This is a genomic window from Aeromonas sp. R7-5, from assembly GCF_040908015.1.
GTDB classification, from domain to species: domain Bacteria; phylum Pseudomonadota; class Gammaproteobacteria; order Enterobacterales; family Aeromonadaceae; genus Aeromonas; species Aeromonas caviae.
In genome coordinates this window covers 284458-340832 of the sequence record NZ_JBFOCZ010000033.1, presented here as the reverse complement: position 1 = coordinate 340832, position 56375 = coordinate 284458, and the positions used below count along the sequence as shown (strand labels likewise).

54 protein-coding genes and 9 tRNA genes (2 of these 63 only partly in view) are annotated in these 56375 nt (G+C 61.0%); 25 read left to right on the top strand and 38 right to left on the bottom strand.

Features of this window, described 5'->3' with window-relative positions:
• Nucleotides 1–384 carry the 5' end (the start) of a CMY-1/MOX family class C beta-lactamase gene (blaMOX, locus tag AB5Y53_RS17010; RefSeq protein WP_319907987.1) on the bottom strand. It extends 768 nt beyond the left edge of the window, so the window shows 384 of its 1152 coding nt (coding positions 1–384); it begins with the start codon at nucleotides 382–384; the stop codon falls past the left edge of the window.
• A gap of 179 nt (nucleotides 385–563) precedes the next feature.
• Nucleotides 564–1994, bottom strand: a complete 1431-nt coding sequence (locus AB5Y53_RS17005) for a sodium:alanine symporter family protein (RefSeq protein ID WP_042880806.1) — start codon at nucleotides 1992–1994, stop codon at nucleotides 564–566.
• Nucleotides 1995–2719: 725 nt separating this feature from the next.
• On the opposite strand from AB5Y53_RS17005, the gene tal reads away from it, so the two are divergent.
• The gene (gene tal, locus AB5Y53_RS17000) at nucleotides 2720–3670 is read left to right on the top strand and encodes a transaldolase (RefSeq protein WP_010673859.1); all 951 of its coding nucleotides are present in this window, start codon (nucleotides 2720–2722) and stop codon (nucleotides 3668–3670) included.
• 180 nt (nucleotides 3671–3850) lie between these two features.
• A complete protein-coding gene (locus AB5Y53_RS16995; RefSeq protein ID WP_010673858.1) occupies nucleotides 3851–4030 on the top strand; it encodes a DUF3545 family protein in 180 nt (59 codons plus the stop codon).
• Nucleotides 4031–4123: 93 nt separating this feature from the next.
• On the opposite strand, the gene AB5Y53_RS16990 is transcribed toward AB5Y53_RS16995, so the two are convergent.
• Both AB5Y53_RS16990 and ung read right to left on the bottom strand, forming a co-directional pair.
• Nucleotides 4124–4669 carry a hemerythrin domain-containing protein gene (locus tag AB5Y53_RS16990; protein ID WP_041212588.1) on the bottom strand — a complete coding sequence of 182 codons (546 nt, stop codon included), beginning with the start codon at nucleotides 4667–4669 and terminating at the stop codon, nucleotides 4124–4126.
• Between the two features lie 160 nt (nucleotides 4670–4829).
• Complete coding sequence (gene ung / locus AB5Y53_RS16985; protein WP_048207174.1) at nucleotides 4830–5510, bottom strand: uracil-DNA glycosylase; 681 nt, start codon at nucleotides 5508–5510, stop codon at nucleotides 4830–4832.
• Nucleotides 5511–6118: 608 nt separating this feature from the next.
• On the opposite strand from ung, the gene grcA reads away from it, so the two are divergent.
• Nucleotides 6119–6499 carry an autonomous glycyl radical cofactor GrcA gene (gene grcA / locus AB5Y53_RS16980; protein ID WP_010673855.1) on the top strand — a complete coding sequence of 127 codons (381 nt, stop codon included), beginning with the start codon at nucleotides 6119–6121 and terminating at the stop codon, nucleotides 6497–6499.
• 78 nt (nucleotides 6500–6577) lie between these two features.
• Here grcA and AB5Y53_RS16975 read toward each other — a convergent pair whose 3' ends face one another.
• The 7 genes from AB5Y53_RS16975 to hemA all read right to left on the bottom strand — a co-directional run bounded on the left by AB5Y53_RS16975 (nucleotide 6578) and on the right by hemA (nucleotide 13486).
• A complete protein-coding gene (locus tag AB5Y53_RS16975; protein WP_368182646.1) occupies nucleotides 6578–7861 on the bottom strand; it encodes a dicarboxylate/amino acid:cation symporter in 1284 nt (427 codons plus the stop codon).
• 289 nt (nucleotides 7862–8150) lie between these two features.
• Complete coding sequence (gene kdsA / locus AB5Y53_RS16970; RefSeq protein WP_048207171.1) at nucleotides 8151–9005, bottom strand: 3-deoxy-8-phosphooctulonate synthase; 855 nt, start codon at nucleotides 9003–9005, stop codon at nucleotides 8151–8153.
• 11 nt (nucleotides 9006–9016) lie between these two features.
• Complete coding sequence (locus AB5Y53_RS16965) at nucleotides 9017–9817, bottom strand: SirB1 family protein (RefSeq protein WP_042015581.1); 801 nt, start codon at nucleotides 9815–9817, stop codon at nucleotides 9017–9019.
• Nucleotides 9818–9828: 11 nt separating this feature from the next.
• Nucleotides 9829–10212 carry a SirB2 family protein gene (locus AB5Y53_RS16960; RefSeq protein ID WP_039039603.1) on the bottom strand — a complete coding sequence of 128 codons (384 nt, stop codon included), beginning with the start codon at nucleotides 10210–10212 and terminating at the stop codon, nucleotides 9829–9831.
• 42 nt (nucleotides 10213–10254) lie between these two features.
• Nucleotides 10255–11088, bottom strand: coding sequence for a peptide chain release factor N(5)-glutamine methyltransferase (prmC, locus tag AB5Y53_RS16955; RefSeq protein WP_039039602.1), 834 nt, complete (start codon nucleotides 11086–11088; stop codon nucleotides 10255–10257).
• A complete protein-coding gene (gene prfA, locus AB5Y53_RS16950) occupies nucleotides 11088–12176 on the bottom strand; it encodes a peptide chain release factor 1 (RefSeq protein ID WP_048207166.1) in 1089 nt (362 codons plus the stop codon). The genes prmC and prfA overlap by 1 nt, the downstream gene beginning before the upstream one ends.
• Nucleotides 12177–12226: 50 nt before the next feature.
• Nucleotides 12227–13486: a glutamyl-tRNA reductase gene (gene hemA / locus AB5Y53_RS16945; protein WP_041212583.1), complete on the bottom strand. Its 1260-nt coding sequence runs from the start codon at nucleotides 13484–13486 to the stop codon at nucleotides 12227–12229.
• A gap of 125 nt (nucleotides 13487–13611) precedes the next feature.
• Between hemA and lolB the strand changes: the two genes are divergently transcribed.
• The 14 genes from lolB (at nucleotide 13612) to AB5Y53_RS16875 (ending at nucleotide 19448) form a co-directional block, all read left to right on the top strand.
• Complete coding sequence (gene lolB / locus AB5Y53_RS16940; RefSeq protein WP_161957696.1) at nucleotides 13612–14190, top strand: lipoprotein insertase outer membrane protein LolB; 579 nt, start codon at nucleotides 13612–13614, stop codon at nucleotides 14188–14190.
• Entirely contained in the window at nucleotides 14190–15068 is an 879-nt protein-coding gene (gene ispE, locus AB5Y53_RS16935) for a 4-(cytidine 5'-diphospho)-2-C-methyl-D-erythritol kinase (protein ID WP_052814546.1), read from the top strand. The genes lolB and ispE overlap by 1 nt, the downstream gene beginning before the upstream one ends.
• Nucleotides 15048–15122: transfer RNA gene (locus AB5Y53_RS16930), tRNA-Gln, on the top strand. Before ispE ends, AB5Y53_RS16930 begins: the two co-directional genes overlap by 21 nt.
• A 239-nt stretch (nucleotides 15123–15361) precedes the next feature.
• A complete protein-coding gene (locus AB5Y53_RS16925) occupies nucleotides 15362–16309 on the top strand; it encodes a ribose-phosphate pyrophosphokinase (RefSeq protein WP_010673845.1) in 948 nt (315 codons plus the stop codon).
• Between the two features lie 249 nt (nucleotides 16310–16558).
• The gene (gene pth, locus AB5Y53_RS16920; RefSeq protein WP_041215615.1) at nucleotides 16559–17155 is read left to right on the top strand and encodes an aminoacyl-tRNA hydrolase; all 597 of its coding nucleotides are present in this window, start codon (nucleotides 16559–16561) and stop codon (nucleotides 17153–17155) included.
• 131 nt (nucleotides 17156–17286) lie between these two features.
• A complete protein-coding gene (gene ychF, locus AB5Y53_RS16915; RefSeq protein WP_010673843.1) occupies nucleotides 17287–18378 on the top strand; it encodes a redox-regulated ATPase YchF in 1092 nt (363 codons plus the stop codon).
• Between the two features lie 235 nt (nucleotides 18379–18613).
• Nucleotides 18614–18690, top strand: a tRNA-Met gene (locus AB5Y53_RS16910).
• 8 nt (nucleotides 18691–18698) lie between these two features.
• Nucleotides 18699–18773 (top strand) — tRNA-Gln (locus AB5Y53_RS16905).
• Nucleotides 18774–18815: 42 nt separating this feature from the next.
• A tRNA-Gln gene (locus tag AB5Y53_RS16900) sits at nucleotides 18816–18890 on the top strand.
• A 41-nt stretch (nucleotides 18891–18931) separates the two neighbouring features.
• Nucleotides 18932–19006: transfer RNA gene (locus AB5Y53_RS16895), tRNA-Gln, on the top strand.
• Nucleotides 19007–19045: 39 nt separating this feature from the next.
• Nucleotides 19046–19122: transfer RNA gene (locus AB5Y53_RS16890), tRNA-Met, on the top strand.
• 46 nt (nucleotides 19123–19168) lie between these two features.
• Nucleotides 19169–19243: transfer RNA gene (locus AB5Y53_RS16885), tRNA-Gln, on the top strand.
• Between the two features lie 36 nt (nucleotides 19244–19279).
• A tRNA-Met gene (locus AB5Y53_RS16880) sits at nucleotides 19280–19356 on the top strand.
• 8 nt (nucleotides 19357–19364) lie between these two features.
• Nucleotides 19365–19448, top strand: a tRNA-Leu gene (locus AB5Y53_RS16875).
• A gap of 232 nt (nucleotides 19449–19680) precedes the next feature.
• On the opposite strand, the gene AB5Y53_RS16870 is transcribed toward AB5Y53_RS16875, so the two are convergent.
• Nucleotides 19681–21513, bottom strand: coding sequence for an SLC13 family permease (locus AB5Y53_RS16870; protein ID WP_201968680.1), 1833 nt, complete (start codon nucleotides 21511–21513; stop codon nucleotides 19681–19683).
• A gap of 270 nt (nucleotides 21514–21783) precedes the next feature.
• On the opposite strand from AB5Y53_RS16870, the gene yqfB reads away from it, so the two are divergent.
• The 3 genes from yqfB to AB5Y53_RS16855 all read left to right on the top strand — a co-directional run bounded on the left by yqfB (nucleotide 21784) and on the right by AB5Y53_RS16855 (nucleotide 23572).
• A complete protein-coding gene (yqfB, locus tag AB5Y53_RS16865; RefSeq protein WP_368182644.1) occupies nucleotides 21784–22116 on the top strand; it encodes a N(4)-acetylcytidine aminohydrolase in 333 nt (110 codons plus the stop codon).
• A gap of 87 nt (nucleotides 22117–22203) precedes the next feature.
• Nucleotides 22204–23124, top strand: coding sequence for an alpha/beta hydrolase (locus tag AB5Y53_RS16860; protein WP_368182642.1), 921 nt, complete (start codon nucleotides 22204–22206; stop codon nucleotides 23122–23124).
• A 61-nt stretch (nucleotides 23125–23185) separates the two neighbouring features.
• Nucleotides 23186–23572 (top strand): DUF1622 domain-containing protein, encoded by a 387-nt coding sequence (locus AB5Y53_RS16855; RefSeq protein ID WP_010673839.1) that lies wholly within the window; start codon nucleotides 23186–23188, stop codon nucleotides 23570–23572.
• Nucleotides 23573–23676: 104 nt separating this feature from the next.
• Here the strand turns inward: AB5Y53_RS16855 and AB5Y53_RS16850 are convergent, their stop codons facing one another.
• Nucleotides 23677–25041, bottom strand: coding sequence for an MDR family MFS transporter (locus AB5Y53_RS16850; RefSeq protein WP_368182639.1), 1365 nt, complete (start codon nucleotides 25039–25041; stop codon nucleotides 23677–23679).
• A gap of 164 nt (nucleotides 25042–25205) precedes the next feature.
• On the opposite strand from AB5Y53_RS16850, the gene AB5Y53_RS16845 reads away from it, so the two are divergent.
• Nucleotides 25206–25832 (top strand): HAD family hydrolase, encoded by a 627-nt coding sequence (locus tag AB5Y53_RS16845; RefSeq protein WP_368182637.1) that lies wholly within the window; start codon nucleotides 25206–25208, stop codon nucleotides 25830–25832.
• A gap of 39 nt (nucleotides 25833–25871) precedes the next feature.
• Here the strand turns inward: AB5Y53_RS16845 and AB5Y53_RS16840 are convergent, their stop codons facing one another.
• From AB5Y53_RS16840 to tapM, 19 genes are all read right to left on the bottom strand, one after another.
• The gene (locus AB5Y53_RS16840) at nucleotides 25872–26123 is read right to left on the bottom strand and encodes a hypothetical protein (protein WP_039039590.1); all 252 of its coding nucleotides are present in this window, start codon (nucleotides 26121–26123) and stop codon (nucleotides 25872–25874) included.
• A 180-nt stretch (nucleotides 26124–26303) separates the two neighbouring features.
• Complete coding sequence (locus tag AB5Y53_RS16835; RefSeq protein WP_103259708.1) at nucleotides 26304–27101, bottom strand: DUF1338 domain-containing protein; 798 nt, start codon at nucleotides 27099–27101, stop codon at nucleotides 26304–26306.
• A gap of 69 nt (nucleotides 27102–27170) precedes the next feature.
• Complete coding sequence (gene astD, locus AB5Y53_RS16830; RefSeq protein ID WP_368182635.1) at nucleotides 27171–28640, bottom strand: succinylglutamate-semialdehyde dehydrogenase; 1470 nt, start codon at nucleotides 28638–28640, stop codon at nucleotides 27171–27173.
• 67 nt (nucleotides 28641–28707) lie between these two features.
• Nucleotides 28708–29727, bottom strand: coding sequence for an arginine N-succinyltransferase (astA, locus tag AB5Y53_RS16825; protein WP_039039587.1), 1020 nt, complete (start codon nucleotides 29725–29727; stop codon nucleotides 28708–28710).
• 75 nt (nucleotides 29728–29802) lie between these two features.
• Entirely contained in the window at nucleotides 29803–31020 is a 1218-nt protein-coding gene (locus AB5Y53_RS16820; protein ID WP_279989853.1) for an aspartate aminotransferase family protein, read from the bottom strand.
• Nucleotides 31021–31298: 278 nt separating this feature from the next.
• Nucleotides 31299–31880, bottom strand: a complete 582-nt coding sequence (locus tag AB5Y53_RS16815; protein ID WP_041215622.1) for an aminodeoxychorismate synthase component II — start codon at nucleotides 31878–31880, stop codon at nucleotides 31299–31301.
• A 321-nt stretch (nucleotides 31881–32201) separates the two neighbouring features.
• Entirely contained in the window at nucleotides 32202–32417 is a 216-nt protein-coding gene (locus AB5Y53_RS16810; RefSeq protein ID WP_010673831.1) for a hypothetical protein, read from the bottom strand.
• A 119-nt stretch (nucleotides 32418–32536) separates the two neighbouring features.
• A complete protein-coding gene (gene trpS / locus AB5Y53_RS16805; RefSeq protein ID WP_010673830.1) occupies nucleotides 32537–33541 on the bottom strand; it encodes a tryptophan--tRNA ligase in 1005 nt (334 codons plus the stop codon).
• Between the two features lie 39 nt (nucleotides 33542–33580).
• Nucleotides 33581–34246: a phosphoglycolate phosphatase gene (locus AB5Y53_RS16800; protein WP_041215624.1), complete on the bottom strand. Its 666-nt coding sequence runs from the start codon at nucleotides 34244–34246 to the stop codon at nucleotides 33581–33583.
• Complete coding sequence (gene rpe / locus AB5Y53_RS16795; protein WP_010673828.1) at nucleotides 34233–34907, bottom strand: ribulose-phosphate 3-epimerase; 675 nt, start codon at nucleotides 34905–34907, stop codon at nucleotides 34233–34235. The genes AB5Y53_RS16800 and rpe overlap by 14 nt, the downstream gene beginning before the upstream one ends.
• Nucleotides 34908–35097: 190 nt before the next feature.
• Nucleotides 35098–35970: a Dam family site-specific DNA-(adenine-N6)-methyltransferase gene (locus AB5Y53_RS16790; RefSeq protein WP_029314124.1), complete on the bottom strand. Its 873-nt coding sequence runs from the start codon at nucleotides 35968–35970 to the stop codon at nucleotides 35098–35100.
• A gap of 70 nt (nucleotides 35971–36040) precedes the next feature.
• Nucleotides 36041–37597: an SPOR domain-containing protein gene (locus tag AB5Y53_RS16785; protein WP_368182633.1), complete on the bottom strand. Its 1557-nt coding sequence runs from the start codon at nucleotides 37595–37597 to the stop codon at nucleotides 36041–36043.
• Nucleotides 37587–38669, bottom strand: coding sequence for a 3-dehydroquinate synthase (gene aroB, locus AB5Y53_RS16780; protein ID WP_039039582.1), 1083 nt, complete (start codon nucleotides 38667–38669; stop codon nucleotides 37587–37589). The genes AB5Y53_RS16785 and aroB overlap by 11 nt, the downstream gene beginning before the upstream one ends.
• Nucleotides 38670–38686: 17 nt before the next feature.
• Entirely contained in the window at nucleotides 38687–39205 is a 519-nt protein-coding gene (gene aroK / locus AB5Y53_RS16775) for a shikimate kinase AroK (protein WP_010673824.1), read from the bottom strand.
• A gap of 191 nt (nucleotides 39206–39396) precedes the next feature.
• The gene (locus AB5Y53_RS16770; RefSeq protein WP_052814886.1) at nucleotides 39397–41622 is read right to left on the bottom strand and encodes a type IV pilus secretin PilQ; all 2226 of its coding nucleotides are present in this window, start codon (nucleotides 41620–41622) and stop codon (nucleotides 39397–39399) included.
• A gap of 16 nt (nucleotides 41623–41638) precedes the next feature.
• A complete protein-coding gene (locus tag AB5Y53_RS16765) occupies nucleotides 41639–42166 on the bottom strand; it encodes a pilus assembly protein PilP (protein WP_039039609.1) in 528 nt (175 codons plus the stop codon).
• Between the two features lie 2 nt (nucleotides 42167–42168).
• Nucleotides 42169–42765: a PilO family type IV pilus biogenesis protein TapO gene (tapO, locus tag AB5Y53_RS16760; protein WP_041212566.1), complete on the bottom strand. Its 597-nt coding sequence runs from the start codon at nucleotides 42763–42765 to the stop codon at nucleotides 42169–42171.
• Nucleotides 42762–43331: a PilN family type IV pilus biogenesis protein TapN gene (gene tapN, locus AB5Y53_RS16755; RefSeq protein WP_039039579.1), complete on the bottom strand. Its 570-nt coding sequence runs from the start codon at nucleotides 43329–43331 to the stop codon at nucleotides 42762–42764. The genes tapO and tapN overlap by 4 nt, the downstream gene beginning before the upstream one ends.
• Complete coding sequence (gene tapM / locus AB5Y53_RS16750; protein ID WP_041212565.1) at nucleotides 43319–44380, bottom strand: PilM family type IVa pilus assembly protein TapM; 1062 nt, start codon at nucleotides 44378–44380, stop codon at nucleotides 43319–43321. Before tapM ends, tapN begins: the two co-directional genes overlap by 13 nt.
• A 298-nt stretch (nucleotides 44381–44678) precedes the next feature.
• Here tapM and AB5Y53_RS16745 point away from each other — a divergent pair, with 298 nt between their 5' ends.
• A complete protein-coding gene (locus AB5Y53_RS16745; protein WP_010673818.1) occupies nucleotides 44679–47168 on the top strand; it encodes a penicillin-binding protein 1A in 2490 nt (829 codons plus the stop codon).
• Nucleotides 47169–47237: 69 nt separating this feature from the next.
• Here AB5Y53_RS16745 and oxyR read toward each other — a convergent pair whose 3' ends face one another.
• The 3 genes from oxyR to AB5Y53_RS16730 all read right to left on the bottom strand — a co-directional run bounded on the left by oxyR (nucleotide 47238) and on the right by AB5Y53_RS16730 (nucleotide 49840).
• The gene (oxyR, locus tag AB5Y53_RS16740) at nucleotides 47238–48134 is read right to left on the bottom strand and encodes a DNA-binding transcriptional regulator OxyR (RefSeq protein ID WP_368182630.1); all 897 of its coding nucleotides are present in this window, start codon (nucleotides 48132–48134) and stop codon (nucleotides 47238–47240) included.
• 129 nt (nucleotides 48135–48263) lie between these two features.
• A complete protein-coding gene (locus AB5Y53_RS16735; protein WP_368182628.1) occupies nucleotides 48264–48908 on the bottom strand; it encodes a DsbA family protein in 645 nt (214 codons plus the stop codon).
• A gap of 74 nt (nucleotides 48909–48982) precedes the next feature.
• Nucleotides 48983–49840 carry a Vmh family MBL fold metallo-hydrolase gene (locus AB5Y53_RS16730; RefSeq protein ID WP_368182626.1) on the bottom strand — a complete coding sequence of 286 codons (858 nt, stop codon included), beginning with the start codon at nucleotides 49838–49840 and terminating at the stop codon, nucleotides 48983–48985.
• 120 nt (nucleotides 49841–49960) lie between these two features.
• Between AB5Y53_RS16730 and AB5Y53_RS16725 the strand changes: the two genes are divergently transcribed.
• Nucleotides 49961–50875, top strand: a complete 915-nt coding sequence (locus tag AB5Y53_RS16725) for a LysR family transcriptional regulator (protein WP_041215629.1) — start codon at nucleotides 49961–49963, stop codon at nucleotides 50873–50875.
• Nucleotides 50876–50936: 61 nt separating this feature from the next.
• Here the strand turns inward: AB5Y53_RS16725 and AB5Y53_RS16720 are convergent, their stop codons facing one another.
• Complete coding sequence (locus AB5Y53_RS16720; protein ID WP_048208643.1) at nucleotides 50937–51719, bottom strand: BPSS1780 family membrane protein; 783 nt, start codon at nucleotides 51717–51719, stop codon at nucleotides 50937–50939.
• A gap of 40 nt (nucleotides 51720–51759) precedes the next feature.
• The gene (locus AB5Y53_RS16715) at nucleotides 51760–52089 is read right to left on the bottom strand and encodes a hypothetical protein (RefSeq protein WP_176698523.1); all 330 of its coding nucleotides are present in this window, start codon (nucleotides 52087–52089) and stop codon (nucleotides 51760–51762) included.
• Between the two features lie 126 nt (nucleotides 52090–52215).
• Between AB5Y53_RS16715 and AB5Y53_RS16710 the strand changes: the two genes are divergently transcribed.
• Nucleotides 52216–53043 (top strand): M23 family metallopeptidase, encoded by an 828-nt coding sequence (locus AB5Y53_RS16710; RefSeq protein ID WP_039039573.1) that lies wholly within the window; start codon nucleotides 52216–52218, stop codon nucleotides 53041–53043.
• 87 nt (nucleotides 53044–53130) lie between these two features.
• Here AB5Y53_RS16710 and AB5Y53_RS16705 read toward each other — a convergent pair whose 3' ends face one another.
• The gene (locus AB5Y53_RS16705) at nucleotides 53131–54465 is read right to left on the bottom strand and encodes an MATE family efflux transporter (RefSeq protein ID WP_368182623.1); all 1335 of its coding nucleotides are present in this window, start codon (nucleotides 54463–54465) and stop codon (nucleotides 53131–53133) included.
• A gap of 153 nt (nucleotides 54466–54618) precedes the next feature.
• Between AB5Y53_RS16705 and mscM the strand changes: the two genes are divergently transcribed.
• On the top strand, nucleotides 54619–56375 hold the 5' portion of the coding sequence (gene mscM / locus AB5Y53_RS16700) for a miniconductance mechanosensitive channel MscM (protein WP_139700416.1). It continues 1519 nt past the right edge of the window; only the first 1757 of its 3276 coding nucleotides appear in the window; the start codon lies at nucleotides 54619–54621; the stop codon falls past the right edge of the window.

Below are 56375 nucleotides of genomic sequence, written 5' to 3'. Positions count from 1 at the left end.
GATGTTGTCAAAGGCGGATCCCTTGAGCCAGGGGGCGAACAGACTCGCCTTGTCATCGAGCTCGAAGCTCCCCTGCACCACGGCGTAGGCCCCCAGCGTCGCGGTCAGGGTCTTGCTCACGGAACCTATCTCGAACAGGGTCTGCTCGCTCACACCGACTGCGCGCTCCCGATCGGCCACACCGTAGTTGAAATAGTGGGCCTTGCCATCCTTGAGCACGGCCACCGCCATGCCCGGGATCCTGTGCTCCTTGAGCAGCGGCCGGATGCTGGCATCCACCACGGGGCGCAGGGGATCGGTCGCCGCCTTGTCACCGGCATGAGCCAGGCCGGCCCACATCAGGGTGGCCAGAGCGCCCCACAGGATGGATTGTCGTTGTTGCATTGCATGTCTCCTGACTGTCGTTAGCAAGGTATCGCCATGGCGGCGAGTGATGAACCCAGCATAGTCCCACGAGGTGTGCTGCCGATGAGGCTCTGTGAAGTCAGTGTGAAGCCGCCCCCTCTTTTTACCCATGAAAAAGGGGAGCCATGGCTCCCCTTCAATCACCTTGCAACGCAGGCTTATTTCTTGCCCGGGTTGTCCCAGATCCCCTCTTCCAGCTGGCTGCGCAGCTCGGGGTATTTGTTGGCATCGAAGGTCGGCACGCGGCCCACCTTGAGCTGGTCGTTGTAGTCCTTGGCCAGCTTGATGGCGACGCCGGAGAGCAGCAGGATGGCCACCAGGTTGACGATGGCCATCAGCCCCATGGAGACATCCGCCAGAGCCCACACGGTCGGCAGTTCGCCCACGGAGCCGAACATCACCATGCCCAGCACGAACATCCGGAACAGCATCAGACCACCCTTGTGGTTGTGCTCGAGGAACACCAGGTTGGTCTCCGCATAGGAGTAGTTCGCCACGATGGAGGTGAAGGCGAAGAAGAAGATGGCCGCTGCGATGAAGATGTTGCCACCGCCGCCCACCTGGGAGGAGAGCGCGCGCTGGGTCAGCTCGACACCGGTCACGCCGGAACCCGGCTCGAACTGGCCGGACATCAGGATGATGGCGGCAGTACAGGTACAGATGACGATGGTATCGAGGAAGACACCCAGCATCTGCACATAACCCTGGGAGGCCGGGTGCGGCGGATAGGGGGTGGCGGTGGCGGCAGCATTGGGGGCAGAGCCCATGCCCGCCTCGTTGGAGAAGAGGCCGCGCTTGATGCCGTTGATCATCGCCTGGGAGATGGCATAGCCCATGGCGCCGGAACCTGCCTGCTCGATGCCGAAGGCAGACTTGATGATGAGGGCGAAGATACTCGGCAGCTCGCTGATGTTCATGAACACCACGAACAGCGCCATCAGGATGTAGGCCAGCGCCATGAAGGGCACCACCAGCTCGGCAAAGCGGGCGATGCCGCGAATGCCGCCGAAGATGATGAGACCGGAGAGCACCACCAGGGCCAGACCGCTCACCCAGTCAGGGATGCCGAAGGCGACGTTCATGGCCAGGCTGATGGAGTTGGCCTGCACCGCGTTGAACACCAGACCGAAGGCCAGCAGCAGGCAGAGGGAGAAGACCACTCCCATCCAGCGCATGCCGAGGCCGCGTTCCATGTAGTAGGCGGGACCGCCCCGGTAGTTGCCATCCTCATCCTTGACCTTGTAGAGCTGGGCCAGGGTGCTTTCCACGAAGGCGGTGGCCATGCCGATGAAGGCGATCAGCCACATCCAGAAGACGGCGCCAGGGCCACCCAGATAGATGGCGACGGCCACACCGGCCAGATTGCCCGTCCCGACGCGAGCCGCCAGGCTGGTACACAGAGCCTGGAAGGAGGAGATGCCGGCGCTGTCGGATTTGCGACTGTTGCGCAGGACCGAGAACATGTGGCCGAAGTGGCGGATCTGGATAAAGCCCAGGCGGAAGGTAAAGAAGATACCGACCCCGATCAGCAGGTAAATGAGCACGGCTCCCCACATCAGGTCGTTAATCATTGCAATCAAGGTGTCCATAATTCTCTCGTTGTTATCACATCCATGGCCAGTCTGCGCTGACCGCTCTCTGTCAATTTCCGAACCAGCATTGCGCCGAAGGGGCGGAATCTAGCATAGGGAGGGAATTCAGAATAGTGACAGGGCTCACTGGGGAGACAAAAAACGAGCAATTTGATGCAAAAAAGCTTCATTTAGCACGCAATAAATCAACAAAAATTGATGCGCTACCCAGCGCCCTTACAAATTAGAGCCAATAGAGAACCATTTTACAACTCATCCCATGGGGGTAAAAACCGCTGAGTGAAACGACATCAGGGAGACAAGCGTTTGCCTCTCATGCCTCATCGGCAAGGGGTTGTAACGCAAAACGTTTTACACGTAATTAAATTTCAAGTAGCTGACAGAACTATTTATGTGACCTCCCGCACAAATTCATGAATCCACCAAAATAATTGCGCTTTTCCATGTCGGAGCCAGCCGCCACACCATGAATAAAACTCGTTTTTTATCAAACACTTTCACTCGACAGCCGGTACCGCTTTCACCACCTGGCTGATTCGCATACAAGCCCCCCTATTGCAGGATGCGCCACATCCGTATTAATTAGGCAGGCAATGACGATGGGGCCTGCCCATCGCCCCTTTCTGAGCCTGAGCCGCCGGGATCTTGTAATTTAATTTCAGAACTGCCGTCTCATGCCCGCCACCCTGGGATTGCTCCCTCATAAAGAGATGATATTTGCCATGGCCGATAAATTGACCCAGCTGAAAGCCCTGACCACAGTGGTTGCCGATACCGGCGACATCGAAGCCATCAAGCGCTACCAGCCCATCGATGCCACCACCAACCCCTCTCTGGTACTCAAGGCCTCCGAGATCCCCGAGTACGCAGCCCTGATCCAGGACGCCATTGCCTGGGCCAAATCCCAGAGCCAGGACAAGGCACAGCAAATCATCGACGCAGGCGACAAGCTGGCGGTCAACATCGGCCTCGAAGTGCTGAAAATCGTCCCGGGCCGCATCTCCACCGAAGTGGACGCCCGCCTCTCCTTCGACACCGACGCCAGCATCGCCAAGGCCCGCAAGCTGATCCGCCTCTACAACGAAGCCGGTATCAGCAATGATCGCATCCTGATCAAGCTGGCCTCCACCTGGGAAGGGATCCGTGCCGCCGAGGTGCTGGAGAAAGAGGGTATCCAGTGCAACCTGACCCTGCTGTTCTCCTTCGCCCAAGCCCGCGCCTGTGCCGAAGCCGGTGCCTTCCTCATCTCCCCGTTCGTCGGTCGCATCCTCGACTGGTACAAGGCCAAGAACGGCCGTGACTACACCGCCAGTGAAGATCCGGGCGTGGTCTCCGTCACCGCCATCTACAACTACTACAAGCAGCACGACTACCCGACCGTGGTCATGGGCGCGAGCTTCCGCAACACCGGCGAAATACTGGAACTGGCCGGCTGCGACCGCCTGACCATTGGCCCCGCTTTGCTGGAAGAGCTGAGCAAGGCCGAAGGCACCGTGGTGCGCAAGCTGGACTACACCGGCGAGCGCACAGCCAAACCGGCCCCGATGACCGAAGCCGAATTCCGCTGGGAGCTGAACCAGGACGCCATGGCCGTCGAGAAACTGGGGGAAGGCATCCGCCTGTTCGCCATCGACCAGGGCAAGCTGGAAACCATGCTGGCAAGCCACCTGTAAGGCCGCTCGCCACACTGCGCTCACAGAGCGAAGTGGCCCCGCAAAAACCGGGCTCCCGAAAGGGCAGCCCGGTTTTTTTGTGCCTGTTTCCGGTTGTCACAACTTCGTCATAAAAACGTTTTATTTTCAAAGGCGTCGTGTTATACGGATGGTGAAAACCATAAAACCAAGGAGGGAGCCATGGACATGTTCAACTTCGATTTTGACGAGGTCGTTGAGCTGGGTTCACGTAGCCGCGGGACAACGGGAAAAAAACGCAAATGGCGTGAGATTGAGGCGCTTAAAGACAAGCACCGCCTGCAAAAGGAGCTGCAGGCCATCGACATCGCCTATGAAGGATCGGACGACCTGGAGCTCTGATACGCCCACGTCGCCCATGTTTCACTCCAGCGAGTGGAGCCATAAAAACAGCGCCCCGGATTGACCGGGGCGCTGTTTTTATGGGTGATCCTGTCAGGCTGCAGGCAGCGAGAGCTGTTTGGCCAGCGCCTGGAAGTGCTGGCTTACCTCCGCCCCGAACAGGGGATCATTGATGGCCCGGTTCTGCCAGAGCTGTTCGAGATGACGCCAGTCATCCTCGGTCAGGGAGTCGCGCAGATGGGGGAAGATGACCCCTTCCTCATAGTTCATGTGCGCCTCCTGCTGCTCGATGAACTGCTCCAGACGGGCCACGAACTGATCCAGCGGGATGACCGCATCCATCAGGATCATCTCCACCATCTCCTTGAGCTCGGTCCCTGCATCCAGCAGACGGGCGTGCTCCTCGTGCAGCCGGTTGGCCACCTCCCCCTCCACCACCCTGTATTTCAGGTAGTAGTCATAAATCATGTCTTCCTTCGGGTGGTGGTACTTGTCGGATACCTCGCGCAGATAATCCACCACATCCCGCAGCAGGAAGTAGCTTACCGGCTGCTCATTGCGAATGGCCGCCAGCTTTTGCTTGAGCAGCGTCAGCAACCGGGTGATGTTGAGGTGGTCCTTATGCAGACTGGATAACATGGGCACTCCTTGCACTGAAATGAGAAAACGTCTGTCTCGAGTATACGGTCATTTATTGCCTGAACTTTGCACTCAATCAAGTCGGATGCAGACAGCGGCTGCACCAGCCTCTCACCACAGGAGGCACAGGGGACACCATTTCCCCTGTGCATGCACGGCGTCAGGCCGCCGGATCGGCGCAGACCGAGAGCCAGTCGATGGGACTGCGTCCTTGCTGGACCAGCAGGCGATTGGCCTCGGAGAAGTGGCCGCAACCGATGAAACCGCGATGGGCAGAGAGCGGGCTGGGATGGGGGGCGCTCAGCACATGGTGGCGCGACCGGTCGATGAAGCGCCCTTTCTTCTGGGCATGAGCGCCCCACAGCAGGAAGACGACTCCCTGGCAATGGGCATTGATCCGCTCGATGACCCGATCGGTAAAGGTCTCCCACCCCAGGTGGGCGTGAGAGTGCGCCATGCCCGCCTGTACCGTCAGCACGGTATTGAGCAGCAGCACCCCCTGTCTGGCCCAGGACTCCAGAAAGCCGTGATGGGGTGTGACAAAACCCGGCAGATCCCGTTGCATCTCCTTGTAGATGTTGACGAGGGACGGCGGCGTGCGCACTCCGGGCAAGACGGAGAAACAGAGGCCGTGCGCCTGGTCCGGGCCGTGATAGGGATCCTGCCCCAGGATCACCACCTTGACGTCATCCAGCTCGGTCAGTTTGAAGGCATTGAAGACCTCGGTCGCCGGGGGATAGATCACCTTGCCCGCCTCCCGCTCGGCCCTGACGGTGGCCAGGGTGTCCATGAAATACGCCTGCTCTTTCTCCGAACCAATCACATCTTTCCAGGTCAGCACACCCGTCTCCTCTCGTTGTGGATCCACTCCTTCCATCCTGGCTGGCATGCCAGCCTCTCCCCACTCCCCGCCTTCTGTCCAGCTTGGCACCGCTATCTCCTCGGTCAATAGAGCAAGGGGCTCAGGATAGGGTCCTCGCCCCCAAGACGCAACCGCATGGAGGTCAGGCTCAGCCTTGCCAGCCTGGGAAGTGGCGGCAGCGTTCACGGGCAATGACCGGAGCTGCGTCGACACAGGAATAACAGAGCGTCCTTCGGACAGGCCTCATGGGCAGGCCGGTTTTCGCTGACGCCAGAAATAAACCCTAAAGGTGTAGTTAAATTACTAGATATGAATAATAAAAAATGCATAATTCATATATCTTACAAAAACAGAAAAATGATCTGTTTTTGATTCAACTCAATGATTTAATCCCTTTCAATGCGCACAGAATGAGGTTTTATTGATTTGGATCAATTTTTGTAATATTACCGTCGTGGTATATATGGCCCCAACGAAGTAAAGGTGTAAGGCAAGGCCCCGTTAAATCATTCCTTCCAAGAGGTGGTTTAAAAACATCAGGGTAATGTGCTTACCGTTGAATCCGCTTTCCTATGAGGAGTCATACCATGATCAAGGGTATCCAAATCACCCAGTCCGCCAACGCCGCTCTGCTGAACTCTTTCTGGCTGCTGGACGAAGAGAAACAACAGGCTCGCTGCATCTGCGCCAAGGGCGACAGCTTTGCCGCCGATCAGGAAGTCAGCCTCTCCGACCTGGGTCAATTCGAATACCGTGAACTGCCGGTTCAGCAAGAGCCTGTGGTCGAAGGGGGTCAGCACCTGAACGTCAACGTACTGCGCCGCGAAACCCTGGAAGACGCCATCGCCAACCCGGAAAAATACCCGCAACTCACCATCCGCGTCTCCGGTTACGCCGTGCGTTTCAACGCCCTGACCCCGGAGCAGCAGCGTGACGTGGTCACCCGCACCTTCACCCAGAGCCTGTAAGGCGTCCTGCGTAAAGAGATAAAAAACGGCCCCCTCGGGCCGTTTTTTCATGGGTGATGATCGCCGCCGGAACCTGGGTCAGCTACGCAGGTCCACCGGCCTTGCCACCACGGGTTTCGCCAGGGCGTCCTGCATAGTGGCCTCGTCGAGCTGATCGCAGTAACGAGCTACCACCAGGGTCGCCACCCCGTTGCCGATGAGGTTGGTCAGGGCGCGCGCCTCCGACATGAAGCGATCAATCCCGAGGATCAGCGCCAGCCCGGCCAGCGGCAGATGCCCTACCGCCGAGATGGTGGCTGCCAGCACGATGAAGCCACTCCCCGTGACTCCGGCCGCCCCCTTGGAGGAGATAAGCAGCACCACCAGCAGGGTGAGCTGATGGAACAGGTCCAGCGGGGTGTTGGTCGCCTGGGCGATGAAGACGGCTGCCATGGTCAGATAGATGGAGGTGCCGTCCAGGTTGAATGAGTAACCGGTCGGGATCACCAGACCCACCACCGATTTCTTGCAGCCCAGCGCCTCCATTTTCACCAGCATGCGCGGCAATACGGATTCCGACGAGGATGTTCCGAGCACGATCAACAGCTCTTCCCGGATATAGGCAATAAAGCGCACAATGCTGAAGCCATTGGCTTTGGCGATACTGCCGAGCACCAGAAAAATAAACAGCAAGCAGGTCAGATAGAAGCTAGCAATTAATTGCCCCAGCTGAACCAAAGAACCAATACCGTATTTCCCTATGGTGAATGCCATGGCGCCAAATGCCCCGACTGGCGCCAGCTTCATGATCATGTTGATGATGCCGAAAATAACCTGGGAGAAACCATCGATGATATTGAAGATGGGTTTTCCCTTCTCCCCGATATGATGCAGGGAAAATCCGAACAGGACGGCAAACAGCAACACCTGGAGTATATTGCCGCCGGCAAAGGCACCGATGACGCTGGCCGGTATCACATCCAGCAGGAAGGGAATTATCCCCTGGGACTGGGCCTGATCCGCATAGACGGAGATGGCGCTGGCGTCGAGTGAGGAGGGATCCACATTCATACCGGCCCCCGGCTGCAGAACGTTGACCACGCACAGACCGATGATCAGGGCCAGGGTGCTCACCACTTCAAAATAGATCAGCGCAATGGCACCGGTTATGCCCACCGCCTTCATGCTTTCCATGCCGGCAATGCCGGTGACCACGGTACAAAAAATGACGGGGGCGATGATCATCTTGATTAATTTAACGAAGCCATCACCAAGGGGTTTCATATCTGCGCCCAGACTCGGATAGACATGTCCCAGACATATTCCGATGGTGATTGCCAATATCACCTGAAAATAGAGGCTACTGACAATTTTCTTGTGCATGCTCAACGTCCTGTTAATAAGTGTGACTCCACTGACAGCAAATAACGCATGCAGCAGTCTGCGGCGAGAAATAGGGTTATCTCACCCGCTTCATACCTTTTTGCCATCCTGACGGTCGCTACTTTTGCATGTCATAAGAAGCAAATAAGAGACATCAATCACACAACACATTTAACATCATTAACACCACGGAAACATGGTCGCAATGGACGCCGAAGAGCACCAAATGAAAATGACGGAAATAAAAATGCCCCGCATGGCGGGGCATTTTTGATAGTAAAAATCGCGATCAGGCGGAGGTATCGAGGGGCTCGAAGCTCTTGACGAGATCGTCGATGGCCTTCATCTGCTTGAGGAAGCCTTCCAGCTTCTCCAGCGGCAGGGCGCTCGGGCCGTCACAGCGGGCAATTTTCGGATCCGGGTGGGATTCGATAAAGAGACCGGCCAGGCCCACCGCCATGCCGGCACGAGCCAACTCGGTCACCTGCTCGCGGCGACCGCCGGAGGCCGCCCCCAGGGGATCACGGCACTGCAGGGAGTGGGTGACGTCAAAGATGACCGGGTAGCCGCCGGTGCTCTTCTTCATGACGCCCAGACCCAGCATGTCCACCACCAGGTTGTCATAGCCGAAGTTGGCACCGCGCTCGCAGAGGATCAGGCGATCGTTGCCACACTCCTCGAACTTGTCGGTGATGTTCTTCATCTGGCTTGGGCTCAGGAATTGCGGCTTCTTGATATTGATGACGTTGCCGGTGCGGGCCATGGCCTCTACCAGATCGGTCTGGCGCGCCAGGAAGGCGGGCAGCTGGATGACGTCGACCACCTCGGCGACCGGTTTGGCCTGATGGGGCTCATGCAGATCGGAGATCACCGGCATGCCGAAGGTCGCTTTCAGCTCCTGGAAGATCTTCATCCCCTCTTCCAGACCCGGGCCGCGATAGGAGTGGATGGAGGAGCGGTTGGCCTTGTCCCAGCTCGCCTTGAACACGAACGGGATGCCGAGCTTGCTGGTCACTTCCACGTACTTCTCGCACACCGCCATCGCCATGTCGCGGGATTCCAGCACGTTCATGCCGCCGAACAGCACGAAAGGTTTGTCGTTAGCGACGTCGATCTGGTTGACCTTGATATTCTTCTGTTCCATCTCAGGGATCCTTAATGGAGGGGCTTGGGACTGAGGTCCAGGGTGGCCAGCTGGGTTTTCAGCACATCGGCCACGGGATCATCAGGGCATTGTTCAATAAAGTATTCGAAATCGTCGGCGGCAAAGCGCGGGCAATCGAGTTGCTCATAGATGAAGCCCCGATCCCGCGTCTCCAGCGGATCGCCGGGCTTCATGCGCAGCAGCAGCTCGCTGCAGCGCAACGCCTCCGTCATGCGCTCCTCGCGCAGCAGGGCGCCCTTGCTGACATTGAGCAAGCGCTCGATGATCTCCCACTGCCCCGATGGCTGCAGATGATCATCGCTCAGACTCGCCAGGTTGCCGAGGGCACCGCGCAGCAGCAGTTCGATGCGGTGCCGGCTCAGTTCATCACCGTTGAAGGGGTCCACATAGACCTCCCCGTCCAGACCGGCAAAACTCAGGAGGAAATGGCCGGGGAAGCAGATCCCCTCCACATCCAGCCCTATCTTGCGACCCAGCTGGATGAGGAGGATGCCGAGACTGACCGGGATCCCCTTGCGCCTTGCCAGCACCTGGTCCAGATCGCAGTTGGCGGACGAGAAGTAATCCTGCCAGTCGCCACGAAAGCCCAGGGTCTGGTAGAAACCCTGCAACAGCTGACGGCGCACCTCGTCGCAGTCTCCCTCGGCAATCGTCTCGTCCAGCCAGGCATCGAGGAGGGCAAGCTCGGCCTCTCCCGTGCCGCCATGGCCCCGGATCTCGTCGCTCACTGACAGCGCCAGCTCGGCAAGATCGTGAGCCTCGAAGTCGGTCCACTCATCCACACGTATCATCGTCATCCTTCCTAGCCGAACAGGCTGGCCTGCTTTTGCACCGCAAGCTTGGCGATAAAGAAGATCCACCCCAGTGCGCCCAGGAAGGCAAACCAGCGGATGCCGTTGCTGCGGGCCAGACGCAGCGCCATCATGGCCAGAAACGCCACCACCAGGATGGATGTCAGCTTCTCGGCCAGCCAGGGGATGGCGTTGTTGAGGGGGTTGAGACCCAGCACCATGCAGAGCAGCACACCGGAGAGCACCACCAGGCCGTTGAGCCAGCCGCTGATCTTGAGGGTGCGGGCGCCCCCTGCCAGCGCGGAGCCGGTCTGCAACCAGTAAAAGCGCAGGATAAACATCAGCACGGCCCCGGCAATCAGGGTGAGGTGCAGATGCTTGAGAACAACATACATAAGATTTCCTTGAACAGGGGCAGACCGGGCCCGCCCGTCATATCACTGAGCCAGGCGCCCCAGAGTCACCCGCTCGTTATCGCCGTAATCGCGCACGGTTTCCACCTGGACGTAGCCTTGTTGCAGCAGGAGTTGACGCACCGCCTCCCCCTGATCCCAGCCGTGTTCCAGCAACAGCCAGCCACCTGGCACCAGATGGGCGGGCGCCTGGGTGACGATGAGGCGGATATCCGCCAGCCCCTGCTCCTCCGCCACCAGGGCGGAGCGCGGCTCGAAGCGCACGTCCCCCTCGTGAAGATGGGGGTCCGTCCCGTCGATATAGGGCGGGTTGGAGACGATCATCGCAAAGCGCGGTGCATCCGACAGCGGCGCAAACCAGCTGCCGTCGCGCACCTCGATGGGCAACCCCAGGGCTGCGCTGTTGGTGCGGGCCAACGCGGCCGCGGCCGGCATCCTGTCCACCGCCCATACATCGGCATCCGGTCGCTCAGACTTGAGCGCAAGGGCGATGGCACCGGTGCCCGTGCCCAGATCCAGCAGGGCGCAGGGGCCGCCCGGCAGGCGGGCCAGCGCCTGTTCCACCAGCACCTCGGTATCGGGGCGCGGGATCAGGGTGGCCGGGCTCACTTTCAGCGGCAGCGACCAGAACTCCCGCTCACCGATGAGGTGGGCAATGGGCTCACCATTGAGGCGACGGGCAAGCCAGCCCGCCAGGGTTGCCTGCTGGGCGGCATCGAGCTCGTGCTCCGGCCAGGTCATCAGATAGCTGCGCCGACAATCCAGCAGATGACAGAGCAGGGCATCGGCGTCGGCACGGGGGGATTCCCCGGAGGCCAGGGTCGCCATGATATGGGCGCGGGCCTGCTGGATCTGCATCAGTTGCTCTCGGCCAGGGAGGCGAGCTGATCCGCCTGATACTCCTGCACCAGGGGGGTGATCACGCAGTCCAGATCCCCTTCCAGGATGTCGCCCAGACGATAGAGGGTGAGGTTGATCCGGTGCTCGGAGAGACGCCCCTGGGGATAGTTGTAGGTGCGGATGCGCTCGGAGCGATCCCCGGAGCCCACCAGGTTGCGGCGGGTACTCTGCTCGGCGGCGCGGTGGCGTTCGTCCTCGGCCGCCTGCAGGCGGGCGGAGAGCACCGACATCGCCTTGGCGCGGTTCTTGTGCTGGGAGCGCTCGTCCTGGCACTCCACCACCAGCCCGGTGGGCAGGTGGGTGATGCGGATGGCGGAGTCGGTCTTGTTGACGTGCTGGCCGCCGGCACCGGAGGCGCGGAAGGTGTCGATCTTCAGCTCGGAGGGGTTGATCTCCACCTGCTCGGCTTCCGGCACTTCCGGCAGCACGGCCACGGTACAGGCGGAGGTGTGCACCCGGCCCTGGGATTCGGTCTCGGGGACTCGCTGCACCCGGTGGCCGCCGGACTCGAACTTGAGGCGGCCGTAGACGTGCTCACCGTCCACCTTGGCGATCACCTCCTTGTAGCCGCCGTGTTCGCCGTCATTGCAGCTGACGATGGAGACACGCCACCCCTGACGCTCGGCGTAGCGGGAGTACATGCGGAACAGATCCCCCGCGAAAATGGCCGCCTCGTCGCCACCGGCACCGGCGCGGATCTCCAGATAGCAGTTGTTGTCATCCTTGGGGTCGCGCGGCAACAGCATCACCTGAAGCGCCTGCTCCTGCTCCTCGAAGGTCGCCTTGGCGAGCGGCAGTTCCTCTTGCGCCATCTCCCGCAGCTCGGCATCCTCTTCCTCCAGCATCAGCCGGGTGGTCTCGAGGTTCTCTTCGGCCTGGCGGAAACGCTGGAAGGCGTGAACGATATCTTCCAGCTGGGCGTATTCCCGGGTCAGGGCGCGGTATCTGTCCTGATCCGAGGCGACCCCCGGCTCCCCGAGCAGGGCCTGTACTTCTTCATGGCGCTCGATGAGGCCTTCCAGCTTTCTGATCAATGAGGGGTTCATGACTCTTGGATTCTCGATGGAGGACGGGACGGCAAAGGGCCGTCCCAACACTATGATTCTTGTGACAATCCCAGCACCTGACGCAGTTGGGCCAGCTTGTGGCTGTCCCCCTGGGCGGCGGCCTGGCGCAGGGCCTGGGTCGGTGCGTGGATCAGCTTGTTGGTGAGGCGATGGGCCATGGCCTTGAGCGCCTGCTCGGCATTTTCACCCTGTTGCAGGGCCAGCAGGGCCCGCTGCAACTCTTCGTCGGCGACCTGCTGTGACTGATGGCGATAATCGCGAATGAGATCCACCGAGTGCTGGCTGCGATACCAGCCCATGAACTCGTCGCGCTCTTCCTGCACGATGAGTTCCGCCTCGGCGGCCGCCCGCTTGCGGGTCTCCAGGTTCTGCTCGATGATGCCCTGCAGATCGTCCACCGTGTAGAGATAGGCATCGGAGAGCTCGTCCACCTCGGCTTCGATGTCGCGGGGCACGGCGATATCCACCAGGAACATGGGCTTGAAGCGACGCGCCTTGAGCGCCCGCTCCACCATGCCCTTGCCGATGATGGGCAGGGGGCTTGCCGTGGAGCTGATGACGATGTCCGCCTCGTGCAGGTAGTCCGGGATCTCTTCGAGCGTCATTACCTGGGCACCGAACTCCTCTGCCAGCAACTGGGCCCGTTGCAGGGTGCGGTTCGCCACCATCATCCGGGTCACGCTCTGCTCGCGCAGGTGGCGGGCCACCAGTTCGATGGTTTCGCCGGCGCCCACCAGCAGCACCTTGGTCTGGGAGAGATCGGAGAAGATACGGCGGGCCAGGCTCACGGCGGCGAAGGCCACCGACACCGCGCTGGCGCCGATCTCGGTGTCAGTGCGCACCCGTTTGGCTACCGAGAAGGATTTCTGGAACAGGCGCTCCAGGGATCCTTTCACCGCATCCGCCTGCTGGGCGTGGGCGTAGGATTGCTTGATCTGCCCCAGGATCTGCGGCTCCCCGAGCACCAGGGAGTCGAGGCCGCAGGCCACCCGCATCAGGTGTCGCACCGCTTCCTCGTCCTGGTGCCGGTAGATGGCGGAGAGCACCTCGCTCGCCTCCAGCGCGTGGAACCGCTGCAACCAGTTCAGCACCTGCTCCCCCTGCCCCTGCTCCAGGCTGCAATAGAGCTCGGTGCGGTTGCAGGTGGAGACGATCACCGCCTCGCTGACGCCAGGCTGCTCCACCAGCTCACGCAGGGCGCGATCGATGCGGTCCGGGCCAAAGGCGACCCGCTCCCGCAAGGCGACACTGGCGGTGTTGTGGTTGATTCCGAGGGCAAGCAGACTCATGGGTGGGTGATGATCGTTTCATGCACAGGGTGTAGAGGCCGACAATTGTACGAGAAAGGGTAAGTCTTTAAAAGCAATACGGCCGCCCCTTATACTGTCGCAAACCTCATCTGCGGAGCTCCACCTTGTTGTTGCGTATCTTCTCCCTCGCCTGCCTGCTGGTGCTGGCGGGCTGTACCACCACCCAACCCCAGCGGGATCAGGTCAACTGGCAGCAGGAGCGCGCCCGCCTCGAACGCCTCACACACTGGCAGTTGTCGGGCAAGATGGCCATCATCACCGCCCGCCAGAAGGGCAGCGCCCGCCTCAACTGGCAGCAAAACGGCGACGACTATCGCCTCAACCTCACCAGCCTCATCGGCACCCATATTCTGGAGCTCTCCCGCACCGGCGGCGAGGTGACTCTGCTCGACAACGACGGAAAACAGCACCAGAGCCAGGATGCTGAAACCCTGGTCTATCAGCTCACCGGCTGGCACATTCCGGTGGCCGGGCTGCCTGAGTGGATCAAGGGATTGCCGGGGCAGGCCGAATTCGAGCTCAACCCCGATGCCAGCCTCGCCAGCGTGCGCGACGGCCAGTGGCAGATCGTCTACGGGGACTATCGGGATCAGGACGGCTATCGCCTGCCCCACCTGCTCACCATGACCGGGCAGGAGAGCCGTCTCAAGCTGCAGATCAACGAGTGGACCCTGGCACCATGATGCACGACCAGACGCCGATCCGCTGGCCCGCCCCGGCCAAGCTCAACCTCTTCCTGCACGTCAACGGCCGCCGCCCCGATGGCTACCACGAACTGCAGACCCTCTTCATCTTCCTCAACCACGGCGACTGGCTCGAATTCGAGCCGATCCCCGGCAGCGACCAGCTCACCTTGAGCCCGGCCATTCCCGGCGTGCCCGATGAACAGAACCTCATCATCCGGGCTGCGCGACTGTTGCAGAGCCGGTTGGCCAGTCCGCAGGGAGCCCATATCCGGCTGGAGAAGGTACTGCCCATGGGCGGTGGCATCGGGGGCGGCTCGTCGGACGCGGCCACCACCCTCGTGGCCTTGAACCACCTCTGGCAAGCCGGCTTGAGTGAAGACGAGCTGGCCGAGCTCGGCGTACAGCTGGGCGCCGACGTGCCGGTGTTCGTACGGGGCAAGGCCGCCTTCGCCGAAGGCGTGGGGGAGCGGTTGCAACAGATCGAGGTGCCGGATGCCTGGTACCTGGTACTCAAGCCGGATTGCCATGTGGCCACCGCCGCCGTGTTCCAGGATCCCGACCTGCCCCGCAACACCCCCAAGATGACCCTGGACAATCTGCTGGCAGGAGAGTGGAAAAACGATTGCGAGCTGCTGGTGAAAAAGCGCCACCCCGAGGTTGCCAATGCGCTCGGCTGGTTGCTAGAATACGCGCCGTCAAGAATGACGGGCACTGGCGCCTGCGTCTTTGCTCGATTTGAAGACGAAATGGCTGCTCGGAAGGTGTTGGCAAGAGTGCCGGAAGGCTGGGATGGGTTTGTCGCCAAGGGCGAGAACATATCACCACTCTTCGTCACTTTGCAACAAGTGAGTGATTGGGGTATCGCCAAGCGGTAAGGCAGCGGGTTTTGATCTCGCCATTCCTAGGTTCGAATCCTAGTACCCCAGCCAACTCTCTCCTTGTTGAGGCCGTATCGGGAGGTGTTGACCTCGTCGATGTGTCTTGGGCCAATCTGACGCGATAGCGCTCAAGGTGGATTCCCGTCCACCCACCCTGCGGGTGATGAGACGCCATCCTCGACATCGCCCAGAGACCTTGTCCGTCATCTTGCTAAATCGTTTGCCCCCAAACGATACGGGTCTAAAATCAGACTCCCCACATACTGGATGCAACCCCGAGGTTTCAAACCGTGCCTGACATGAAGCTGTTTGCTGGTAACGCAACGCCGGAACTAGCCCAGAAGATCGCAGATCGCCTGTTTATCAAACTCGGCAATGCTGCCGTAGGTCGCTTTAGCGACGGCGAGATCAGCGTACAGATCAACGAGAATGTACGCGGTGGCGATATCTTCATCATTCAATCCACCTGTGCCCCGACCAACGACAATTTGATGGAATTGATCGTCATGGTGGATGCACTGCGTCGTGCTTCAGCTGGCCGTATCACTGCCGTTATCCCCTACTTTGGTTATGCCCGTCAGGACCGCCGCGTCCGCTCCGCCCGTGTGCCCATCACCGCCAAGGTCGTCGCCGACTTCCTCTCCAGCGTGGGTGTGGACCGTGTGCTGACCGTTGACCTGCATGCCGAGCAGATCCAGGGCTTCTTCGACGTCCCCGTCGACAACGTGTTCGGCAGCCCGGTGCTGCTGGAAGACATGAAGGCCAAGAACCTCGAATCCCCCGTGGTCGTGTCACCGGACATCGGTGGCGTGGTCCGTGCCCGTGCCATCGCCAAGCTGCTGGACGACACCGACATCGCCATCATCGACAAGCGTCGTCCCCGTCCGAACGTCTCCCAGGTCATGCACCTGATCGGCGACGTGGCCGGTCGTGACTGCGTCATCGTCGACGACATGATCGACACCGGCGGCACCCTGTGCAAGGCGGCCGAAGCGCTGAAAGAGCGTGGTGCCAAGCGCGTGTTCGCCTATGCGACCCACCCTGTCTTCTCCGGCACCGCCGTTGAAAACATCAAGAATTCGGTCATCGACGAGCTGATCATCACCGACTCCATCCCGCTCACCCCGGAGATGAAGGCCGTCGGCAAGGTCAAGCAGCTGACCCTCTCCTCCGTGCTGGCCGAAGCGATTCGCCGCATCAGCAACGAAGAGTCCATCTCTGCCATGTTCGAGCATTGATAGACCCTGTCGTGACAAAAACCGCCGAATGGCGGTTTTTGTTTTTTTGGGTGCCTGGCGCCAACCGCCAGCCTTCACTCGGCAAGAGACGAAAACCTCGGACGAGCCACCCCACCCGAGCCCTTCTGTCCGGCTTTTCCCCGACCTTGCCGCACTTTGGTTGAGTGATCGTCACTCGGCGGCTAGAATATTGCGTCCCATTGCCCCGGGTCATCCGCCCATGGCAAGTAGCGAGTGAAGACATCAAGCGTGACAAGTCAAATCAAACTGATTGTCGGGCTGGGTAATCCCGGCCCCGAATATGCCAAGACCCGCCACAATGCGGGCGCCTGGTATGTGGAGCAACTGGCACGCTGGCACAATGTCAGCCTGCGCGAAGAGCCCAAGTTCTTCGGCCACACCGCCCGCTTCCTGGTGGACGGGCAGGATGTGCGGCTGCTCATCCCGAACACCTACATGAATCTCTCCGGCAAGGCCGTGGCGGCGCTCGCGCGCTTCTACCAGATCGCCCCGGAGGAGATCCTGGTGGCCCACGACGAGCTGGACCTGCCTCCCGGCATCGCCAAGTTCAAGCAAGGGGGCGGTCACGGCGGCCATAACGGCCTCAAGGACATCATCGCCAGGATGGGCAACAACAATAACTTCTTCCGGCTGCGCCTTGGCATCGGCCATCCGGGCGCCAAGGAGCTGGTCGCCGGCTTCGTGCTGACCAAGGCGCCCAGCAGTGAGCAGAGTCTGATCGAGGCCGCGCTGGACGAATCCTTGCGCGCCACCGACATCCTGTTCAAGCAGGACATGACCAAGGCCATGAATCGCCTGCACAGTTTCAAGGCCGAGAAAGTCTAGGCCTTCAGCCTGCATCGCCAGGCAGTTCAAGATGACCGGCCCCTGGCGAGATCCCTCGCCTCGGGGTCAAGCAACACGACACGGGCCGCCCGCGCGGCCCCTTGAAGCATCCATCAACAAGGTAACAATCCATGGGTTTTAAATGCGGTATCGTGGGCCTGCCCAATGTAGGCAAATCCACCCTGTTCAATGCGCTGACCAAGGCCGGCATCGAAGCCGCCAACTTCCCGTTCTGCACCATTGAGCCGAACACGGGTGTGGTCCCCATGCCGGATCCCCGCCTCGACCAGCTGGCGGCCATCATCAATCCGCAGCGTGTCGTGCCGACCACCATGGAGTTCGTGGACATCGCCGGCCTGGTGGCCGGTGCCTCCAAGGGCGAAGGCCTTGGCAACCAGTTCCTCGCCAACATCCGTGAAACCGAAGCCATCGGTCACGTGGTGCGCTGCTTCGAGGACGAGAACATCGTCCACGTGGCGGGCAAGGTCTCCCCGGCCGACGACATTGAGGTGATCAACACCGAGCTGGCCCTCTCCGACCTGGATGCCTGCGAGCGCGCCATCAATCGCCAGTCCAAGCGTGCCAAGGGCGGCGACAAGGATGCCAAGCTGGAAGTGGAAGTGCTGGAGAAGATCAAGGTTGCCCTGGAAAACGGCCAGATGATCCGCGGCATGAAGCTGGACAAGGATGAGCTGGACGCCGTCAGCCACCTCAACTTCCTGACCCTCAAACCCACCATGTACATCGCCAACGTGGCGGAAGATGGCTTCGAGAACAACCCCTACCTGGATCAGGTCCGTGAGATAGCCGCCGCCGAGAACGCCGTTGTCGTGGTCGTCTGCTGCGCCATCGAGGCGGACATCGCCGAGCTGGACGACGAAGACCGCGCCGAGTTCATGGCGGATCTGGGCATCGAGGAGCCGGGCCTGAACCGGGTGATCCGCTCCGGATACGAGCTGCTCAAGTTGCAGACCTACTTCACCGCCGGTGTGAAAGAAGTGCGCGCCTGGACCATTCCGGTAGGCGCCACCGCCCCGCAGGCCGCTGGCAAGATCCACACCGACTTCGAAAAAGGCTTTATTCGCGCCCAGACCATCGCCTTCGACGACTTTATCACCTACAAGGGTGAGCAAGGCGCCAAGGAAGCAGGCAAGATGCGCGCGGAAGGGAAAGACTACATCGTCAAGGATGGCGATATCATGAACTTCCTGTTCAACGTCTAACCCCATGAGAGGCCAGCATTTGCTGGCCTCTTTTTTATCTGGCCAGAGGCGCGATCTGGGTGCGAATGTCGTAAAAAAAACCAGATTGTTGGGCTTTTGCACGACAGCGACCAATAACTCGCCAAACGCACCCAAATTCGTTTTTTCAAACAAAAAAAGGGTTGACGCCCCAGAGCCAGATACGCATAATTCCGGCCGCACAGTGACGAGGCAACGACTCACTGGAAGCAAGGTTGGCTATGTAGCTCAGTTGGTTAGAGCATCGCACTCATAATGCGGGGGTCACAGGTTCGAATCCCGTCATAGCCACCATCTCTAGTTGGGGTATCGCCAAGCGGTAAGGCAGCGGGTTTTGATCTCGCCATCCCTAGGTTCGAATCCTAGTACCCCAGCCATTTTTTGAATGATGTTTGATGATCTCTGTCAGGCATCGTCGTTGGGGTATCGCCAAGCGGTAAGGCAGCGGGTTTTGATCTCGCCATCCCTAGGTTCGAATCCTAGTACCCCAGCCATTTTTGAATGATGTTTGATAGTCTCTGTCAGGCATCGCTGTTGGGGTATCGCCAAGCGGTAAGGCAGCGGGTTTTGATCTCGCCATCCCTAGGTTCGAATCCTAGTACCCCAGCCATTTTTCTGTTCTCTTCCACGTTTGTGGTTGACGACAAACGGCTATGTAGCTCAGTTGGTTAGAGCATCGCACTCATAATGCGGGGGTCACAGGTTCGAATCCCGTCATAGCCACCATGTTTGAAAAACGTTCCTTCAATCATCCGATTGCAAAGAACACTGTTGGGGCATCGCCAAGCGGTAAGGCAGCGGGTTTTGATCTCGCCATACCTAGGTTCGAATCCTAGTGCCCCAGCCATTTTTGCTTGTATTCGACGCAAGTCGTGCACAAGACGGCTATGTAGCTCAGTTGGTTAGAGCATCGCACTCATAATGCGGGGGTCACAGGTTCGAATCCCGTCATAGCCACCATTATTCTTGCGGAAGTGGCGAAATTGGTAGACGCACCAGATTTAGGTTCTGGCGCCCTAGGCGTGAGAGTTCGAGTCTCTCCTTCCGCACCATCGAAAGCAGTACCAAACAGACCAGCTCAGGCTGGTTTTTTTGTATCCGGCGTTTGCCGCTCTTCTTCCCCTCTCCACGCCATCGCACGCCTGCAACGCCACCTCATGTCTCAACGGCTGCGCCTTGTGCTCTCCTCTGCTACGCCTCTCGCGTGATGCCGCCCTTTTCATCTCGCTGAGCGCTGCAGGCAATAAAAAGGCGGCCCGCAGGCCGCCATATCGTTTGCTGTCGTCAGAACGGGAAGAACCAGGGGATGGCGATGACGCTCACCACCATCACCAGCAAGGTGAAGGGCACGCCGATGCGCACGAAGTCCATGAACTTGTAGTTGCCCGGGCCCAGCACCAGGGTGTTGACTGGCGACGAGACCGGCGTCATGAAGGCTGCCGAGGCGGCGATGGCGATGGTCATGGCAAAGGGATAAGGCGACACCCCCATCTGATGGGCCGTCCCCAGCGCGATGGGCGCCATCAGCACCGCCGTCGCCGTGTTGGAGATGAAGAGCCCGATGACGGCACAGAGCGCGAAGAGGCTGGCCAGCATCACCCTGGGGCCCATCTCCCCCACTGCCGAGATGAGCGCGCCGACGATGAGATCCACCCCGCCGGTCTGCTGCAATGCAAGGGCAAAGGGCAGCATGCCCACGATGAGGATCAGGGTCGGCCAGTGGATGGACTTGTAGGCACTCTCCAGATCGATGCAGCGGAACTTGCCCATCAGCAGGCAGGCGATGAGCGCCGCGATCACGTTGGGTACGGGATCCGTCACCATCAGTACTATCATGACCCCGAGGGCAATCAGGGCGTGAATGGCCTGGCTGCGGGCAGGCGCCATCTCGTCCACTTCCGCAGGCAGGCCCAGCAGCAGAAAATCGCGATGATGGGTCTGCAACTGACGAATGAGGCTCCAGTTCCCCACCACCAGCAGGGTATCCCCCATCTGCAGCGCCTCGTCCACCAGCTTGCCGGTCAGCGCCTCTCCATCCCGGCGGATCCCCACCACGCTCAGACCGTAACGGGAACGGAAGGTCACCTCGCGGATGCTCTTGCCGAGCAGCCGGGAGCCGGGGATGAGGGAGACCTCCGCCATGCCCACCTCCCGCGCCTGATCGGAGAAGTATTCGCCGCGCAATATCATGGGCTCGAGCCGCGCCTCGCTGCAAAACTCCCGCACATCCACCTCGGGATCCGACATGTCGATGAGCAGCACGTCCTTGGCCTGGAACTCGGTCACCCCGGTGACACTGACCATCACCCGCCTGAACTTGCGCCAGCGCTCCATCCCGATGACGTTGGCCCCGAAGCGGGCACGCAATTGCAGCTCGTCGAGGGTCTGGCCGATCAGGGGGGAGTCGGGCCGGATCGCCAGTCGGCGTGCTCGCCCGGCCAGTCGGTAGTCACGGATGAGATCCCGCATGGTGCTGCGTCCCATCTGCTTGCCCTTGCCCTCCTCTCCTTCACGCACCAGACGGTTGCGCATCAGCAGCATGTAGAGGATCCCCATCCCCAGAATGATGACGCCCATGGGAGTGAAGCCGAAGAAGCCGAACCCCTGGATGTCGTGGCGCATCAGTTCACTGTTCACCACCATGTTGGGAGGGGTTGCCACCAGCGTCATCATGCCGCTGATAAGGCCGGCAAAGCCGAGCGGCATCATCAGTCTGCCCGCCGGGATCCCCATCCGGTTCGCCACGCTCAGCACCACGGGGATGAAGATGGCCACCACCCCGGTCGAACTCATCACGGCCCCCAGGGTCGCCACCGCCACCATCAGCAGCACCAGCATGCGGGTTTCGCTGCTGCCAGCCACCTTCACCAGGGTATCTCCCACCTGATAGGCGATGCCGGTACGCACCAGCCCCTCCCCCACCACGAACAGGGCGGCAATCAGAATGACGTTGGGATCGCTGAATCCTGCCAGCGCCTGCGGCAGGGTCAGGGTGCCGCTCAACACGAACAGGATGATGATCAACAAGGCGACCACGTCCATGCGGACCTTGTTGGTAATAAACAGGAGAATGGCACCCACCAGCATGCTGAGCACCCAGATCAACTCGGAATTCACACTTGCTCCTTTTGTTCAACGTCAACCACGGCCGGCCTCGGACGCCATCAGACCACAGAGCCCGTCCCCCTGATTTGTTACATATCAAGAAAGAGGAGGCCGCATCATCTCACATTCAGGTTCAGTTGCGGCCATTTTACCGGTCCGTGAACGCAGTCGGTCGCCCTTCACATGTCGGGGTAAAAAGTGCTGCACGTTCCCCTTGCCCCTCCTAAAATGGGCCCGCCGCGGCCTGAGCCGCCCTCTCACTCCTTGCCCTTCGGAGACGACATGACCCAGCACACCCCGGCCTACCCGGCATTCACCTTCTTCAGCCGCTTTGTCGCCGACATCCAGGCTGACCGAAAGACCATCACCATCCGCGACGAGAGCGAGGCAAACTGGCAGCCCGGCCAGCGCCTGGCCCTGTTCACCAACCCGGAACACCAGCCTTTTGGCACCATTGAAGTCATCTCGGTCAAGGCGGTCGCCTTCGAGGAGCTGACTGACGAGCACGCCCGTCAGGAGAACATGACCCTCCCCGAGCTTAAAGATGTGATCCGCGATATCTACCCCGCACTGCCGCCCCTCTATGTGATTGAATTCGTGCTGATTGAAGCCTGATTTTGTGAGCTACCTCAGCTAACGCCGGTTGCGCTCACGGGCCAAAAGCGCACAATAACTGTTTTTATATACAGTTATTGGTGTCTTATGGAAAAACAACTCGAACCGGCCATCGCGGCCATGGTGGCAGACTTCATCGCCGCAGGTCGTCCCAAGGTGAGCCAGCTGAGCTGGCAGGCGCGCCGTGACGGCTACCTTGCCTCTGCCCTGTTGGGGGGTGAGCGGGAAGAGGTGGGCGCCATCGAGGAGTGGCAGGCCGATCACCACGCCATCCGCTGCTATCGGCCCGCAGACAAACCGGCCCCCGCGTATCCGGTGCTGATCTATTTTCACGGCGGCTGTTTTGTCAGCGGGGATTTCGAGACCCACGATCGCCAGATGCGGATGCTGTGCAACCGGGCCAGCGCCCTGATCTTCGCCGTACACACCCGCCTCGCCCCGGAACACACCTATCCTGCGGCTCACGACGATGCGCTGGCCGCCACGCGGGCCATCATGGCCGAGGTGGAGAAATGGCATGGGGATCCGGCACGTCTCGCCATTGCCGGCGACAGCGCAGGGGGTCATCTCGCCCTGGTCACCACCTTGCGGCTCAAGGCTGCCAGCGCCCCCTTGCCCAAGGCCCTGCTGCTTCTCTATCCCATGCTGGATGCCCTCTGCGTGAGCCAAAGCTACCGCGATTTCGGTGACGACTACCTCATCACCCGGGACATGCTCGAAAGCGGTTTTCACGCCTACCTTGGCAGCCTGCCCCCCAGCCATCCCGAAGCCAGCCCGCTCCACCATCCCACCCTGTCAGGATTGCCGCCGACCCATATCGTCACGGCGGAATATGATCCGCTGCGCGACGAAGGGGAAGCCCTGTATGGCAAGCTGGTGCAGGCTGGCGTCGATGCCACTTGCCAGCGGCAGCATGGCGTCATCCACGGCTACTTCCAACTGGCGGCCATCAGCCCTGCCGCTCGTCAGCTCATCGACCAGATAGCCATGATGCTCAGAAGACTCTGAGTTGGAACCGGCCCCCAAGCCGTGTTAAAAGTGTCTCTTTTGAATCAGGGAGGTAACCCGAGTGTTCGAGATAGCGAGCCTGAAAGAGGGCATGATGCACGGGGTGGAGCTGTTCCAACTGCTGCTGGAGATCATCTCCATCGCCTGCGTGGTCATCGGCCTTGGCAAGACCCTCTGGCTGGCGGCCAGAGTGCGGGATCACGAGCCCGGCTTTCCCCGTATCCGCCTCTGCTTCGGCAGCTGGCTCATCCTGGCGCTGGAGTTCCAGCTCGCCGCCGACATCCTTGCCACCACGGTGGCCCCCAGCAAGGAGGAGCTGGTGCGCCTCGCCATCATCGCGGTCATCCGCACCTTCCTGAACTACTTCCTCGGCAAGGAACTCGATGCCCAGGCCGAGCGCCAGCAACCCGAGCCTGTCAGGTCACCTTCCCGCCCCGACGCCCGATGAGCGGGCTGAGTGGCACAAGGCCACGACACGGAAGGAAAAGCACCTGCCTGATCCCATGAAGAGGGCTCCCCGCGGGGAGCCCTCTTTGTATCCGATAACAACCATCAGGCGTGCTTGCTGGCCAGCTCGTGGCGTTTCAATGCCAGCAAGGTGACCAGCAGGGCGGCGGTGGCGATCAGCGCCATGCCGATATAGGTGGCGCTGAAACCGGGTGCCAGTTCGGCCGGGCTCAGGCTGACCAGATTGGGGCTGCTGCCTGCTGGCAGGGCGGCATGGAACAACACGGCGCAGATGGCGACACCGACCGCCCCACCCAGCTCCCGGCCGAAGTTGAACAGGGACATGCCGATGCCGCGATCTTCCCGCGGCAGGGCATTTTGCACCACCACCGACAGCGCCGGCAGCACCAGACCCAGCCCCAATCCGGCAAACCCCAGTCCCAGTCTGGCCCAGAGGTCGAAGTGGATCTGCCACAGGGCCAGCGCTGCCAGGGCAAAACCTGCCACCACGAAGCGCCGGTAGTAACCGGTACGGCCGATCAGCTTGCCGCCGACGAAGGCCCCCGCCGTGATGCAGACCATGAAGATCACCATGATCCCGCCACTGTCACTGGCACTCATCCCCTTTTGCCACTGCATCTGCAACGGCAGGTAGACCAGCACGGCGAACATCAGCAGTTGCGAGGCCAGCGCCAGCAGCACGCTCACCAGATAACTGGGCAACCGGGCCAGATGAGCCGGTAATATGGGATCGTGGGCCCGCCGCTCCACCAGGATCAGCAGCAACAAGGCCGCCCCCAGCGCAGCCGCGAGCCAGACGGCGGGCAATGCCGCCTCCGGAGAGAGCAGCAACAGGGTGAGGGTGGTGACCGTGATGAGCAGTGCCGCTCCCTTCCAGTCGAAGCGGCTGTGGCGACGCACATTGAGGTGACCCAGATTGCGGTTCACCAGCCAGAGGGCGATAGCGCCGAGCGGCAGATTGATCCAGAAGATCCAGCGCCAGCTGAGCTGCTCGGTAAAATAGCCACCGAGCAGCGGGCCTGCGATGCTGGAGACCGCATAGACCGCCGAGATATACCCCTGATACTTGCCCACCTCCCGTGGCGGAATACAGTCGGCGATGACGGTGAAGGCGAGCGCGATCAGCCCCCCGCCCCCCAACCCTTGCAGCACGCGGGCGGCCAGCAGGGTCGGCAGATCCTGGGCCAGGGCGCAGGCCACTGATCCCGCCAGAAACAGGCCGATACCGATGTTTAGCATGCGTACCCGGCCGAACATGTCGCTCAACTTGCCATAGATGGGCAGGGCCGCAGTGGCCGCCAGCAGATAGGCGGTCACGACCCAGGTGAGGGCGGCACCGGCGTTCAGCTCAACCCCTATGATGGGCAAGGGCGTGGTGACGATGCTCTTTTCCAGTGAACCCAGGGCGATCACCAGGGCCACGCTCGAGAAGATGGTTTTGGGGGACATAGGCAGGCTCGCTCATGTGAGATATCGGCACAGGGGGTGCAAGGCACATTATTGTCTCATAAATCATTAGCCGATGGTCAAAACCACTGCCAACCATGATGAAGGTCGCGACATCTGCGAGCCGGATCTGCTAGGGTGAATCTTTGCCGAAGAGGACGCCCCCCATGCCCCAGTCATCCCCCTGCGATCATCACCAGAGTGAACAGCCCCGATTCGACGAGTACGACGCCCTGATCTTCGACATGGATGGCACCCTGGTGGACTCCATGCCTCTGCACCTGGATGCCTGGGAAATCACCAGTGCCGAGTTCGGTCTGCCGTTTGATCGGGCACAGCTCAACGAGTACGGCGGCATCCCCACCCGCAAGATAGTGACCATGCTGGCAGAACAGCACGGGCTGACCATCGACGTGGAAGCCTTTGCCCGGCGCAAGGTGGCCCTCTACCTGGCACGGATCGACGACGTCCGGGTGTTTCCCGCCATGTGGGAGCTGGTCAGGCAGTACCACGGCAAGGTGCCCATGGGCATAGGCACCGGCTCAACCCGGGAACATGCGGCGCACATCCTGCGTCAGACCGGCCTCGATGCCTTCATTCCCGTGCTGGTGAGCGCCGACGACGTGACCAACCACAAGCCTCACCCCGACACCTTCCTGAGAGTGGCCGAGCTGCTCGGCGCCAACCCCGCCAACTGCCTGGTGTTTGAAGACACCCGGATAGGCATTCAGGCGGGCAAGGCCGCCGGCATGACCACCTTGCTGGCCACCGAAGGGGCACTGCAACGGATGTGAGCGGTGCGGGCCCATCCTAACCGACGGGCCCGCACCAGCTTACTCGGCCTCATTCTCCCCCTCCTTCCCACCTGCCGGTGCCGGGCCGTCCGGCCGCTCAAATCCCAGATCTGACATGCAGTTGTCAAATTCCGACTCCCCCGGTTTGCCATGCTCCTTGCAGCTCTCAAACGCCGCTTTCATCTCGGCCGACAGCTCGTGCGGAGGCTTGGGCGGGGTACGGCTGCCCTGATCGCCCGCTGCGGCGGTCAGAGTAGTGAGGGAAAACAGCAAAGGCAGAACAATCTTCATGGCATGACTCCAAAACGGGTGGCATACACCGGCATGGTGCGGCGATGGCCCACGGCAGCGGGCGGCATCATGCTAGCGAATCGCCGCGAACTGATGGGTCAAGGGGAGGTAAAGAGGGTGTCAGGTCGGCGTAAATCTATAAAAAACGCCCCAGGCGGGGCGTTGTTTTCATGGCGGCCATTACATGGCGTTGGTGGATTCGAAGATCTTGTCGGCCGACGCTTCGACGAAGCCAGGGTAGAGCACGCCGTCGGCCTGCGGGTAGCGCAGGGCAAACTCGTAGAAGCAGCTCGGGATGGTGCGCACGCCGTCGCTGAAGGGCACCTCGGCCTTGTCTGCCATGGTGGAGGATTGCTCCAGCATCACCTCGGGATCGCCCTTCACCTCGCCGCCAACGGTGTTAAGCACGAAGCCTGCCGCCTTGAGCGCCGCATTCACCTGCTGGATGGTGTCGAAGTCCTTCAGGCGGTTGATGTTGACGGTGAAGTGGTTGGCACGATAACCCCAGGCGGCCATCCAGGCGGCATACTCGCTCTCTGCCAGCAGGGTCTGGTAGTCGGTGTGGGAGACCTGCCAGGGCGCGCCGGCGTAGAGGAAGGCCGGGGTGTCGGTGAGGTGATCGGGTACCTGATCCACCAGCTTGTGGATGATGGCCTGGGCAACTTCGGAGAGCTCTTCCACCTTCAGCTCGCTGATGAACACCTTGGGTGCATCAGGATCTTTATGCTCGAAGTGTTTGGCATAGAGCTTCTTGGCCTTGAATACATACTCGCCCTTCTCTTCATACCCCAGGGCGCGGAAGTGGGCCGCCAGTTTCTCGAGACCGAGCTTGGGCAGGTTGTAGGTCCGAAACGCCACGTGATCGTTGATGATGGGGGCACCGCCGCCCAGCAGTTGATGAACCTTATGAGCACTGGGGGTGACCTGAATGTAGTTGTCCCACAGATGGCCAAACAGGGTGTCGATATCCTTTTGCATCTCTCTTTCCTTTGATTGCGGGTACAGACAGGGGCACCTGTTCAGTGCCCCTCTTTTATTTTCTTGTTATCAGAAGGTCAGACCGGGAGACAGTTGATCCGGCATAGCAGCCTTGCTGTCTTCGACGGAGGCGACCGGGTAAGCACAGTAGTCGGCGGCGTAGTAGGCGCTCGCCCTGTGGTTGCCGGAGGCACCGATGCCGCCGAAGGGGGCGGCACTGGAGGCGCCGGTGATGGGCTTGTTCCAGTTGACGATACCGGCACGGATCCGCTTGAAAAAGTGGTTCCAGTCCGCTTCGTTGTCACCGAGCAGACCGGCCGAGAGACCGAAACTGGTGGCGTTCGCCTTCTCGATGGCCACATCGAAGTCGTCGTAGCGAATGAGCTGCAGCAGCGGGCCGAAGTACTCTTCATCCGGCAGCGCACTGACCGCGGTCACGTCTATGATGCCCGGGGAGACAAAGCCGGTGCCCGCTTCCAGGTGCTTGAGGGCAAGCAGGCTTTCACCACCGAGGCGCTGCAGGTTGGCTTGCGCCTCGACCATGCCGAGTGCGGCCTTCTCGCTGATCATGGCGCCCATGAACGGCTGCTCGGCGGCGTCATAGAGGCCGACCTTGATCTGGCCGACCACCTCCACCAGGCGCTTGACCAGGGCATCGCCCCGCTCGCCGCGCTCGACAAACAGACGGCGCGAGCAGGTGCAGCGCTGGCCGGAGGTAATGAAGGCGGATTGCACGATGGCATGAACGGCGCCGTCGATGTCGCTCACATCTTTCACGATCAGCGGGTTGTTGCCACCCATCTCCAGTGCCAGGATCTTGCCCGGCTGGCCGGCAAATTGCTGATGCAGGAAGTGGCCGGTACGGGAGGAGCCGGTGAAGAAGAGGCCGTCGATGTCCGGATTGCCGGCCAGCGCCTTGCCGGTGTCGACCTCCCCCTGCACCAGGTTGAGCACCCCCTCGGGCAGCCCCGCCTCCTGCCACACCTTGACCATGGCTTCAGCCACCATGGGGGTCAGCTCGGAAGGCTTGAACACGACCGCATTGCCGGCGATGAGCGCAGGCACAATGTGGCCGTTGGGCAGGTGGCCCGGGAAGTTGTAGGGGCCGAACACGGCCACGACGCCATGGGGCTTGTGGCGCACGAACGCCTTGGCGCCCGGCATGGGGTTTTCCACCGTGCCGGTGCGCTCGTCATGGGCACGGATGGAGATGGCAATCTTGCCCTGCATGGCCGCCACTTCGGTGCGGGTCTCCCACAGCGGTTTGCCGGTTTCACGGGCGATGGTCAGGGCCAGCGCCTCCTTGTGCTCGCCGAGCAGGTCGGCATAGCGGCGCACGATGGCAAGGCGCTCTTCAAGGGCCAGATCGGACCAATGGTAGAAGGCCGTGCGGGCCGCCTTGACGGCCGCATCCACCTGGGACTGGCTTGCCGCCTCACCACGCCAGATCACCTCGTTTTTGGCCGGGTCGATGGATTCGAACGGCTTGCCTTCACCGGCCAGCCACTGGCCATCGATAAACTGGACTAAAGACATCATCAATTCACTCCCTGTGGGTACGCAGGCCGCCTCGGCAGCCTGTCTCAATGCTGTGCTGCGGGGCGGGTCAATCCAGATCGACGACGCGCACCATGTCGCCATTTTCCACCTTGAGGGCGGCCGCCATCTTGGGCGGAATGATGGCTTCGTGCTTGTCCAGATCGACCCGGATGTTGCCGTAGCAGGCGCGGTATTGCTCGAACCTGGTGTTGCAGATGAGGTAGGTATGGCCACCGATGGGCTCACCCACCAGCACCGCCAGCTTCTGGCTGCGGCGCACGCTGCGAATGTTCTTCACCTCGCATTCGACGGTGGGGCCGGCGTCGAAGATGTCGACATAACCGCGATTCACGAACCCCTCATCCTGCAGCATCTTGAGGGCAGGCCGGGTCTTTTCGTGGGTCTTGCCGATGACGGCGCGCGCCTCGTTGCTCAGCAGATTGACGTAGATGGGGTACTTGGGCATCAGCTCGGCGATGAAGCGCTTCTTGCCGATACCGGTGAGATAGTCGACGGTGGGAAAATCCATCGAGAAGAAATGTTTTTGCAGCCACTCGTAGAAGGGGCTGTGGCCGTTGCCATCGGAGACACCACGCATCTCGGCAAAGACGGTACTGTCAAACAGCTCGGGGTGTTCGGCCATGAACAGGAAACGGTGCTTGGAGAGCAGACGGCCGTTGAGCCCCTCGCGGGCGCATTCACGCAGAAACAGGGTGCAGAGCTCGGAATTGCCGGTGTAGTCGTTGGAGAGGGTGAGGGTTTCCACGACATTGTAGATGCCGAGCTTGGGAGAGGAGTGCACCACCTTGCCGATGTGATAGTTGTAGAACGCCTGGGACAGGCCGACCGCCGCGTCGATGGCGCAGGTACCAACCATCTCCCCTGTCTCCAGATCCTCGGCCACGAAGAAATAGAGGCACTCGCCCTTGCCGGCGGGCTTGTCCAGGAAGGTCTGGGTCGAGGCATCGATCTTGCGTTGCAGCAGCTCGTCGTTGACCGGCAAGGATGTCATGCCGGTGCCGGATTCGATGGCACAGGTCTTGAGACCGGCGAAGTCGCGCTGCTCGATAGGACGGATAACCAACATAAATGACAACTCCCTTTCATTGACGACAGGTGGGGTCCCGGCTCCTGCCGGGAGGGCTCCCCACCTCAATTTGGATCAGGCGTTGACCACCTGAGCGACCGCTTTCTCGAACCGGGCCAGCCCTTCCTTGATGTCCGCTTCCGGGATCACCAGGGAGGGGGCAAAACGCACCACGTTGGTACCGGCAACCAGCGCCATCAGGCCCTGATCGATGGAGGCCAGCAGGAAGTCGCGGGAGCGGCCCTTGAAGTCATCGTTGAGCACGGCGCCCAGCAGCAGGCCCTTGCCGCGCACTTCGCTGAAGCAGTGGTACTTGGCGTTGATGGCTTCCAGCCCTTCGCGGAACAGCAGCTCGCGCTGCTTGATGCCGCTCAGCACTGCCGGGGTGTTGACCACGTCGATCACCGCCTCTGCCACGGCACACGCCAGCGGGTTGCCGCCGTAGGTGGAGCCGTGAGTGCCCACTTTCAGGTGGGAGGCGATCTCGGTGGTGGTCAGCATGGCGCCGATGGGGAAGCCACCGCCCAGCGCCTTGGCGCTGGTGAGGATGTCCGGGGTGATGCCCAGACCCATGTAGGCAAACAGCTCGCCGGTACGACCGACACCGGATTGCACCTCGTCATAAACCAGCAGGGCGTTGTGCTTGTCGCACAGCTCGCGCACCCCCTTGGCAAACTCGTCGGTGGGGCTGATGATGCCACCCTCGCCCTGCAGCGGCTCCATCACCACGGCGCAGGTGTTGTCGGAGATGACGGCAGCCAGCTCCTCCAGGTTGTTGTAGGCGACGTGGGTGATGTCGGCAGGCTTGGGACCGAAGCCATCGGAGTAGGCAGCCTGGCCGCCGACGCTGACGGTAAAGAAGGTACGGCCGTGGAAGCCCTGGTGGAAGGCGATGATCTGGGTCTTGTGGGCCCCGAACTTCTCGATGGCGTAGCGGCGGGCCAGCTTGAGGGCCGCTTCGTTCGCTTCGGCGCCGGAGTTGCAGAAATAGACCTTCTCGGCGAAGGTGGCGGCGACCAGTTTCTTGGCCAGGCGCAGGGCCGGCTCGTTGGTCATCACGTTGGAGAGGTGCCACAGCTTCTCACCCTGGGATTTCAGGGCCTCGACCAGTTTGGGATGGCAATGGCCCAGGCCATTGACCGCGATCCCGCCCGCGAAATCCACATACTCGCGGCCTTCCTGATCCCAGACACGTGACCCCTCGCCGCGCACCGGGATGATTTTGGCCGGCGCATAGTTGGGAACCATCACTTCATCAAACACTTCACGTGTCACTGCCAACAACTCTGACATATTGCTCTCCTGCTATCTCGCGGCAGAATAATCCACCGCCCAAAAGTTAAATCCGTGTAAACGTGGCGGAATTATCACAGAAAAAAAGTAAAAAGTCTGTAACTTAACCGCCTATAAGGAACAATGTTCGATTGCCTTTGAGATTTTAGGCAACCGCATTGCATAACGGCTCAGGGGGTGTTGGCAAGAGATAATTTGGACAGGGAGGAGGGTGAATAAAGTCTCAGGGAAATTTTTTTTTGCCTCATGACGGTTTTGAGACAAACATCGCAATTTTTTCAGGAAACGGCCAAAAAGTTGGCCAGCAACTGGTGCCCCTGTTCGCTCAAGATGCTTTCCGGATGGAACTGCACTCCCTCCAGCGCCAGTGTTTTATGCCGCAGCCCCATGATCTCGTCCTGGCTGCCGTCGGCATGTTCGCTCCATGCGGTGACCTCGAAACAGTCGGGCAGCGACGCCGCCTCCACCACCAGAGAATGATAGCGGGTCACCCGCAGCGGGTTGTTGAGCCCCTTGAACACCCCCTCCCCTTTGTGACGGATGAGAGATGTCTTGCCGTGCATCACCTGACGGGCACGCACCACCCGGGCACCAAAGGCCTGTGCCAGGGACTGATGGCCGAGACAGACGCCGAGGATGGGGATCTCGCCGGCAAAACGGGAGATGGCGGCCAAAGAGATGCCCGCCTCGTTTGGCGTGCAGGGGCCGGGAGAGATCACCAGATGACGGGGGGCAAGCCGGGCTATCTCCTCCAGGCTCAGCTCATCGTTGCGCCTGACCACCACCTCTTGCCCCAGAGCGCCGAAGTATTGCACCAGGTTCCAGGTAAAGGAGTCGTAGTTGTCGATGAGTAGCAGCATGCAAAAACCCTGGGAATAAGACAGAGACGGTGATCGGACAACCCGTTGCGAGCGCGGGCAGACAAACGCCGCGCATTCTGGCATGTCTCTTTGCGTTAATAAACCGGCGATCACATCACCTGCTGTGCAGTCTGTTCGCTCTTCAATGGCGATCCGGGCCTATCGACCCCACCCGGCGGTGGGCCTGTCCCCGACCGGGCAGCATCAGCCGCTCCATGTCAGGATGGCAAGGTAAAAGAGACGGGAGGCGACCGGGAAAAGGGCACAGGACGTGACAGGCAGATGGGAAGGAGTCACCTTGGCAAGGGCAGGCAACGGACCTCAGCGGTCCAGATAGCGGCCCTGTTCCAGTTCCCGTTCCCGCTGGCACTCGGCCAGATAGATGGCAGCCGCGATGGCCGGGGTCTTGTGGTGCTTGTCGATGGCGTTGGAGACCATCAACTGCAAGGTATTGAGGCTCTTGGCCTTGCGAAACTTGCGCAGCCAGTGACCCTTGTCACCCAACTCTTCACTCAGGGTTTGTGATTCGACAGACATGCTTTCTCTTGGGGCAAAGCCCGTGTTTGACATTGGGGAGGTTGCGACAAACCGGAAGGTGTAAAACAAAGAAAGCCAGGCATCCACCCAGCTCTCTTCTACTACACCTTCCCAGTATGTCAGGCTCGAGGAACGAAGCCGACGACATCATATACGCTGATCAGGGTTTTTTCAGCCCTTTCACGCGCCTTTTGTGCGCCAGCCGCCAAAATGGCCTGCAGATGGGCCTCATCCTGACGCAGCTCGCGGAAGCGCGCCTGGATGGGTTCCAGCAAGGCGACCACGGCATCGGCCGTTTCACTCTTGAGGTGGCCGTACATCTTGCCTTCGAAGTGCTGCTCCAGCTCCGGGATGGAGCGGCCGGTCACACCGGACATCAGGGTCAGCAGATTGGAGACCCCCGGCTTGTTTTCGGGATCAAAACGCACCACGGCCGGCTCGTCGGAGTCGGTCATCGCCCGCTTGATCTTCTTGACGATCTGCTTGGGATCTTCCAGCAAGCCGATGAAGTTGGCCTCGTTGTCGTCGGACTTGGACATCTTCTTGGTCGGGTCCTGCAGGCTCATCACCCGGGCCCCTTCGGTCGGAATGAAGGGTTCCGGCAGGGTGAAGACTTCGCCATAGAGGTTGTTGAAGCGGGTGCAGATGTCGCGGGTCAGCTCCAGATGCTGCTTCTGGTCATTGCCAACCGGCACCTGATTGGCCTGATAAAGCAGAATGTCGGCCGCCATCAGCACCGGATAACCGAACAGGCCGACGTTGACGTTGTTCTCGAAACGGGCGGACTTGTCCTTGAACTGGGTCATGCGCGACAGCTCGCCCATCTGGGTGTAGCAGTTCAGGATCCAGCCGAGCTCGGCGTGCTGGGGCACGTGGGACTGGATGAAGACGGTGCTCTTGGCCGGGTCGATGCCCACCGCCAGATAGAGGGCGGCTGCGTCGAGGCACGCCTTGCGCAAGGCGGCCGGATCCTGGCGGGTGGTGATGGCGTGCAGATCGACGATGCAATAGAGGCAGTCGAAGTCATCCTGCATGCTGACCCACTGACGCAGGGCGCCCATGTAGTTGCCGATGGTCAGCTGGCCCGAGGGTTGGGCACCGCTCAATACGATTGGTTTAGTCATCAGAGTAGTAATCCTTGTTATCCGCCAGCCCGGTCTGGATCAGACCAGCAGGGCGTCGAGTTCGGCAAACTGCTCGCAAACCCAGTCGGGGCGGGAGTCTGCGATAGGACGGCCATAGTTGTAGCCATAGGTGAGCCCCACCACCTTCATGCCGGCGGCCTGGGCGGCCAGCACGTCATTTTCGGAATCCCCCACCATCAAGGTGCGGGACGGGCTGACACCCAGCTCGTGGCAGGCGTGCAACAGCGGCTCCGGGCTCGGTTTCTTGACGGGTACGCAGTTGCCCCCGAGCCAGAGTGCGAAACAGTCGCTGATGCCGAGGGCCTCCAGAATGGGTTGCACGAAGTGACTGGGTTTGTTGGTCACCACGGCCTGGCGATAGCCGAGCCGTTGCAGGCGACGCAGGCTCTGCTCGACCCCTTCATACATCCCCAGGCCTTCCAGCAGACAGGCCTGATAGTGACGGTCGAACAGGGGGCGGGCCTTGGCAAACTGCTCCGGGGCGTCGCGGTAATCGAGAGCCCGCTGGATCAGCTTGTCGGCGCCGTTGCCGACCCAGGTACGCACCACGGACTCGTCGGCCTCGGCCAACCCCAGCTCCGCCAGGGTACGGTTGACCGCCAGCGCCAGTTGCGGGGCGCTGTCAATCAGGGTGCCATCCAGATCGAACAGCACCAGGTCAAAGGGGCGATCAGCGACGGACATGGGCAAGCTCCGCGCGCATCTGGTCGATCACTGCCTTGTAATCCGGCTTGCCGAAGATGGCAGAGCCCGCCACGAACATGTCGGCACCCGCCTCGGCAATCTCGCGAATGTTGTCGACCTTGACCCCGCCATCGATTTCCAGGCGAATGTCGCGGCCGCTCTCGTCGATCAGGCGGCGCACCTGGCGCAGCTTGTCGAGGGTGCCGGGGATGAAGCTTTGACCGCCAAAGCCCGGGTTGACCGACATCAGCAGGATCACGTCCAGCTTGTCCATCACGTACTCCAGGCAGGTGAGCGGGGTCGCGGGGTTCAGCACCAGACCAGCCTGGCAACCCTGCTCCTTGATGAGGCCCAGGGTGCGATCCACGTGATCGGAGGCTTCCGGGTGGAAGGTGATCAGGCTGGCACCGGCCTTGGCAAAATCAGGCACGATGCGATCCACCGGCTTGACCATCAGGTGCACGTCGATGAGCGCTTCGATGCCGTAATCGCGCAGCGCCTGACAGACCATGGGGCCTATGGTCAGGTTGGGGACATAATGGTTGTCCATCACATCGAAATGGACCACGTCGGCCCCGGCGGCCAGCACCTTGGCCACATCCTCACCCAGACGGGCAAAGTCGGCGGAGAGGATAGAGGGGGCAATCAGAAAGTCTTTCATCAGCGTCATCCATTGGCAGCGTGGCAGAAAAAACGGCGCAATTTTATCGCAAAAGGGCGATGAAAACGACCCGCATCTACAGAACACGCCGCTCCGGCACCATGGCCGGCACACGATGCCAGGCGCGGCTCACGGAATGCCAGCGGCAGCATCAGAAATGACAACGGCCCCCTCAGGGACCGTTGTTCACTCAGCCGACGGCAACCAGCTCCGCCTCACCGGGATAATAGCCCTGTTCGGGCTCGATGCCGGGCGGATAGAGCGCCAGCAGCTCGGCCACCTTGTTGCGACCACCGCCGTTGCGGCTGATGGTGCGCTTGACCAGGATTTCGTCGAGCCGGGCGCCGCGATAGAGTTCGCGGGTCAACTCGATGTCATGGTTGCTGATGAGCACGGGCACCCCTTTATGGGCGGCGGTGTGGCGAGCCAGCCTGGCCAGCAGCGCCTGATCGTCCAGGGTGAAACCGCCTGCCGAATAGGTGGTAAAACTCGCCGTGGTGGAGAGGGGGGCATAGGGCGGATCGCAGTAGATCACCCAGTCTTCCTCTGCACGGGCCATGGCGTCGGCATAGCTTTCGCAGATGAACGTCGCCTTCTGCGCCTTCTCGGCAAACGCCCACAGCTCTTTCTCCGGGAAGTAGGGCTTCTTGTAGGAACCGAAGGGAACGTTGAACCCCCCCTTCTTGTTGTAACGGCACAAGCCGTTGAAACCATGGCGATTCAAAAACAGGAACAACTGAGCCCGTTCAAAACCGGCCGCGGTCTGGTTGAACTGGGTACGGAGCCGATAATAGGCGGTCTTGTGGTTGTGCTCGGCCACGAACAGCTTGCGGGCCTCGCTGATGAAGCTGTCCGGCTGCTGCTTGAGGTGGTTGTAGAGGCCAATGAGATCCGGATTGATGTCGTTGAGCACATAGGCGTCGTAATCCGTGTTGAGAAACACGGATCCCGCCCCGACGAAGGGCTCCAGCAACACACGCCCGGCCGGCAAACGCTCGGCGATCTCTTCGACCAGGGAGTATTTTCCCCCGGCCCATTTTAAAAACGCGCGTGTTTTTTTCATGGAAGTCCGGTGTTGACAAGGCTATGCCCAAAAAAGGGGGGTGATTCTACCCCCTTCCTCGGGTGGCTGGCTATTGCTTCAATTCTTTTTGTATCTGGGCGAATGACTTGGGCCAGGGTTGTCCCTTGAGCAAGGCAGGCGACAGCTTGCGAATGGCCGCCTTGGCCTGGGCACTGTTGGCGTAGTCTCCCTGCACCACTACATACCAGGGACTGCCACGGAAGCGGGTCTTGTAGACCCACACCTTGCCCGCCAAGCCATGCTCGGCCACAAAGCTGTCTACCGCCTTGGTGTTGCTCGCCCCCATCAACTGGATGCTGTAGTGATTCTTCGGCTTCTTGTTGAGAGTCGCCACCGGCGTCAACGCCACCTTGGCCGCTGGGGCCGCGACCGGCGCTGTCTGCGCGCCACTGGCCGGTTGAGCCTCTGTCCGGGCCGGGACACGGCTCGGGGCCGGATTCTTGACCTGGGCCGTCGTTCCGGTCGGGACCGCACGGGAACCGCTCCCCACCAGCTCATCCACCACGGCCGTGGGCAAGGCGCCGCTGACGTTCGGCTGGTTCATCAATTTCTCGACCACTTCGTCGGAGATGACGACCCGGCGCCCCTCATAGTTGGTTGACTCCGTGGTGACCGTCTCGCTCTCGACCTTCTTGGGCAAGGGCTTGGCATCGGACTGCCAATCGCGGGCAACCTGATTCCCTGACGGGATGGCAGCGGCGCCACTGTTCGCCTGAGTACCCAAAGCCCCGCTCGCCGCACCGACGTTCACAGGATCGCTTGAGACGGGATCGGGCAACGCCATCCCCTGGGACGGAGCCTGGGCGGGGTCCTGGCCTGCACTGTCGAACAGGGGCAGATAGCTCAGGGCCAGCAACCCGCCCGCCACCAGGGCAAGCACGATCGCTATCTTCTTGACGGGCAACTCGGCCTGACGTTTCTTGGGCCTTCTGTCGGTCATGGTATCCTCCAGTAACTGCATGATGGCTGACGGATGTCCGCCCGCCCCATTCAGGATCTCTTCCACTTTCGGCTTGGGCAAGAGGGCTGTCGGGATCTTGAGCTCTTTGGCCTTCTCATACAAGAAGATACGTTGCTCAGGAGCGCTCAGTGGCGCGACTTCCAGCTCGAGGGCTGGCATGGCCCGTCCCTTGAGGAGCGCCTTCTGGTTGCGACACCAGGCGTCATCACCCGAGAGCAGGATGGCCAGTTTATGAGGAGATGCCAGGGTATCGTTGTGACGACAGAGCGCCCACAACTCCCCCACCAGCTCGGCAGGCAAGGTATCGGCACGTTCGATGATGAGCAGCAGTTTGGCAGGCTTGTCACCCACCATGCGAAAGAAGCTGTCAGCCAGGGCATCCTGCGCGTTGAACAGGGGACGTGCCACCACCTGCTGCAGCAGCAACTGGCGCACATCCGCCATCTTCATGGACGGGCTGCCGATGAGGCTGGCCACCCGCACCGCATCGGGCAGTTGGGCAAGCAGCGACTCGCACAGGGTGCCACGGCCACTGCCTGGCTTGCCGGAGAGAAAAACAAAGGGGTGGTTGAACTCGATCAGGTGCAGCAGCCGGTCAACCAACTGCCGCTGAGAAGGCAGCTTGAGCAATTTATTAGTGGTCACGACCAGACTCGATCACCGCCATCAATTGCTCGTCTGTCACATCGGCCACGACCTGGGCCTGTCCGATCCCGATCGGCAGCACCAGCCTCAGTTTGCCTTCCAGCACCTTCTTGTCACGGCGCATATGGCGAATGAAAGCGGCAAAATCCATATCGGACGGTGCCTTGACCGGCAAATCGGCGGCCAACAGCAGATCGCGGACTCGTGCCACCTCTTGCGCCGTCATGTCGCCACGGGCCAGGGCCGTCTCGGCCGCCAGCATGGTTCCCGCCGCCACGGCTTCACCGTGCAGCCAGTTGCCGTAACCCTTCTCCGCCTCGATGGCATGGCCGAAGGTATGTCCCAGGTTCAGCAAGGCGCGCACGCCGTGCTCGGTCTCGTCCTGACCGACCACATCGGCCTTGATCTCGCAGCAGCGGCGAATGGCATAGGAGAGTGCATCACCGTCGAGGCGCTGCAGGCGGGTCATGTTGGTTTCAAGCCAGGAGAAGAAGGCGGCATCCCAGATGATGCCGTATTTGATCACCTCGGCCATGCCGGCGGCAAATTCCCGGGCAGGCAGGGTCTTGAGGCAGTCGGTATCGATGATCACATGCTTGGGCTGATAGAAGGCACCCACCATGTTCTTGCCGAGGGGATGGTTGACGGCGGTTTTGCCGCCGACGGAAGAGTCAACCTGGGAGAGCAGCGTGGTAGGCACCTGAATAAACGGAATGCCTCGTTGGTAGCTTGCCGCAGCAAAGCCGACAACATCACCTATCACACCGCCCCCCAGAGCGATCAGAGTGGTATCACGGCCATGGCTGGTTTCCAGCAGAGCAGACATGATCCGCTCGAAGGTCGCCAGGGTTTTGTAGGCCTCGCCATCGGGCAGGATCAGGTGTTCCACCTGAAAACCGGACAGCAACTGAATGATCTGTTCAAGATACAGGGGCGCGACCACGGTATTGGTCACAATCATGACCCGCTTGCCCTTGATCGTCTGCGCCAGTACCTCGGGGCGTTGCAGCAGACCTGCAGCTATCTCTATCGGGTAGCTGCGTTCACCCAGTTCGACCTTCAACCTTTCCATGGACGTCCTCTAATGAATTACATACCAATCAACTTGACGATTTGATTAGCGACAACTTTGGCACTCTGGTCATCCGTCTGGATGACAAAATCGGCAACCTCTTCGTACAGGGCGTTGCGCTCTTGCGCAAGACGCTCAAGCACTTCACGGGGCGGCTCTTCGGTTTGCAGCAAGGGACGACGCTTGTCTCTCTGGGTTCGCGCCAATTGCTTTTCAATGGTGGTTTCGAGGTAGACCACGATGCCGCGTGCGGAGAGTTTGTTGCGGGTTTCACGGCTCTTGATGGCACCGCCACCCGTTGCCAGCACGATACCCTGCTGTTCGGCGAGCTCACCGATCACCTTCTCTTCGCGGATCCGGAAGCCTTCTTCGCCTTCAACATCGAACACCCAGCCGATATCGGCACCACTGCGGCGCTCAATCTCATGATCTGAGTCGAAAAACTCCATGTGCAGTTGTTCTGCCAGATGTCTACCTATGGTGCTCTTGCCCGCACCCATGGGACCTATCAGGAAAATATTGCGTTTCTCAGCCATGTCTTTTCGTTAGTAATTACAAACTGTATGGCCCCGGTAAACACTCGACCGGGGTACCTATGAACCTTATCTTGCGTTGGATCAGGAGGGGGATTATCTCAGTAGAAATCAGGACTGGCAACCGCAGCCCTTACGCCCCAGCCTCATCGGGGCGTAAGGTTATATGTGTTTTACTCTCACAAGTAAAGTTTTCAGAGGGCGTCGGTCACTATCCTCGGGGTCACGAAGATCAGCAGTTCACGCTTCTTGTTTTCACTGGTGGTTTTCTTGAACAGATAGCCCAACCCGGGGATATCCCCCAGCAGCGGCACCTTGCTGACATCGCTCTTGATGGTCTGTTGATAGATGCCGCCAAGCACCAGAGTTTCACCGTTGTTGACCAACACCTGGGTGGTGATGGACTGGGCGTTGATGGACACCGCATCCCCGGTCCCGGTCGGCACGGTTTCACCCTTGGTATCCTGAGTCACGGTCAAGTCCAGGATCACCCTGTTGTCCGGGGTGATCTGCGGCGTGACCTTGAGGCTCAGTACCGCCTTCTTGAAGGTGACCGAGGTCGCCCCGCTGGAAGAGGACTCCACATAGGGGATCTCGGTCCCCTGCTCGATCAGGGCCGGCTTCTGGTTGGCCGTGGTGACTCGCGGACTGGCGATGATCTCGGCCTTGCTCTCCTTTTCCAGAGCAGAGAGTTCAAGATCCAGCAGGGTACCATTGGCAAGACGTGCAACCTGGAACGCCAGGGTGCCGGCCGCGTTGGTCACCGGCAGGTTGACGTTGAGTCTGTCTTCTACGTTGGGGCGAGTGATGGTGGAACTGCCATCATTGTTTCCGGCGCCATCATTACCCTCTATGGTGCCCGAGGTGCCGTTGCCATGACCGTCTGTCTTGGTCACCCCCCAGCGCACCCCCAGTGCCTCATCGAAACCATCATCAATGGTCACCATGCGCGCCTCGATCACCACCTGCTTGACCGGGATATCGAGGATATCCAGCATCCGCTTGACGTTGCTGATGACATCCGCAGTGTCCTTGACCACCAGCACGTTGGTACGTTCATCCACGCTGACCGCCCCTCTGGGGGAGAGCAGCTTGGTACTCTCGGAGGAGAGCAGGGCCGCCACTTCCGATGCCTTGGCATAGTTGATCTGCAGATACTCGGTATAGAGGGGTGCGAGATCCGCCACCTGGTTGCGGCTCTCCATCTGCTGTTTCTCGCGAGCGGCAATCTCGTCCGCCGGCGCCACCAGCAGGATGTTGTTGTCCAGCCGTTTGTCCAGCCCTCTGACCTTGAGGATGATGTCCAGCGCCTGCTCCCAGGGCACGCCATCGAGACGCAGCGTGATGTTGCCGGAAACCGAGTCCGTGGTCACCAGGTTCAGATTGTTGAAATCGGCGATGATCTGCAACACGGTACGAACAGGAATGTCCTGGAAGTTCAATGAGATGGGCTTGCCTTGGTACTGCTTCGCCGCCGTGGTGGCCACCCGTTTTTTCACCTCGATGATGAACATCTTGTCGGCCTGATCGTAACGGTAGTCAAACTGGCCGTTCACCGAGAGCTCGAACAGGGTGTCATTGCCCTGGCGGAACACCTCCACCTGGGAGACCGGGGTAGCAAAGTCCTGCACATTGATGAGGTTGAGCTGATCATCAGGTACCCGGGTACCGTGGAACTTGGCCAGCACTTTCTGACCACGGCTGCTGACATCCACCGCCGCCGAACTGTTGTCCAGCGTCACGAGGAACTCCCCCTGCCCCTCCTTGCCACGGCGAAAATCCACTCCCTTGACCGAGTTGAAGTAGGCGCCCCCCATGTTTGCCTGAGACACGGACAACACCGGCTTGCCGGGGGCAACGGGCGAAGGAGCCACAGTAGGCGTAGAAGCCATGGCCGGCTGAGCCTGATACTGGGACTGGTTCTGGGCAACTCGCTGGGTGTCAATCAGCGCAGACTGAGTCACCGGCTGGCTTCTGACGAGCGCAGACTGGCTGGCTGCAACAGGCGCCGCCGAGGAAGCGACCGGCTGCCCGGCCTTGTCTCCCAGCGCCACCAGCAATTTATTGCCCTGCTGATGGACCTGATAGGGGGTGAGCTGATCGAGGGCGATCTTGATGTCGAGCCCCTGCCCCTTCCCCTCCACCAGGAGGTTGTTCACCCCTTGCTGCTTGATGGGCAGGGGATTGACCGTCAGGGCACCGATAGCCCCGGGTACGTGCAGCAGAAGCTGATTGGGTTCATAGGTCAACCTGTCCGTAAAACCGCTGACCGGTTCGCTGAAGCTGAGCTCCAGCAGGAGTTGATCGGCCAGCAGGGGATTCACCTTGACCTCCTGCAACGCGGGTACTGCCCACACCTGAGTGCATCCGCCCAGCCACAGCAGCGCCACACCGGTCATCCTTCTTATTGTTGTTCTCATCTCTGCTCATCCCTGATCATAGTTTTGCGTCGAGATTGGCCATGGCCAGCTGGGTTTCTCGGGTGACCCAGCATCCTTTGCCATCCGGTACCGTCTCCATCAAGTCAACATGCGTGTTCGTTATCTTGATGACCCTGCCCTGATCCAGCCCCATGTGCTGATTGAGCCCGACGCGCACGGCTTGCCCGTCCGGGGTTTTGATCAATGCCCACAACTGCCCCTGCTTGCCGATGGAACCTTTCATGCTCAGGCTGGCAAGCGAGTAGCGTTCCAGCACCTCCTTTTCCCGATTGGCCACTATCTGGGCACAGTCCGGCTTGGCCTTGGCGTCCAGCCTGGAACTGGTTTCCGGCTGGGGTGCAATGAACGGACTGCGCTGATCGCTGCGTTGATAGACCATGGGAGAGAAGGGCTTTATCTCCGGCAAAGGTTCGATCGGTACCGGCTTTCTGGCCTTGGTCTGTTTGACATACTCATCCATGTCCTCCTGTCCCCCACAGGCCGTCAACAGCAGCGCCGACAAGAGAAGTACGCCCGCTCTCATGCTCATGGCTTTTTCTCCACGGTTTTGCCGTTGTACTTGTAGGTCTTGGCCTGCATGGACATACCGATCAGCTCACCCCCCTTCCCCTGGCTGAGCTGGAAAGAATCCAGGATCACGATGCGCGGCAAAGCAGCCATGTCCGCCGTGAACTTGCCAAGTTCGTGATAGGTGCCCACGACCTCGATGCGCATGGGCAGCTCGGTGGAGAACTCGTGTTTCACCTCTGGCTCCCAGTTGATCCTGTTCAATGTCAAACCGTTATCGGTGGCAATGAAGCTGATGTCATCCAGCAAACCGGCGACTTCGTGGGTGTTGGGCAGCTGCTTGAGCTGGGTGTCGACCAGATGTTCCAGCTGGACCATCTGCTTTCTGTATGCTTCCAGGTTCGCGGCCAGCATGGCCTTGCTCTCGAATTGTCCCTTGAGCTCGGTCTCTTTTGCGGCTTCACGACCCAGGGCCGCCAGGGAATTGGCAATCACGTAGTAATAGAGTGCCCCGCCAAGCAGAGCACAACAGAAGAAGACAAAGATGCCCTTGGCGATCGGCGGCCAGCGGGCAATGTCATTGAGATCCAGGTCGTTGAGTTGTTGCAGGTTCATTTTTGCCCCTTAGCCACGTTGGGTAGCGCCGTGGCAATCTGGAACATCATGGAGAACTGGCTCAGGGCGATGGGGGCCACCTCGGCCGTGAAAATGGTGCTGAGCTGGGATTGTGTCAGCCAGCCGGAACCGTCGATTCGGCGCATCATGCTGGCAACCCTGCCATAGGCTTCGGTCTTTCCCTTCACGTCTATCTTGTTGTTTTGCAAGGCAAGGCTATCAAGATACACCCCATTGGGGACCAGCACCGGCAGCTGATTGAACAGACGCACAGGGATGTTGCGGCGCATCTGCAACTGCTCGATGAGTTGCATGCGGTCAATCAACTCCTTGCGCCGCTCCTTGAGAAGCCTGATCTCCCCAAGCTGGGTGTCCAGGGTTGCCATCTCCTGCTGCAACCGCTGATTGCGCTGTTGCTGGTAACCGATCTGCTGCTGCACCAGCCAGTCTGCGGCAAAGGCGATGGCTGCCGTCCCCGCCAGGAACAGACCGAACAGGATACCGAATTGTTTCTTCTGACGCTGCGCCCGAGCCTGCCGCCAGGGCAGAAGGTTTATATTTGACATGGTGTGAAGCTCCTCAGTGCCAGCCCGAGCGCCGTCATGTACTTGGCCCCATGAGTCAGCCCCCCCTCTCCCTGCGGCTTGCCAAAGAGTGCAAAGGGATCGGGATGCAGCACCTCGCAGTTGAGCTCGCTGCCGATTTGTCCGGCCAGCCCCGGCAGCAGGCTACCCCCTCCGGTCAGCACCAGCCTGGAGAGCTCCTTGTTCCCCGAAGAGCTGCAAAACAGCTGCACGTTGCGCCGTATCTGCAACACCAGGGTGCTGAGGTGAGGCAATAGGACATCCACCTCATGATCCGCAGGCAAGGAGCCCTGGAGCTTGGCCAGTTCCGCCTCTTCCATACTCATGCTGTAAAAAGAGGCCAATGCCTGGCTGTATTGATCACCACCAAAATTCTGCAACCGGGAATAGATGACCTGGCCCCGTAGCAGGGCGGCGAAAGTCAGGGCGCTGGCACCGATGTCGACGATGCCAACCGGTTTCTCCGAGGTTTGCAGGTCGGGCAGGCAAGCCAGCACGGCGCGTCCGAGCGCATGGGCCCCCACATCCACCACCATGGTCGTCATGCCTGCCTCCGTCAGGGCACTGACCCGGCCACTGACGCTCTCGGTCCGCGCGGCACTGAGCAGGACCTCCTGACGCCCGTTGTCGCCCGCCATGCCGAGGATTTCAAAATCCAGGCTCACTTCATCAAGGGGAAAGGGGATGAGCTGCTCAGCCTCCAGGTGAACCTGGTTCTCCAGCTCGCTCTCGTTGATGTTGGTATCGACCTGAATGATCTTGGTGATGACGTTGGAACCGGTCACGGCCGTGGCCACGTTCTGGCAATCCCCTTGCACGAGCCGCTTGAGCGACTTGAGGGACTGACTGACCCGTTCAATGTCCTGAAGTTGATAGTCGACCAGCGTTCCTCTTGGCATGGGGATCTCGGCAACCGAACCGAGGTGCACCTTGCCGGGACGTCCGCTGATGGTGACGGCCTTGATGGTTTGACTGCCAAAATCAATGCCCGCCATGGAGACGAGGGATCCCTTACTTAATAGCCCAAACATATACACATCCATGCGTTATTGGGTTTTCGGACTTATTGTAGGACAGCGCGTCATGATGTGACGGCTTAACTCAATATAATGCTCTATCTATCAATGTCATAAAGTTTGTGTCAAAAGTTGACGCCCCTCTCCTTTCGGCCTTGATTGCGGCCCCCTTGGTAATTGTGCCCTGGAGTGCTACCCTCCCGCCTCTTCTCGGGGTCGCCTGTTTGCGGACAGGAAAACCTCGAATCCGCGAGGGTAAAAAGGCTATACTCTGCGCCCGTTGGCTAATTTTAAGACGATTGGTAGTTCTTCCATGCTGAAATGGCTCGTTCGCCTGTTTATTGTCATGATGCTGGGTGCTGTGCTGGGCGTTGCCAGCCTCATCGGCATCTACTTCTACATCAAGCCCCAGTTGCCGGACGTCAGCGCCCTGCGCGATGTCAAACTGGCTACCCCCATGAAGGTCTACAGCCGGGACGGGGAATTGATCTCCCAGTTTGGCGAAATTCGTCGCATCCCCCTGCGGCTGGACGAAATTCCCCAGTCCATGATCGATGCCGTACTCGCCACCGAAGATGCCCGCTTCTATGAGCACCCGGGCATAGACCCCATCGGCATCATCCGTGCCGCCACCGTCTGGGCCGTCTCCGGCCAGGCGCGTCAGGGCGCCAGTACCATTACCCAGCAGGTGGCCCGCAACTTCTTCCTGAGCAACGAGAAGACTCTTGTACGCAAGATCAAGGAAGTGTTCCTCGCCTGGCGCATCGAGCAGAACCTCTCCAAGGACGAGATCCTCACCCTCTATCTCAACAAGATCCCCCTCGGCTACCGGGCATTCGGGGTCGGCGCGGCCGCCCAGGTCTACTTCGGCAAGGAGGTCAAGGATCTGACCCTGGACGAGATCGCCATCATCGCGGGTCTCCCCAAGGCCCCCTCCATGCTGAACCCGATCCGCTCCCCGGAGCGCGCCTTCGCTCGCCGCAACGTGGTACTGGGTCGCATGCTGGAAACCGGCAAGATCACCCAGGCCCAGTATGACGAAGCCTCCAAGATGCCGGTCAAGGCCCGTTTTCACGGTGCCGAAACTACGCTGAACGCCCCCTATCTGAGCGAGATGGTGCGCCAAAAGATGGTGGAGCAGTTTGGTGAAGATGCCTACACCATGGGGCTGCATGTCTACACCACCGTCACCGCCAAGCGTCAGCGCGCCGCCCATCAGGCGCTGCTGGACGGTGTCTTCGACTACGACACCCGCCACGGCTACCGTGGCCCGACCGCCTTGCTGTGGAAAGCCGGTGAAACGGCCTGGGACTACGAGCAGATCATGGCCCATCTGGCCAAGCAGCCGACCTATCAGCCCCTGATGGCCGCCGTGGTCACCCAGCTCGGCGACAAGAGCGCCACCCTGGTGCTCAAGAATGGCAAACAGGCCGAACTGGGCTGGAATGGCATCAAGTGGGCGCGTGCCTTCATCACCGACGATCGCCAGGGCTTTGCCCCGAAATCGGCGCGGGATGTGCTCAAAGTCGGCGCCCAGATCTGGGTCAGGGAGAAAGGGGAAGAGTTGCTGCTCTCCCAGATCCCCGACGTCAACGCCGCCCTGGTGGCCATGAACCCGCAAGACGGCGCCATCGAGGCCCTGGTCGGCGGCTTCAGCTTCGAGCTCTCCAAGTTCAACCGGGTCGATCAGGCCCGTCGTCAGGTCGGCTCCAACATCAAGCCTTTCCTCTATGCCACCGCGCTGGAGCAGGGCTATACCCTGGCGTCCCTCATCAACGATGCACCGATCAACCAGTGGGATCCTGCCAAGGGCCCCATGTGGCAGCCCAAGAACTCGCCCGCCATCTATGAAGGGCCGACCACCTTGCGCCTCGGCCTTGCCAAGTCCAAGAACGTGATGTCGGTCCGGCTGATGCGCGCCATCGGGCTGGATACCTATATCGACGGCCTGACCCGCTTCGGCTTCGCCCGTGATCACATTTCCGCCAATGAATCCCTGGCGCTGGGTGCGGCGGAGTTTACCCCGCTGGAAGTGGTGCGTGGCTACTCGGTGCTGGCCAATGGCGGCTTCCAGGTCACCCCCTACTTCATCACCGAAGTGACCGACAGCTTCGGCACTCCCCTCTTCGAGGCCAACCCGGCCGCCGCCTGCCGCGACTGCGGCGTGCTGGCCGCAGCCGGTCTCGACAGCGCGGATGCCTATGCCAATACCACGGCAGACTGGAAGGCCCAGTGCCCCATCGATCCTGTCGTGCCCAACAACATGGCACCGCAGACCATCAGTGCCCAGAGCGCCTTCCTCATCACCGACACCCTGACCACCGCCATCTGGGGTGGCAATGGCTGGCGTGGTACCGGCTGGCGGGCAGCCCGTGACCTCAAGCGTCACGACATCTCGGGCAAGACGGGGACCACCAACGAATCCCGGGATGCCTGGTTCTCCGGCTATACCCCGAATCTGGTGGCCACCTCCTGGATCGGTTTTGACAACCACCAGCGCGGTCTGGGCCGGGCCGAGTTTGGCGGCGGTGCCGCCCAGCCCATCTGGATTGACTTCATGAAGACGGCTCTGCAACAGGTGCCCGAGCGCAAGATGCCGGTCCCCGAAGGGATCATGCAGGTCCGCATCGATCGTGAAACCGGTCTGCTGACCAATCGCGCCGATGGCAGTACCACGGAGGAGTTCTTCAAGGAGGGCACAGAGCCCACCCGCTACGCGAGCCAGATCTCCGATGGCAACCAGGTGTATGGCGGTGACGATGCGACCACAGACGGTCCCGTCTCCACCGACGACATCTTCTAGGTCCCCCTGGAAACAACAAAACCGGCGCCCAGGCGCCGGTTTTTGTTTCGGGATGACGAGCGGGCTGCGTCAGTCCAGCAGGGCTTTCATCAGACTCGAGATGCGGGCCGCCAGCTCATTGAAGCAGGGGCGGCGCACCGAGTAGTGACGATAGAGCAGGGAGATGGTGCGCCCCGGCACGGGGTTGATCACCGGGCGATAGCTGACGCCCCCCTCCTCCGGGTTGGCGGGCACGGCGAGCCTGGGCACCAGCGTCATGCCGCTGCCGGCGGCGACCATGTTGCGCAAGGTCTCCAGACTGGTGCCCTTGAAGCGCTGATCCTCACCGATGCCTGCGGCAAAACAGAAACCCATCGCCTGATCCCGCAGGCAGTGACCGTCGGCCAGCATCAGCAATTTCTTGCCCTTGAGATTGTGCAGGGGCACCGCCTTGGCGCTCGCCTCCGGGTGATGCTGGGGGACGGCCAGCCACATGGGCTCCTGATAGAGGGGGATGGCGCCAAACCCCTCCATCCCTTCCAGCTCCGCCAGCACAAGGCAATCCAGCTCCCCCTCCTCCAGCCGCTTGAGCAGCACCTGGGTCTGATCTTCGTAGAGGTAGAACTCCAGCTTGGGGAAGTGTTCACGCAGATCCTGGATGATGTGGGGCAGCAGATAGGGGCCCACGGTGGGAATGAAACCGATGTGGATCTCGCCGGACATGGGCTCGGCGAAGTGCTGGCCTATGCTCTTGAGCTCTCGCGCCTCTTTGAGCACCTTGCGCGCCTGACGGGCCATGGCATCGCCGGCGGGCGTGAACAGCACCTTGCGGGAGGTGCGCTCGATGAGGATCACTCCCAGTTCATCTTCCAGCTTGCGCAGCTGGCCACTCAGGGTCGGCTGGCTGACAAAGCAGCGCTCCGCTGCCTTACGAAAGTGTTTCTCCTCTTCCAGCGCTACCAGATATTCGAGATCGCGAAGGTTCATAGGTACTGCATCCTGCCGTTCAATGAGGCCGATAGCATGCACAAGAACGGTGCGGGGGACAAGGGAGGCGCGCAGACGGGTCTGCCCTCTCCCTCTCCTTTGACAAGCCGCAGGCGATGGGCGAGAGACTCACCCCATCAGGGAGGCAATGTGATCCGCGAACGCCGATGGCTCTCCCAGATAGGAGGAGACAGGCAGCGCAAGGACGCGCTCCCCTTGCATCAATCCCAGGGTCGGGAACCCCTGCCCGCCGAGCCGGCGCAGCCACGCCTGGCTTGTGGCCAGATGGCCCACAAGATCGACCCGACCAAAGGCCAGGGCGAATGCCTCCGGTGTCAGCCCCTGCTCCCGCGCGAGCGCTGCCAGCCGTGTCGGGGAACCGACCCATTCCCCATCCCGGTAGTGGGTCTCCTGGATGCGGTGCAACAAGGCAAGGCCGTCGCCGCCAAGCTCGCTCACCGCCAGCACTGCGCGAATGGGCGGCTCGGAGTCGAGGAGCAGTGACTCGTTGAGCAGGAGCTCGTTGAAGTAGCGCTCACCAAAGCGCTGTCCGGTGAGGGCGTGGATGCGCTCGTCATGGGGGCGCACATAGTCCCGCAGGGGCTGGCCCATGGCCTGGCGCCTGGCGCCCATCCAGAGGCCACCCCCATGCAGTTCGATGCGAAGGCCCGGGATCTCGGCAGCGGCTTTCAGCAGGGGGGCGGCGCCATAGCACCAGCCACAGAGGGGGTCATAGACATAATGGAGGGTTGTTTGCGCTTCGTTCATCATCATTCTCACTTCAAGGCTGGATAAAAAACCGGGCCCTCGGGCCCGGAAAAAAACACAGGGATGTAGGCGTCAGGGAGTTACCACTTCATCTCGCCGGTATTGACCTTGGCACCGATGGCCAGGCCATCGTCGACCAGCAGGGAGGGGTAAGCCTTCTTCAGCGCTTCAATCAGTTGCCCGGAGTGCTTTGCTTTGGCCAGCTCTTGCTCAAAGCGCTGCACGTAGTCACGGGTGAAGGTCACGGCTTCGGTACCCTTGGGTGCTTCCCCGAGGAAATGACCCGGCACCACACGCTCGGGTTTCAGCGCCAGCAGATTGTTCAGCGCCTTGACCCAGTTGCTGCGAGCGGCCTTGGACTGGCTGTCCGCCATCCAGACGTGCACGCCGCTGTAGACCGGCACACCACCAAAGGCCGTCTTGATGGAAGGGGCCCAGAGGTAGGCATTCGGGGTGTTCATCTCTTTGATTTCAATCTTCTCGCCATCCAGGGTCAGGTGGCTGGCCGTCATCACTTGCGGCACGGTCAGGCTCTTGGGTGCATCCTTGCCCAGGATCGGGCCCCAGTAGCTCAGCTTGGCATCCTTGGTCTGCTTGATATGGTCGACCACATGCTGGTCGGCCAGCACCTTGACATCCGGGAACGCCGCCATGACGGGTTCCAGACCGAAGTAGAAGTCGGGGTCACCGGCACTGATATAGACAGTGGTCAGCTTCTTGCCGCTCTTCTTGATCATGTCCACCAGCGCCTGGCCATGTTGCACATCGAACTGGGCATCGATCAGGATGGCTTCTTTGTCGCCAGTAACCAGAGAAGAGGAGACGGGGAAGATCGCCTTCTCGCCGGGGTTGTAGACGGTCACGGTCAGGGGGGCCGCCAGGGCGGATCCCGTCATCAGGAGGCTGGTCAGGGTCAGGGTACGCAGTGTGTTGTTCATCAGATAACGCTCATCGGTGTGGATTAATGGAATGAGCGCAGTTTATTGCATCACCATCGATACAAATACCGCATAATAGGCGCATCACTGTTGCACAAATCGAGCATATAGGGGCGCAAGATGGATAGGCTGACCGCATTGCGGGTCTTCGTCTGCGTGGTGGAACAGGGCAGCCTGAGCGGCGCCGGGGAGAAACTGGAGATGTCCCGCGCCATGGTGTCGCGCTACCTGGCCGAGCTGGAACGCTGGATGGGGGCCAGATTGCTGCACCGCACCACCCGCCGGCTGAGCCTGACCGGGCCGGGAGAAGAGGCGCTGAACCGGGCCAGAGCCATGCTGGCCCTGGGGGAAGAGATGGAACACCTGGCCATCCGCCATGACGAGGCCCCCAAGGGGCAACTGCGCATCACCAGCAGCTACTCTCTCTCCGAAGCCCTGTTGGTCGGGGCGGCGAACGACTACCTGGCCCGTTACCCCGGCACGGCGATCGACATCCTGCTGCTGGACCGGACGGTCAATCTGGTGGAGGAGCGAATCGATCTCGCCCTGCGCATCACCAACGACCTCGATCCCAACCTGGTGGCCCGCAGGCTCGGCACCTGCCACTCGGTGGTGTGCGCCAGCCCCGCCTACCTGGCCCGCCATGCTCCGCCGCAGCAGGTGCAGGATCTGGCACTGCACAACTGCCTCACCTACACCTATTTCGGCAAGAGCCTGTGGGAGTTTCTGGGGCCCGATGGTCCCGAATCCGTCCCGGTGAGCGGCAACCTCAGCGCCAACATCTCCAACCTGCTGCTGGCCGCCACCCTAGACGGGGCGGGGATCAGCCTGCAACCCGCCTACTCGGTTCACCCCCATCTGGCAAGCGGCGCCCTGGTCCCCCTGCTCACCCCGTGGCAGCCCAAGCGCCTCGGCGTCTATGCCGTTTATGGCACCCGCAAACAGATGTCCCCCCTGCTGCGCAGCTTCCTCGACTTTCTCGTGGAGCGGATGGCGGACGATCCCCTGTGGCAGGAAGCCCCTCCCTCTCTCTGATCCCTGCGAGCCGCACAAAAAAGGGGCCTCGCGGCCCCTCTTTGCTCCATCCTGTGCCCGGTCAGGCTTCGAAACCGAATGCCTTGACCGGGGTCTCTCCCTCCTCGGCCTCCTGATCCTCCAGATAGATGTCGTGATAGGCGGCATAGATGGAGTAGTTGATGGCAGGCAGCACCACCAGCAGGCCCACCAGCATCAGGAGTGCGCCAAAGAAGATCAGCACAGCCCCGAGCAGCCCCCACCAGAGGAAGGGCCACATGTTGCGCAGACATCCCTTGAAGCTGAGCCTGGCTGCCTGCCAGACCCCGACCTGATGGAAGAGGATAAGGGCGGGGGCGAAGGTGATGGCCATCAGCACGGGAACGAACAGTGCCAATCCCACCAGGGCACAGACGAGGAAGCCCTGTGCCTGCTCCGGGGTCAGCGCCAGGGAGCCCGGATCCGCGGACAACAGGCCGGTGAGTCCCCACTGGTGCAGCAGGAACACGCAGATCATCAGGATCCCCATGATGAGGCCGAGCACCATCAGGCCCCCCAGCATCAAGGGGGTCAACCGATGGCGGAAACCGGCAAAGAAGTCGCCAAATTGCAGCGCCTCGCCTTGGTGACCCCGCCGCGCCACCGCCACCCAGCCAGCCCCCCACACCATGTAGAGCAACTGGGAGATCAAGCCCCCCGCCGGCAGCTGATCCAGTACGATGCCCACCACAAACCAGAGCACTATCATGGCCACGCTGGCACCCATCCCCTTGTTGAAGATGTCGAATCCGGTGCGGATCCAGATCCAGCCCTGTCCTATGCCATGGCGTTTGGGTTCGTGGCGCAGGGCCCTGTCACTGTTCATCATTGACCTCGTCGAAAAATAGGGGCGAAGCGGCGTCTCCTCAGGGCACGCTCACCGTGACCATGATGGTGCCGGTGTAGGGGCCGGTGCGTACTACCTGGCCCGGCAGCCGGGTCGGGTAGAGCCTCACCTTGTAGTCGGTGGCCTGGGTCGCCGCCGAGTAGGGTACCGCGATGGCGGTATCGAATGGAATAGGGGTCAGGGCCCCCTGCTCGACCATGCCCACCCCGACACCGGCCAGGCTGGTGGTGATGAAGCGGTTGTCGCTCGCGAGCACCCCCGAGAAGCTGTAGCGCAGCGGCCCCTGCTCAGGCTGGCAAGGTCGAAGGGAAGGCGGGCACCCGCAACCAGAGCATTCACCTCGCTGCAATGGCGTGTCCGTTGCGTCTTTCTGGGCCGCAGCCGACGAGTTTATCGGCCACGGTTGACGGACAGCACCGCCAGAATGTGGCATCATCTCCCCCTCTTGCTTTCCCCCTGATCCGATGGAGCCATCATGCGCCGCCTCTTCTTTCTTCTCCTGCTGCTCGGCAGCCCTGCGCTTCACGCCGAACCGGGGTTTATCAGCCGCCTGCTCAACCACCCGGTGCCGGGGGGCGTGGCCGTGGTACCACTGGGAAGCGGGGCCAAGGCACCCGCAGTGCGCTATCAGGACAAGCCTGTGCTGGTGGTACAGGAAGACGGGAAGACGTGGATCGCCATCGTCGGCATCCCGCTCAAGAGCGCGCCCGGCCCCCATCAGGTGACCACCAGCGATGGCCGCACCTTGAGTTTCACGGTCGGCACCAAGCACTACCGTGAGCAGCACATCAAGCTCAAGAACAGCCGCCAGGTCAATCCGCTGGCCGAAGACATGACCCGCATCAACCGGGAGCTTGCCGAACAGACCCGCGCCTACCAGACCTTCAGCCCGGCTCAGCCGAGCAACCTGCTGTTTGACAAGCCGGTCCAGGGCCCGCTCTCCAGCCCCTTCGGGCTGCGCCGCTTCTTCAACGGCGAGGAGCGCAACCCCCACTCCGGCCTCGACTTCGCGGTCGGAGCCGGCACTCCCATCAAGGCACCAGCCGCTGGCAAGGTCATCCTCATCGGCAACTACTTCTTCAACGGCAATACGGTGTTCGTCGACCACGGCCAGGGCCTCATCAGCATGTTCTGTCACATGTCGAAAGTGGACGTGAAGCTGGGCCAGAGCCTGCCCCGCGGCGGCATCGTCGGCCGGGTCGGCGCCACCGGCCGCGCCACCGGTCCCCACATGCACTGGAACGTCAGCCTCAACGACGCCCGCGTCGACCCCGCCATCTTTATCGGCGCCTTCAAGCCCTGAGGCCGGCGACCTGCCGCCCACAGGCAGGGGCACTCAAAATGAAAAAGGCAGCCAAGGCTGCCTTTTTCATGGACGCATGACCACATCTCAGGCAGCGCTGTGCTGGCGCCCCTCCCTGTTCATCGCCCGCCACATCACCAGGACCAGCAGAGTGCTGCAAGTGGGCAGCGCCAGCCAGACACCGGCCACTCCCCACAGGGAGGAGAAGCCCCACAGGAAACCGCCGATCAGCACCAACTTGCCGCCGGTGAGCAGGGAAGCGATGCGGGCCCGGTTGATGGCCTGGAAATAGGTGGCCCCCACCAGCAGCAAGCCTTCCATGGGCAGCCCCCAGAAGTAGAGCCAGATACCGAGGGTCGCCACCGGCAACAGGGCAGCATTGTCCCCCGCAAACAGATAAACCACTGCCTCCGGCCACAGATACAGCGGGATCATCCCGCACAGTGCCACCGCCATGGTCACTCCCAATGCCAGGTTACGCACCCGCAGCACCCGTGCCCAGTTGCCCGCCCCGGCATTGAAGCTGGCGATGGGCTGGATGCCCATGGCGATCCCCTCGAAGATGAGATAGAAGAAGGCCTCGCTGTAGCTGATGACCCCATAGGCGGCCACGTGCAGCGAAGTGCCCACCGAGAGCAGCGCCTTGTTGTGCAGCGCCAGCACCACCGAGAGGTAGAGGTACATCAGAAAACTCGACACCCCGAGTCGCAATGTCTCCCCCATCAGCCGCCAGTCGGGCACCAGGGTATCCCAGCGAATGCGCAACTGGCTGCGGGGGGTGAAGAAGTGCCACAGGCACAGGCCCCCGGTGACCGCCTGGGAGAGCATGGTCGCGATGGCGGCCCCCGCCAGCCCCCAGGGGATCACCGCCATCAGCAGGTAGTCGAGCAGCACGTTGAGCACGCCGCCCCCCACCAGGATCCAGGTGGTGAGGCCGGGTCGCCCGTCGTTGCGCAGCAGGGCGGTAAAGGCCATGGAGAGCACCGCGAACACCCCGAGCCAGGCGTACCACTGCAGATAGGCGAAGCCTGCGTCGAAGATGACCCCCTGCGCCCCCATCCAGACAAGCATGGCCTCGCCGTAACGAATGCCAATGAAGGCGAGCAGCGCGGAGGCGATGAGCACCATCACCAGGGCATTGCCGACGATGTGGCGCGCCTTGGCCTGCTCCCCCTTGCCCAGATAGAAGGAGGCCAGCGACGAGGATCCCATGCCGATCAGGGCACCCACCGCGTAGAGCACGGCGCAGATGGGGTACGCCAGCATCATGCCGGCCAGCCCGTCCTGGCCCAGGATATGGCCGACGAAGATGCCGTCTATGGTGACATAGATGCCGGTGACCAGCATGGCGGCCACCGTGGGGGTGACGTAACGCAAGAAGAGGCGGGAAAGGGGGGCCGTGCCCAGATCGACGGAGGACATAAATTGCTCAATGAAGGGGAACGGCCAGAATAATAGCCAAACAAGACCCGGATCACCCGTTATTTGTGCCGTGGATCATTCATCTTGAGGGCTTTACCCGCCCCGGCCCCTGCTTTAGGCTAGGGCGACTTCTCCTGAACGGAAACGTGCGCCATGTTGCAACGCCTGCTCTGTCTGATGCTCTGTCTCAGCCTGTTCCCCTTCTCCGCTGTCCAGGCTGATGATGCCATCACTCAGGTAGAGGAGCTGCTGCAAAGCATCCCCAAGACGGATACCCCGGAAAACCAGCAACTGCGGGAGAGCTACCAGCAGGCGCTGCAATATGCCCGGGATGCCCAGCGCTACCGGGAACAGGGCAAGGCCTACCAGCAGATCCTCATCGACTACCCCAAGGAGTCCGCCCGTCTCAAGGAGGGGCTGCACAACTATCAGCCCCAGTCCCGCCCGTCCCTCTCCTCCCTCAAGGAGGATGCCCTTCGCCAGGCCATCAGCCTGAGCAGCAACCGCCAGCTCAACCTGCGCAAGGAGCGTCAGGCGGTGACCGACAGCCTCAACCAGCTTGAGAGCACGGGCCAGGAATATCACCTGCGGGTCGACGAGTTGCGCAAGCAGTTGCTCCAGACCCGCTCCCTGCTCGATCGCCTGAGCTTCAGCAACGAGTCGGACAGGTTGCAGGAGGCCCAGCAACTGGCCACCCGACTCAAAGAGCAGAGCCTCTCCGACCGGATCCAGATGCTGGAGCTGGAGCAGCTCTCCGCCCAGCAGCGCAACGATCTGGGCAAGCTCAAGCTGCAGGAGCTCAACCTCGCCATCACCGACGAGGATGAGTGGCAGACCAGTCTGCTTGCCCAGCAGAACCAACTGCGCCGGGACAAGACCGAGCAGGCCCTGGCCGAGAGCGAACGCCTGCGCCGCCAGCTCACCTCTGACCTCCCCCTCTTGCAGGAGCAACAGCAGCAAAACCAGGCCCTCTCCCTCCAACTGGGGGCCCTCGAGGACCAGATTGAACGGGTGCAGGACGAGCAGCGGGGGGTGGACACCTCCCTCTCCGGGCTCAACGAGCTGGTCAATTCGGTACGCGAACAGCTGGAGTGGTTGCAGATAAGCAACGCCTACGGCGAGAACCTGCGCAGCAAGCTGGCCGATCTGCCCGCCTACTTCCCGCTGGAGCGGCTGGAGTCAGCCATCGTCAAGGCGCGCATGGCCAAATACCAGTACGAGACCGAGCAGGATGCCCTGAAGGATCCGGTCCAGCTGCGCAACAGCCTGCTCAGTGGAGACGGCATCACCCTGGACAGGGCCCAGCGCGCCGTGCTGGACAACCTGCTCAAGGCGAGGCGGCAACTGCTGACCCGGCTCAACGATGCCTCCGACACCCTCATTCAGGAGCAGACCCGCCTCAAGCTGCTCTACAGCCGCCAGAACAGCAAGATCGACGAGATCCGCGAACTCAGTGCCAGTCATCTGTTCTGGATGCCGGACGTGCGCCCCCTGAGCCCGGCGGTGCTGCTCGGCGTCCCGGCCGCCCTCGGCCTTGCCTTCAACCCGGCCAACTGGCTGCAACTGCCCAGGGCCATCGCCGAGAACAACCCCCTGAGCCTGACCCTGGCTGGCCTCGGGCTGCTGGGGCTGGCCTGGTGCTGGCTGAAACTGGCTCGCCACCTCATTCAATACAGCCACTACATTGCCCCGCGCATCGGCAAGGTAACCCAGGACAAGTTCAGCCTCACCAGCCGGTTGCTGGTGCGCTCCGTCCTCGCCGCCCTGCCGCTGCCCGCCATGGTGCTCATGGTGCACGGCCTGCTGGACGGCGCCTGGCAATATCCCTTCGCGGTGGCGGTGGCCCGGGGCCTGGGTGAAATCTGGTTCCTGCTGCTGGCCCTGCTGGTGGCGCGCCACCTCACCCTGGA

Coding starts and splice junctions, on each gene's coding strand:
- AB5Y53_RS17005 (WP_042880806.1), bottom strand. CDS start 1,994: ATGGACACCTTGATTGCAATGATTAACGACCTGATGTGGGGAGCCGTG.
- tal (WP_010673859.1), top strand. CDS start 2,720: ATGGCCGATAAATTGACCCAGCTGAAAGCCCTGACCACAGTGGTTGCC.
- AB5Y53_RS16995 (WP_010673858.1), top strand. CDS start 3,851: ATGGACATGTTCAACTTCGATTTTGACGAGGTCGTTGAGCTGGGTTCA.
- AB5Y53_RS16990 (WP_041212588.1), bottom strand. CDS start 4,669: ATGTTATCCAGTCTGCATAAGGACCACCTCAACATCACCCGGTTGCTG.
- grcA (WP_010673855.1), top strand. CDS start 6,119: ATGATCAAGGGTATCCAAATCACCCAGTCCGCCAACGCCGCTCTGCTG.
- AB5Y53_RS16975 (WP_368182646.1), bottom strand. CDS start 7,861: ATGCACAAGAAAATTGTCAGTAGCCTCTATTTTCAGGTGATATTGGCA.
- kdsA (WP_048207171.1), bottom strand. CDS start 9,005: ATGGAACAGAAGAATATCAAGGTCAACCAGATCGACGTCGCTAACGAC.
- AB5Y53_RS16965 (WP_042015581.1), bottom strand. CDS start 9,817: ATGATACGTGTGGATGAGTGGACCGACTTCGAGGCTCACGATCTTGCC.
- AB5Y53_RS16960 (WP_039039603.1), bottom strand. CDS start 10,212: ATGTATGTTGTTCTCAAGCATCTGCACCTCACCCTGATTGCCGGGGCC.
- prmC (WP_039039602.1), bottom strand. CDS start 11,088: ATGCAGATCCAGCAGGCCCGCGCCCATATCATGGCGACCCTGGCCTCC.
- prfA (WP_048207166.1), bottom strand. CDS start 12,176: ATGAACCCCTCATTGATCAGAAAGCTGGAAGGCCTCATCGAGCGCCAT.
- hemA (WP_041212583.1), bottom strand. CDS start 13,486: ATGAGTCTGCTTGCCCTCGGAATCAACCACAACACCGCCAGTGTCGCC.
- ispE (WP_052814546.1), top strand. CDS start 14,190: ATGCACGACCAGACGCCGATCCGCTGGCCCGCCCCGGCCAAGCTCAAC.
- ychF (WP_010673843.1), top strand. CDS start 17,287: ATGGGTTTTAAATGCGGTATCGTGGGCCTGCCCAATGTAGGCAAATCC.
- yqfB (WP_368182644.1), top strand. CDS start 21,784: ATGACCCAGCACACCCCGGCCTACCCGGCATTCACCTTCTTCAGCCGC.
- AB5Y53_RS16860 (WP_368182642.1), top strand. CDS start 22,204: ATGGAAAAACAACTCGAACCGGCCATCGCGGCCATGGTGGCAGACTTC.
- AB5Y53_RS16850 (WP_368182639.1), bottom strand. CDS start 25,041: ATGTCCCCCAAAACCATCTTCTCGAGCGTGGCCCTGGTGATCGCCCTG.
- AB5Y53_RS16845 (WP_368182637.1), top strand. CDS start 25,206: ATGCCCCAGTCATCCCCCTGCGATCATCACCAGAGTGAACAGCCCCGA.
- AB5Y53_RS16840 (WP_039039590.1), bottom strand. CDS start 26,123: ATGAAGATTGTTCTGCCTTTGCTGTTTTCCCTCACTACTCTGACCGCC.
- AB5Y53_RS16835 (WP_103259708.1), bottom strand. CDS start 27,101: ATGCAAAAGGATATCGACACCCTGTTTGGCCATCTGTGGGACAACTAC.
- astD (WP_368182635.1), bottom strand. CDS start 28,640: ATGATGTCTTTAGTCCAGTTTATCGATGGCCAGTGGCTGGCCGGTGAA.
- astA (WP_039039587.1), bottom strand. CDS start 29,727: ATGTTGGTTATCCGTCCTATCGAGCAGCGCGACTTCGCCGGTCTCAAG.
- AB5Y53_RS16820 (WP_279989853.1), bottom strand. CDS start 31,020: ATGTCAGAGTTGTTGGCAGTGACACGTGAAGTGTTTGATGAAGTGATG.
- AB5Y53_RS16815 (WP_041215622.1), bottom strand. CDS start 31,880: ATGCTGCTACTCATCGACAACTACGACTCCTTTACCTGGAACCTGGTG.
- AB5Y53_RS16810 (WP_010673831.1), bottom strand. CDS start 32,417: ATGTCTGTCGAATCACAAACCCTGAGTGAAGAGTTGGGTGACAAGGGT.
- trpS (WP_010673830.1), bottom strand. CDS start 33,541: ATGACTAAACCAATCGTATTGAGCGGTGCCCAACCCTCGGGCCAGCTG.
- AB5Y53_RS16800 (WP_041215624.1), bottom strand. CDS start 34,246: ATGTCCGTCGCTGATCGCCCCTTTGACCTGGTGCTGTTCGATCTGGAT.
- rpe (WP_010673828.1), bottom strand. CDS start 34,907: ATGAAAGACTTTCTGATTGCCCCCTCTATCCTCTCCGCCGACTTTGCC.
- AB5Y53_RS16790 (WP_029314124.1), bottom strand. CDS start 35,970: ATGAAAAAAACACGCGCGTTTTTAAAATGGGCCGGGGGAAAATACTCC.
- aroB (WP_039039582.1), bottom strand. CDS start 38,669: ATGGAAAGGTTGAAGGTCGAACTGGGTGAACGCAGCTACCCGATAGAG.
- aroK (WP_010673824.1), bottom strand. CDS start 39,205: ATGGCTGAGAAACGCAATATTTTCCTGATAGGTCCCATGGGTGCGGGC.
- AB5Y53_RS16770 (WP_052814886.1), bottom strand. CDS start 41,622: ATGAGAACAACAATAAGAAGGATGACCGGTGTGGCGCTGCTGTGGCTG.
- AB5Y53_RS16765 (WP_039039609.1), bottom strand. CDS start 42,166: ATGAGAGCGGGCGTACTTCTCTTGTCGGCGCTGCTGTTGACGGCCTGT.
- tapO (WP_041212566.1), bottom strand. CDS start 42,765: ATGAACCTGCAACAACTCAACGACCTGGATCTCAATGACATTGCCCGC.
- tapN (WP_039039579.1), bottom strand. CDS start 43,331: ATGTCAAATATAAACCTTCTGCCCTGGCGGCAGGCTCGGGCGCAGCGT.
- tapM (WP_041212565.1), bottom strand. CDS start 44,380: ATGTTTGGGCTATTAAGTAAGGGATCCCTCGTCTCCATGGCGGGCATT.
- AB5Y53_RS16745 (WP_010673818.1), top strand. CDS start 44,679: ATGCTGAAATGGCTCGTTCGCCTGTTTATTGTCATGATGCTGGGTGCT.
- oxyR (WP_368182630.1), bottom strand. CDS start 48,134: ATGAACCTTCGCGATCTCGAATATCTGGTAGCGCTGGAAGAGGAGAAA.
- AB5Y53_RS16735 (WP_368182628.1), bottom strand. CDS start 48,908: ATGATGATGAACGAAGCGCAAACAACCCTCCATTATGTCTATGACCCC.
- AB5Y53_RS16730 (WP_368182626.1), bottom strand. CDS start 49,840: ATGAACAACACACTGCGTACCCTGACCCTGACCAGCCTCCTGATGACG.
- AB5Y53_RS16725 (WP_041215629.1), top strand. CDS start 49,961: ATGGATAGGCTGACCGCATTGCGGGTCTTCGTCTGCGTGGTGGAACAG.
- AB5Y53_RS16720 (WP_048208643.1), bottom strand. CDS start 51,719: ATGAACAGTGACAGGGCCCTGCGCCACGAACCCAAACGCCATGGCATA.
- AB5Y53_RS16710 (WP_039039573.1), top strand. CDS start 52,216: ATGCGCCGCCTCTTCTTTCTTCTCCTGCTGCTCGGCAGCCCTGCGCTT.
- AB5Y53_RS16705 (WP_368182623.1), bottom strand. CDS start 54,465: ATGTCCTCCGTCGATCTGGGCACGGCCCCCCTTTCCCGCCTCTTCTTG.